51 protein-coding genes and 2 pseudogenes (1 of these 53 running past the window's edge) are annotated in these 57,671 nt (G+C 64.9%); 34 read left to right on the plus strand and 19 right to left on the minus strand.

All coding sequences use genetic code 11. The features are described from left to right. From D477_RS03270 to holA, 4 genes are all read left to right on the plus strand, one after another. Positions 1-408, plus strand: a 408-nt coding sequence (locus D477_RS03270; RefSeq protein WP_005267275.1) for a DegV family protein, incomplete at its 5' end; no start/stop codon positions are given. A gap of 105 nt (positions 409-513) precedes the next feature. Further along, positions 514-1,257 carry a ComEA family DNA-binding protein gene (locus D477_RS03275; protein ID WP_005267276.1) on the plus strand — a complete coding sequence of 248 codons (744 nt, stop codon included), beginning with the start codon at positions 514-516 and terminating at the stop codon, positions 1,255-1,257. A 182-nt stretch (positions 1,258-1,439) separates the two neighbouring features. Then, positions 1,440-3,923, plus strand: coding sequence for a ComEC/Rec2 family competence protein (locus D477_RS03280; protein WP_190273514.1), 2,484 nt, complete (start codon positions 1,440-1,442; stop codon positions 3,921-3,923). Positions 3,924-4,061: 138 nt separating this feature from the next. Then, positions 4,062-5,003, plus strand: coding sequence for a DNA polymerase III subunit delta (gene holA / locus D477_RS03285; protein ID WP_005267278.1), 942 nt, complete (start codon positions 4,062-4,064; stop codon positions 5,001-5,003). A gap of 117 nt (positions 5,004-5,120) precedes the next feature. Here the strand turns inward: holA and rpsT are convergent, their stop codons facing one another. Both rpsT and D477_RS03295 read right to left on the minus strand, forming a co-directional pair. Beyond that, positions 5,121-5,381: a 30S ribosomal protein S20 gene (rpsT, locus tag D477_RS03290; RefSeq protein WP_005267279.1), complete on the minus strand. Its 261-nt coding sequence runs from the start codon at positions 5,379-5,381 to the stop codon at positions 5,121-5,123. A 186-nt stretch (positions 5,382-5,567) separates the two neighbouring features. Further along, positions 5,568-6,107, minus strand: a complete 540-nt coding sequence (locus D477_RS03295) for a type II toxin-antitoxin system PemK/MazF family toxin (protein WP_052510671.1) — start codon at positions 6,105-6,107, stop codon at positions 5,568-5,570. 129 nt (positions 6,108-6,236) lie between these two features. On the opposite strand from D477_RS03295, the gene lepA reads away from it, so the two are divergent. Then, positions 6,237-8,090 carry a translation elongation factor 4 gene (lepA, locus tag D477_RS03300; RefSeq protein WP_005267281.1) on the plus strand — a complete coding sequence of 618 codons (1,854 nt, stop codon included), beginning with the start codon at positions 6,237-6,239 and terminating at the stop codon, positions 8,088-8,090. Between the two features lie 35 nt (positions 8,091-8,125). Continuing rightward, on the plus strand, positions 8,126-9,355 hold the full coding sequence (hemW, locus tag D477_RS03305) for a radical SAM family heme chaperone HemW (RefSeq protein WP_005267283.1): 1,230 nt from the start codon (positions 8,126-8,128) through the stop codon (positions 9,353-9,355). A 39-nt stretch (positions 9,356-9,394) separates the two neighbouring features. Here the strand turns inward: hemW and D477_RS03310 are convergent, their stop codons facing one another. Together D477_RS03310 and D477_RS03315 are read right to left on the minus strand one after the other, a co-directional pair. Further along, positions 9,395-9,817: a DUF4870 domain-containing protein gene (locus D477_RS03310; RefSeq protein ID WP_005267285.1), complete on the minus strand. Its 423-nt coding sequence runs from the start codon at positions 9,815-9,817 to the stop codon at positions 9,395-9,397. 112 nt (positions 9,818-9,929) lie between these two features. Then, positions 9,930-10,772 carry a DUF3097 domain-containing protein gene (locus tag D477_RS03315; protein WP_005267287.1) on the minus strand — a complete coding sequence of 281 codons (843 nt, stop codon included), beginning with the start codon at positions 10,770-10,772 and terminating at the stop codon, positions 9,930-9,932. A 181-nt stretch (positions 10,773-10,953) separates the two neighbouring features. On the opposite strand from D477_RS03315, the gene hrcA reads away from it, so the two are divergent. The 3 genes from hrcA (at position 10,954) to D477_RS03330 (ending at position 13,933) form a co-directional block, all read left to right on the plus strand. Further along, positions 10,954-11,967 (plus strand): heat-inducible transcriptional repressor HrcA, encoded by a 1,014-nt coding sequence (hrcA, locus tag D477_RS03320; protein WP_005267289.1) that lies wholly within the window; start codon positions 10,954-10,956, stop codon positions 11,965-11,967. Between the two features lie 70 nt (positions 11,968-12,037). Further along, positions 12,038-13,168, plus strand: coding sequence for a molecular chaperone DnaJ (gene dnaJ, locus D477_RS03325; protein ID WP_005267290.1), 1,131 nt, complete (start codon positions 12,038-12,040; stop codon positions 13,166-13,168). Positions 13,169-13,171: 3 nt separating this feature from the next. Beyond that, the gene (locus tag D477_RS03330) at positions 13,172-13,933 is read left to right on the plus strand and encodes a 16S rRNA (uracil(1498)-N(3))-methyltransferase (protein WP_005267291.1); all 762 of its coding nucleotides are present in this window, start codon (positions 13,172-13,174) and stop codon (positions 13,931-13,933) included. A gap of 27 nt (positions 13,934-13,960) precedes the next feature. Here D477_RS03330 and D477_RS22535 read toward each other — a convergent pair whose 3' ends face one another. Next, positions 13,961-14,788, minus strand: coding sequence for a Gmad2 immunoglobulin-like domain-containing protein (locus tag D477_RS22535; protein ID WP_081608457.1), 828 nt, complete (start codon positions 14,786-14,788; stop codon positions 13,961-13,963). A gap of 537 nt (positions 14,789-15,325) precedes the next feature. On the opposite strand from D477_RS22535, the gene D477_RS03340 reads away from it, so the two are divergent. The 5 genes from D477_RS03340 (at position 15,326) to D477_RS03360 (ending at position 20,742) form a co-directional block, all read left to right on the plus strand. Continuing rightward, positions 15,326-16,291 (plus strand): PhoH family protein, encoded by a 966-nt coding sequence (locus D477_RS03340; RefSeq protein ID WP_424579996.1) that lies wholly within the window; start codon positions 15,326-15,328, stop codon positions 16,289-16,291. Next, positions 16,288-16,761: an rRNA maturation RNase YbeY gene (ybeY, locus tag D477_RS03345; RefSeq protein ID WP_005267295.1), complete on the plus strand. Its 474-nt coding sequence runs from the start codon at positions 16,288-16,290 to the stop codon at positions 16,759-16,761. Before D477_RS03340 ends, ybeY begins: the two co-directional genes overlap by 4 nt. An 8-nt stretch (positions 16,762-16,769) precedes the next feature. Beyond that, positions 16,770-18,086: a CBS domain-containing protein gene (locus D477_RS03350; RefSeq protein WP_081608460.1), complete on the plus strand. Its 1,317-nt coding sequence runs from the start codon at positions 16,770-16,772 to the stop codon at positions 18,084-18,086. Positions 18,087-18,106: 20 nt separating this feature from the next. Continuing rightward, on the plus strand, positions 18,107-19,054 hold the full coding sequence (gene era / locus D477_RS03355) for a GTPase Era (protein ID WP_005267299.1): 948 nt from the start codon (positions 18,107-18,109) through the stop codon (positions 19,052-19,054). A 116-nt stretch (positions 19,055-19,170) separates the two neighbouring features. Continuing rightward, entirely contained in the window at positions 19,171-20,742 is a 1,572-nt protein-coding gene (locus tag D477_RS03360) for an LCP family protein (RefSeq protein WP_005267301.1), read from the plus strand. A 75-nt stretch (positions 20,743-20,817) separates the two neighbouring features. On the opposite strand, the gene D477_RS03365 is transcribed toward D477_RS03360, so the two are convergent. Further along, positions 20,818-22,758, minus strand: a complete 1,941-nt coding sequence (locus D477_RS03365; RefSeq protein ID WP_005267303.1) for a M13 family metallopeptidase — start codon at positions 22,756-22,758, stop codon at positions 20,818-20,820. A 208-nt stretch (positions 22,759-22,966) separates the two neighbouring features. On the opposite strand from D477_RS03365, the gene leuA reads away from it, so the two are divergent. The 3 genes and pseudogenes from leuA to D477_RS03380 all read left to right on the plus strand — a co-directional run bounded on the left by leuA (position 22,967) and on the right by D477_RS03380 (position 26,343). Then, the gene (leuA, locus tag D477_RS03370; RefSeq protein ID WP_043845440.1) at positions 22,967-24,733 is read left to right on the plus strand and encodes a 2-isopropylmalate synthase; all 1,767 of its coding nucleotides are present in this window, start codon (positions 22,967-22,969) and stop codon (positions 24,731-24,733) included. 64 nt (positions 24,734-24,797) lie between these two features. Then, complete coding sequence (gene recO / locus D477_RS03375; RefSeq protein WP_005267308.1) at positions 24,798-25,550, plus strand: DNA repair protein RecO; 753 nt, start codon at positions 24,798-24,800, stop codon at positions 25,548-25,550. Then, a pseudogene (locus D477_RS03380) lies at positions 25,499-26,343 on the plus strand (isoprenyl transferase). The gene recO and the pseudogene D477_RS03380 overlap by 52 nt, the downstream one beginning before the upstream one ends. On the opposite strand, the gene D477_RS03385 reads toward D477_RS03380, so the two are convergent. Next, the gene (locus D477_RS03385) at positions 26,340-27,413 is read right to left on the minus strand and encodes an alpha/beta hydrolase (protein WP_005267310.1); all 1,074 of its coding nucleotides are present in this window, start codon (positions 27,411-27,413) and stop codon (positions 26,340-26,342) included. The pseudogene D477_RS03380 and the gene D477_RS03385 sit on opposite strands and share 4 nt — an antisense overlap. Before the next feature lie 78 nt (positions 27,414-27,491). On the opposite strand from D477_RS03385, the gene D477_RS03390 reads away from it, so the two are divergent. Then, entirely contained in the window at positions 27,492-28,586 is a 1,095-nt protein-coding gene (locus tag D477_RS03390) for a quinone-dependent dihydroorotate dehydrogenase (RefSeq protein ID WP_043845445.1), read from the plus strand. A 69-nt stretch (positions 28,587-28,655) separates the two neighbouring features. On the opposite strand, the gene D477_RS03395 is transcribed toward D477_RS03390, so the two are convergent. After that, positions 28,656-29,240: a DUF3043 domain-containing protein gene (locus tag D477_RS03395; RefSeq protein ID WP_043845447.1), complete on the minus strand. Its 585-nt coding sequence runs from the start codon at positions 29,238-29,240 to the stop codon at positions 28,656-28,658. A gap of 62 nt (positions 29,241-29,302) precedes the next feature. Between D477_RS03395 and D477_RS03400 the strand changes: the two genes are divergently transcribed. The 6 genes from D477_RS03400 (at position 29,303) to D477_RS03425 (ending at position 35,456) form a co-directional block, all read left to right on the plus strand. Beyond that, on the plus strand, positions 29,303-30,727 hold the full coding sequence (locus D477_RS03400; RefSeq protein ID WP_005267322.1) for a dipeptidase: 1,425 nt from the start codon (positions 29,303-29,305) through the stop codon (positions 30,725-30,727). Between the two features lie 161 nt (positions 30,728-30,888). Next, positions 30,889-31,269: a HesB/IscA family protein gene (locus D477_RS03405; RefSeq protein ID WP_005267329.1), complete on the plus strand. Its 381-nt coding sequence runs from the start codon at positions 30,889-30,891 to the stop codon at positions 31,267-31,269. Between the two features lie 186 nt (positions 31,270-31,455). Then, positions 31,456-32,319, plus strand: a complete 864-nt coding sequence (gene ctaC, locus D477_RS03410; RefSeq protein ID WP_043845451.1) for an aa3-type cytochrome oxidase subunit II — start codon at positions 31,456-31,458, stop codon at positions 32,317-32,319. Then, entirely contained in the window at positions 32,319-34,046 is a 1,728-nt protein-coding gene (ctaD, locus tag D477_RS03415; protein WP_005267332.1) for an aa3-type cytochrome oxidase subunit I, read from the plus strand. The genes ctaC and ctaD overlap by 1 nt, the downstream gene beginning before the upstream one ends. Positions 34,047-34,049: 3 nt before the next feature. Next, positions 34,050-34,451, plus strand: coding sequence for a cytochrome c oxidase subunit 4 (locus D477_RS03420; RefSeq protein ID WP_005267335.1), 402 nt, complete (start codon positions 34,050-34,052; stop codon positions 34,449-34,451). Positions 34,452-34,667: 216 nt separating this feature from the next. After that, positions 34,668-35,456: a GntR family transcriptional regulator gene (locus D477_RS03425; protein ID WP_005267336.1), complete on the plus strand. Its 789-nt coding sequence runs from the start codon at positions 34,668-34,670 to the stop codon at positions 35,454-35,456. A gap of 370 nt (positions 35,457-35,826) precedes the next feature. On the opposite strand, the pseudogene qcrB reads toward D477_RS03425, so the two are convergent. The 4 genes and pseudogenes from qcrB to ctaE all read right to left on the minus strand — a co-directional run bounded on the left by qcrB (position 35,827) and on the right by ctaE (position 40,156). Then, a pseudogene (gene qcrB / locus D477_RS03430) lies at positions 35,827-37,493 on the minus strand (cytochrome bc1 complex cytochrome b subunit). Positions 37,494-37,495: 2 nt separating this feature from the next. Further along, positions 37,496-38,524, minus strand: a complete 1,029-nt coding sequence (gene qcrA, locus D477_RS03435) for a cytochrome bc1 complex Rieske iron-sulfur subunit (protein ID WP_005267338.1) — start codon at positions 38,522-38,524, stop codon at positions 37,496-37,498. A 98-nt stretch (positions 38,525-38,622) separates the two neighbouring features. Beyond that, positions 38,623-39,435, minus strand: a complete 813-nt coding sequence (qcrC, locus tag D477_RS03440; RefSeq protein WP_005267340.1) for a cytochrome bc1 complex diheme cytochrome c subunit — start codon at positions 39,433-39,435, stop codon at positions 38,623-38,625. An 82-nt stretch (positions 39,436-39,517) separates the two neighbouring features. Next, the gene (gene ctaE / locus D477_RS03445; protein WP_081608458.1) at positions 39,518-40,156 is read right to left on the minus strand and encodes an aa3-type cytochrome oxidase subunit III; all 639 of its coding nucleotides are present in this window, start codon (positions 40,154-40,156) and stop codon (positions 39,518-39,520) included. Between the two features lie 148 nt (positions 40,157-40,304). On the opposite strand from ctaE, the gene trpD reads away from it, so the two are divergent. After that, on the plus strand, positions 40,305-41,357 hold the full coding sequence (trpD, locus tag D477_RS03450; RefSeq protein ID WP_043845453.1) for an anthranilate phosphoribosyltransferase: 1,053 nt from the start codon (positions 40,305-40,307) through the stop codon (positions 41,355-41,357). Positions 41,358-41,417: 60 nt separating this feature from the next. Here the strand turns inward: trpD and D477_RS03455 are convergent, their stop codons facing one another. Next, entirely contained in the window at positions 41,418-41,699 is a 282-nt protein-coding gene (locus D477_RS03455; RefSeq protein ID WP_005267346.1) for an Lrp/AsnC family transcriptional regulator, read from the minus strand. Between the two features lie 32 nt (positions 41,700-41,731). Then, positions 41,732-42,145 carry a DUF3054 domain-containing protein gene (locus D477_RS03460; protein ID WP_005267349.1) on the minus strand — a complete coding sequence of 138 codons (414 nt, stop codon included), beginning with the start codon at positions 42,143-42,145 and terminating at the stop codon, positions 41,732-41,734. Positions 42,146-42,200: 55 nt separating this feature from the next. Here D477_RS03460 and D477_RS03465 point away from each other — a divergent pair, with 55 nt between their 5' ends. The 3 genes from D477_RS03465 to D477_RS03475 are packed head-to-tail and all read left to right on the plus strand — an operon-like array spanning position 42,201 to position 43,739. Next, positions 42,201-42,575: a VOC family protein gene (locus D477_RS03465; RefSeq protein ID WP_005267350.1), complete on the plus strand. Its 375-nt coding sequence runs from the start codon at positions 42,201-42,203 to the stop codon at positions 42,573-42,575. 55 nt (positions 42,576-42,630) lie between these two features. Then, positions 42,631-43,218, plus strand: coding sequence for a sigma factor-like helix-turn-helix DNA-binding protein (locus tag D477_RS03470; protein WP_005267351.1), 588 nt, complete (start codon positions 42,631-42,633; stop codon positions 43,216-43,218). Continuing rightward, positions 43,215-43,739 (plus strand): hypothetical protein, encoded by a 525-nt coding sequence (locus tag D477_RS03475; protein ID WP_005267352.1) that lies wholly within the window; start codon positions 43,215-43,217, stop codon positions 43,737-43,739. The genes D477_RS03470 and D477_RS03475 overlap by 4 nt, the downstream gene beginning before the upstream one ends. A 323-nt stretch (positions 43,740-44,062) precedes the next feature. On the opposite strand, the gene D477_RS21650 is transcribed toward D477_RS03475, so the two are convergent. Further along, a complete protein-coding gene (locus tag D477_RS21650; RefSeq protein WP_005267353.1) occupies positions 44,063-44,440 on the minus strand; it encodes a VOC family protein in 378 nt (125 codons plus the stop codon). Between the two features lie 1,095 nt (positions 44,441-45,535). Next, on the minus strand, positions 45,536-47,923 hold the full coding sequence (locus D477_RS03485) for an ATP-binding cassette domain-containing protein (RefSeq protein ID WP_005267354.1): 2,388 nt from the start codon (positions 47,921-47,923) through the stop codon (positions 45,536-45,538). A gap of 343 nt (positions 47,924-48,266) precedes the next feature. Between D477_RS03485 and D477_RS03490 the strand changes: the two genes are divergently transcribed. The 6 genes from D477_RS03490 to D477_RS03515 all read left to right on the plus strand — a co-directional run bounded on the left by D477_RS03490 (position 48,267) and on the right by D477_RS03515 (position 52,427). Then, complete coding sequence (locus D477_RS03490) at positions 48,267-48,716, plus strand: hypothetical protein (protein ID WP_150109981.1); 450 nt, start codon at positions 48,267-48,269, stop codon at positions 48,714-48,716. A gap of 5 nt (positions 48,717-48,721) precedes the next feature. Continuing rightward, positions 48,722-49,351, plus strand: a complete 630-nt coding sequence (locus D477_RS03495) for a peptide deformylase (protein ID WP_043845457.1) — start codon at positions 48,722-48,724, stop codon at positions 49,349-49,351. A gap of 34 nt (positions 49,352-49,385) precedes the next feature. Continuing rightward, positions 49,386-50,252, plus strand: a complete 867-nt coding sequence (locus D477_RS03500) for a putative RNA methyltransferase (protein ID WP_005267358.1) — start codon at positions 49,386-49,388, stop codon at positions 50,250-50,252. 178 nt (positions 50,253-50,430) lie between these two features. Continuing rightward, a complete protein-coding gene (locus D477_RS03505; RefSeq protein WP_005267359.1) occupies positions 50,431-50,904 on the plus strand; it encodes an NfeD family protein in 474 nt (157 codons plus the stop codon). A 27-nt stretch (positions 50,905-50,931) separates the two neighbouring features. After that, the gene (locus D477_RS03510; RefSeq protein WP_005267360.1) at positions 50,932-51,900 is read left to right on the plus strand and encodes an SPFH domain-containing protein; all 969 of its coding nucleotides are present in this window, start codon (positions 50,932-50,934) and stop codon (positions 51,898-51,900) included. A 179-nt stretch (positions 51,901-52,079) separates the two neighbouring features. Next, positions 52,080-52,427, plus strand: coding sequence for an RNA polymerase-binding protein RbpA (locus D477_RS03515; RefSeq protein ID WP_043845459.1), 348 nt, complete (start codon positions 52,080-52,082; stop codon positions 52,425-52,427). Between the two features lie 77 nt (positions 52,428-52,504). On the opposite strand, the gene D477_RS03520 is transcribed toward D477_RS03515, so the two are convergent. From D477_RS03520 to D477_RS03530, 3 genes are all read right to left on the minus strand, one after another. Then, the gene (locus tag D477_RS03520) at positions 52,505-53,248 is read right to left on the minus strand and encodes a polyprenol monophosphomannose synthase (RefSeq protein ID WP_005267362.1); all 744 of its coding nucleotides are present in this window, start codon (positions 53,246-53,248) and stop codon (positions 52,505-52,507) included. A gap of 467 nt (positions 53,249-53,715) precedes the next feature. Next, the gene (locus D477_RS03525) at positions 53,716-55,356 is read right to left on the minus strand and encodes an amidohydrolase (protein WP_005267364.1); all 1,641 of its coding nucleotides are present in this window, start codon (positions 55,354-55,356) and stop codon (positions 53,716-53,718) included. Positions 55,357-55,435: 79 nt separating this feature from the next. Further along, positions 55,436-57,671 carry the 3' portion of a DEAD/DEAH box helicase gene (locus tag D477_RS03530; RefSeq protein WP_005267365.1) on the minus strand. Its footprint extends 593 nt past the window's final position, so 2,236 of the gene's 2,829 nt are visible here — the last part of the coding sequence; its start codon lies beyond the right edge, outside the window; its stop codon occupies positions 55,436-55,438.

Genomic DNA, 57,671 nt, shown 5'->3' on the forward strand with positions numbered 1-57,671 from the left:
GCCGGCCGGGTCCTGTTCTATGTTCCGAGCCTGGACCAGCTGCGGCGCGGCGGCCGGATCAGCCCGGCGAGCGGCTACCTGGGCTCGCTGCTGTCTATCAAACCCATTCTGGGCATTAAGGACGGCGCGGTCGTTGGCCTGGAAAAGATCCGGACGGCGGCCAAAGCCAAGGCCCGGCTGCAGCAATTGGTGGTACGGGGGATCGAGGATCTCGATTACCCGCCGCAGCTGGCCGTGCACTATTTCGGCAATGAGTCCGAGGCGCAGGAACTGGCGGACGAGTTGGCAGCCCATGCCAGCGGGGAGATTCTGCTGACGCCGCTGCCGTCCGTGCTGGCGGCGCACGCGGGACTGGGCGTGCTCGCCGTGGTCATCGGTCCGGCGATGGCGGACTCCCAGGAGGCCTGAGCCAGGACCGACGACCCGGTCTCCACAGGCCTGCTCTGCACCGCACCATCCACATCGCGCGCCGCACGGACGGCAGCAGCCCGGACTGCTGCCTACCGTGGCAGCATGGGCCGCCATCGCTGGGAAACAGCGCCAATCCACCATGCAGGGGACCGGCCGGCACAGCCGGGACGGCGGCCCCGCTGGAAGATCGCGCTCGGCGCTGCGCTGATCGCCGCCGGCGTGGTTTTGGGCTACGGCATCGTCGTGGTGGCCACGGCGGACCTGAACCGGGCAGAGTCCGACGTGCTGGCCTCGCTGCCTGTCACCAGCCGGGCGACCGATCCTGGGGAATCTGGCGGACCGTCCCCGACGTCCGCCCGTGCGGAGCAACCCACAGAGGCAGCAGAAAGCCCCGCCGGCGAGACAATTGTCCATGTTGCCGGGGCGGTCAGGCAGCCGGGGATTGTGCGCCTGGGGGCGGCCGCACGCGTCTTCGAAGCACTGGAGGCCGCCGGAGGTGCCTTGCCGCAGGCAGACCTGGCGGCACTGAACCTCGCAGCGCCCGTGGCCGACGGACAGCAGATATTCGTCCCGTCCCCGGATCATCCCGCACCGGACAGCGCAGCATCCGGCAGCCCCGGCGGTCCGGCCGCCGGGGGCAATGCGGCGGGACCGGCAAAGATCAACCTCAATACCGCCACGGTCGATGAGCTAACAACCCTGCCGAGGGTCGGACCAGTGCTGGCACAGCGCATCGTGGACTTTCGGGAACAGCACGGCGCCTTTACCCGGCCTGAAGACCTCGACGCGGTGCCCGGGATCGGCGAGGTGATGCTGGCCAACCTGATCGAGCTGGTGACGATATGACGAAGCGTCCGCGCTGGCACGGGTACGCTGCCGCGGCCCGGGCCGGAGCGGAGGAAGGACCGGGAGCCGGCACGGCGGCCGGGCCCGCGGTTGCCCGGCCGACCGTGCGCGAACGGCTGGTGTTACGGATACCGGGAGTTGCCCGCGGTTGGGGACGGCTTCCGCAAGGCACTGACAGCCCGGTGCCGACTGACGTCCGAGTGGCTGCCGCCGCGCTGGTGTGCTGGCTGGGAGCGCTGTGGCTATCGCGTGGTTCCCCGGGCGTGAGCCTGGCGGCGTCCGGGTTCTGCTGCGGAACCGCCCTGATGCTCACGGGCTGGCTGCTGCTGCGCCGCCGCCACGGGAGGCCGGCAGGCTTCCTGTCCGGCACCGCGCTGCTGCTGCTGAGCGTGCTGGGGCTGCTGGCACTGGTCACCGGAGTGCAGCAGGCTGAACGGCTGGCAGGACCGATCGCGGCAGCCATTGATGCCGATGCCTATGTCAGCGTTGAGCTGCGTGCCGTCTCCGATGCCGCCCGGTCCAGGACTCCGTCCCGGTTTGGCGGCGAACGGTACCTCGTTTCTGCGGAAATCGAGTTCGCGTCCCACGACGGCAGGAAGTTCGAGGCAGCCACGCCCGTGCTCGTCCTCGGCAACGGAGCATGGAAGTCCGTGCGCTACGGTGACCGTATCCGGACTGCCGGAACCCTCGCCGCTGCCGACCCGGGCTCAGCGGAGCAGGCGCTGCTGAATGCCTCGGCCGCACCATTGATCACAGGTACCCTGGCCGCAGCCGACATCGTGAACGGGATGCGCAGCAAGTTCCTGGGCATGACCCGGACTCTGCCCGAAGATGCCCGCGGCTTGCTGCCGGGGATGGCCTTCGGTGACCGCGAACAGCAAACCGATGAGCTCGCCGAGGCGATGAAGCGGACGGGGCTGACGCACTTGCTCGCCGTCAGCGGGGCGAACTGCAGCTATCTGCTCGGGTTCGTGTACCTGCTCGCCCAGTCCTGCAGGGCGCCGCGCTGGTGCGCCGCGGCCTGCGGTATCGCCGCGCTGGCGGGTTTTGTCATGCTGGTGCGGCCGGAGCCCAGCGTGCTGCGGGCCGCCGTGATGGGAGTCGTGGGAGTCATCGCGCTGCTCACCGGCCGCCGGCGGGCTTCGCTGACCTTTCTTTCCGTTGCTGTCGTGGTGCTGCTCGTGGCGGATCCATGGCTAGCCAACGAATTCAGCTTTATGCTTTCGGTCTGCGCAACGCTGGGACTGGTTTTGTTCGGCAGCCGGTGCTCACTGTGGTTGCAGCGGTGGCTGCCCAAGGCAGTGGCCGATGCCATGGCGGTGCCGATCGCGGCCCAGATCTTCTGCACGCCCGTACTGGTCCTGCTGCAGCCCGAACTCGCGCTGTACTCCGTTCCTGCCAATGTCCTTGCCGCTCCCGTAGTACCCGTGGTGACCATCCTCGCGATGGCAGCGCTTGGGCTGCTTCCCCTGTTGCCTCTGCCGGCGGGCTGGCTGGTCTATGCCGCCGGCCTGCCGACGTTGTGGGTCGCTTGGATTGCGCGGACCTTCTCCGAATTGCCATTCGCCGCCCTGCCCTGGTGGGAAGGGGCAACAGGCTCGCTGGCGGCGGCGGCAGCCGGAGGAATGCTGGTGCTCCTGCTGTGGTTCGTATCCCGAATCAAGCGGGAATGGCGAGCAGAGCGGGCTGCGCCGTCGCGTCGCACAACCAGCGAAAGGACCAGGCCAATGACGAAAGGTGCCCGTGGCAGAGGCATCCTGTCAGAGATCCGGGACCGTGTCCGGCGGCCCCGCAGCGGGCACGGCCCGCGCTTAGTCGCCTGGACCCTGGCACCCGCGATCCTCATCGGAGGGCTTGCCGGCTGGCTGGCCGGCCCAGCGGCGGATGCCCAGGTCAAGGACAGGTGGGACGTAGCTGCCTGCGATGTAGGCCAGGGAGACGGCATCGTCGTTCGGACAGGCCCGGCCCGTGCGATCGTGGTCGATGCCGGACCGGACCCTCAGCTGATCGACAGCTGCCTGGATCTGCTCGGTGTGCAGACCGTTGGGATGCTGGTCCTCACGCACATGCACTTGGACCACTACGGCGGCATGGCGGGTGTATTCGAAGGCCGCGAGGTCTCATCCGTGATGATCGGCAGTTCGAAACCGGAACTGCCGCCCGCAGCCGCGGCAGAACTGCGCCGCCACGGTGTGGTGCCGGTACGCGGAGCAGCGGGCCAATCCGGATCGGAGGGAGCGGTCGGCTGGCAGGTGCTGTGGCCGGACGAGAACGCCGCCGGCCGTAGCGAGAACGATTCGAGCGTCGTCCTGCTGTTCGACGTCCCGCACGAGGACGGGCCCGATCTGCACCTGTTGCTGACCGGAGACCTGGAAGCGGAGGCCGCGGCCGCGATGCTCCACGGCCTGGGCGGCCGGATACCGGCCATCGATCTGATCAAGGTCAGCCATCATGGCGCGCGAAATGGTGGCGAAGAGCTTTTCAGCCAGTTGCAGCCCCAAGCCGCCCTGATTTCCGTCGGAGCAGATAATGATTACGGCCATCCCGCGCCGGAGATCCTGGCTGCCCTTGACCGGCTCCGGATTCCAGCGTTCCGCACCGACCTGATCGGGACAGTGCTGGTGGATCTGCGCGAAGGCCGGGCGGTCATCACCGACGCAGGCTGACCGACATCGTCCGGCTTGGGAAATCGCGGGCACCGTGGAAAAGTTGACGAAGGAATGAGGAGGCCCTGACCAGTGAACCCAAGCCCGGCACGCCCGACGAGCCGTAAGACCGTTGCCCGGACCGTATCCTGGCGGGAGGTGGAACCCGCCGAGGTCGTACTGATCAGCGGCCCGGAAGAATACCTCGGCCACCGTGCCAAGGACCGCATCCGATCGCTCGTCCGCGGAATCCACCCCGACGTCGAATTGACGGCGCTGGACGCCTCTTCCTATTCCAGCGGCCAGCTCACCATGATTGCGAGCCCCAGTCTGTTCGGCGAGGCGAAGCTCGTGGAGGTCTCGGCCGCGGCACAGATGAACGATGAGTTCCTCACCGATACCCTGGCGTACCTGAAGAACCCGTCCGAAGATGTCACGCTCGTCATTCAGCATTCCGGGGGAGTGCGGGGCAAGAAACTTCTTGATGCCATCAAGGCCAGCGGCGCCCCGGTGGTGGACTGCCAGGCGCTGAAGAAGGATTCGGAGAAGCTGGACTTCGTCCGCACTGAGTTCAAAGCGGCACGCAAAGGCCTCGAACCGGCCGCCGGACAGGCCCTGGTCGCAGCCATGGGCGCGTCGCTGCCCGACCTGGCGGCAGCTTGCGCGCAGTTGATCTCCGACACCCAGGGCACCGTCACGGAAGCCATCGTCGACAAGTACTACGGGGGCCGGGTGGAAGCCACCGGTTTCAAGGTTGCCGACGCCGCCATTTCCGGCCGCGGAGCCGCAGCTCTGGCGATGCTCCGCCATGCCCTGGCCACGGGCCTGGATCCTGTGCCCATTGTGGCGGTGTTGGCGATGAAGCTGCGCCAGATCGCCAAGGTCAAGAGTGCTTCGGTCAGCGCCAAGGACGCAGGCATGGCTCCTTGGCAGTTCGACCAGGCGCGGAAGGAAGCGCGGGCGTGGGACTCGGCAAACCTGGCCAAGTGCATCCGGCTGCTGGCCGAGACCGACGCGCAGGTAAAGGGTGCGGGACGGGACCCGGAATACGCTGTCGAGCACGCCGTGCAGGTCATCGCCGCCAGCGCAGCCCGACACTAGGGCGATCGTTAGAACTCGCCCTCCGGGCGGCCCCGGGCGGTTAAAACGGAACGGCTCCCGCTCTGAGAGCGGGAGCCGTTCAGCCCGTCCGGCCGGACAGGCGGGAAACCTTGAATCCTAGAGGGCGTTGACCTTCTTGGAGATCGCGGACTTGCGATTGGCCGCGTTGTTCTTGTGGATGACGCCCTTGCTGACAGCCTTGTCCAGCTTGCGGCTGGCAGCAGCCAGGGCTGCCGAGGCAGCGTCCTTGTCAGCCGAATCAACGGCGCTGCCGACAGCGCGGATGGCGGTCTTCAGCTCGGACTTGACAGCGGCGTTGCGCTGGCGTGCCTTCTCGTTGGTGAGGATGCGCTTCTTCTGGGACTTGATATTAGCCACTTATAAACTCTCTTTGTAATGCGGACTGGTCGGTGAGGGCAGTCAGACCGGCCATTGACTGAGCGGCGTGGGGATACCGTAATGGCAGCCGGGCTGAGGTGCCCGTCGACCTGCGCGGACACACAGCTAGCAATACTAGCAGATCCCGGGCGTCCATGCGGCAACCAACGCCGGCGGCGCGGCGGGTTAGTTCCAGCCGTGGCGGCGACGCAGAGCCTCGGCGACGCGGTCGAAGGCGGTCTTGGCCAGCACCGCACCCTCACGGCGGATATCGCGCGGATCCACTTGCAGGATCCGGTCCAGTTTGACCTCGCTCGGACGCCGTTGCCGGTCCCAGGGCCCGGTTCCGACGTCGACGTAGTCCGCGTCATGGTGCTCCCCATTGTTGCGGTCCCGAGTGGTCATCATCAACGCCAGCAGCCGGCCGCCGTTGTGTCCGACCAAGAGGACGGGGCGGTCCTTGCCTTGGCTGTAGTCCTCTTCGTAGGGCACCCACGTCCAGACGACCTCGCCCGGGTCCGCTTCGCCGTCGGGCTTTGGGGCATAAGCGATCCGCGCGGTCCCGCGGAAGTCGCCCGGATAGGCCGAGCTCAGGTCGGGTCCCTGGACAGCGGCGCCGCCCCGGCCGCGGTGCGGACGGGGCGGAGCCGAACTCCGCTGGAGCTTGCCGAAGGCCTTCACCGCACCGCGCAGCAGGCGCCCGATCATGTTCGCATCAATTGCCATGCTGCAACGTTATCGCCCGGTTTGCCCGGCAGAGGGCATGCACGCCGGGCGCATTCTCATGGGAGACTATTAACTTGGCATCTGTTGCAGCCACCCCCGTAAGTCCCGCTTGACAGTTAGGAAACCGCTGTGTCCCCCATGGCCCGCACCGCACCGGTGCCTGCCGCCACAGATCCGGCGATCATCAGGAACTTCTGCATCATTGCGCACATCGACCATGGGAAGTCCACGCTCGCCGACCGGATGCTCCAGCTGACCGGAGTGGTGCAGCCGCGCGACATGAAGGCGCAGTACCTGGACCGGATGGACATCGAGCGCGAACGCGGGATCACCATCAAGTCCCAGGCGGTGCGCATGCCTTGGGAACTGGACGGCACGGCCTACGCGCTGAATATGATCGACACCCCCGGCCACGTGGATTTCACCTACGAGGTATCGCGGTCGCTGGCCGCCTGCGAGGGCGCCGTCCTGCTGGTTGATGCTGCCCAGGGCATCGAGGCACAGACCTTGGCGAACCTGTACCTGGCGATGGAGAACGATCTGACCATCATCCCGGTGCTGAACAAGATCGACCTGCCCGCCGCCCAGCCGGAGAAGTATGCAGAGGAACTTGCCAACCTCATCGGCGGGGATCCCGAGGACGTGCTGAAGGTTTCCGGCAAGACCGGTGAGGGCGTCGAGGCACTGCTGGACAAGATCGTGCGTGACCTGCCTGCCCCGGTCGGTGATGCGAATGCTCCGGCCCGTGCCATGATTTTCGACTCCGTTTACGACTCCTACCGCGGCGTGGTGACCTATGTCCGCGTTGTCGACGGCCAACTGTCGCCGCGGGAACGCATTCAGATGATGTCGACCAAGGCCAGCCACGAACTGCTCGAGATCGGGGTCAGTTCCCCCGAGCCCACCCCCACCAAGGGCCTCGGCGTTGGCGAAGTCGGCTACCTCATTACCGGCGTGAAGGACGTCCGCCAGTCGAAAGTAGGCGATACGGTCACCAACTACGCCAAGCCTGCCCCGGAGTCGTTGGGCGGCTACGAGGACCCGAAGCCGATGGTCTTCTCCGGGCTGTACCCGATCGACGGCTCGGACTATCCCGTGCTGCGCGACGCCCTGGACAAGCTCAAGCTCAACGATGCCGCTCTGATCTATGAGCCGGAAACCTCTGCTGCGCTGGGATTCGGCTTCCGCGTAGGCTTCCTGGGACTGCTGCACCTGGAGATTACCCGCGAACGGCTCGAGGCCGAATTCGGGCTGGACCTGATTTCCACCGCGCCGAATGTGGTCTACCAGGTGACACTTGAAGACAAGAATGTCGTCACCGTCACCAACCCGAGCGAATTCCCCGAAGGCAAGGTCAACGAGGTCCGCGAACCGATGGTCTCGGCCACCATACTCGCCCCGAGCGAATTCGTCGGCGCGATCATGGAGCTGTGCCAGTCGCGCCGCGGCCAGATGAAGGGCATGGACTACCTTTCGGAGGACCGGGTCGAACTGCGCTACTGGCTGCCGCTGGCCGAGATCGTTTTCGACTTCTTCGACCAGCTGAAGTCCAAGACCCGCGGCTACGCCTCCCTGGACTGGAAGGCCGACGGCGAGCAGGTCGCGGACCTGGTCAAGGTGGACATCCTGCTCCAGGGCGAGCAGGTGGATGCATTCAGCGCCATCACCCACCGGGACAAGGCCTACAGCTACGGCGTCATGATGACCTCGAAGCTGCGGGAGTTGATTCCGCGCCAGCAGTTCGAGGTTCCGATCCAGGCCGCCATCGGCTCACGCATCATCGCCCGCGAAAACATCCGCGCGATCCGCAAGGACGTGCTGGCCAAGTGCTATGGCGGCGACATCTCACGCAAGCGCAAGCTGCTGGAGAAGCAGAAGGAAGGCAAGAAGCGCATGAAGATGGTGGGACGAGTCGAAGTCCCGCAGGAGGCCTTCATCGCTGCGCTGTCTTCGGATGAGTCGAAAGACAAAGCGAAGAAGTAGTTCCATGAGCTTTACGACGACGGTGGCCCGGTGCCGTGCCTAGTGTCCTTCCGGTAGGCGACCCGGCACCCCTCGACGGCCTGCTGCCGGCACAGGCTGCGGAGGGTGCCGCAGGGCGCGAGTTCTGCCTGTACGTACACATTCCCTTCTGTGCCGTGCGCTGCGGCTACTGCGACTTCAACACCTATACCGCCAAGGAGCTCGGTTCCGGCGCGTCCCAAGCGGAGTATTCCGGCACGGTGAACTCGGAGCTGGATTTCGCTGTCAAGGCGCTGGCGGCTTCAGGCGTGCCGGAGCGGAAGCTGTCGACCGTCTTCTTCGGCGGCGGGACGCCCACGCTGCTGCCGGCGGCCGACCTCGCCTCGATCCTGCGGCGGGCCGACCAGCTGTGGGGCCTGGAAGCCGGAGCCGAAGTGACCACGGAAGCCAACCCGGACTCCGTGACCCCGGAGTCGCTGCAGACACTGGCCGACGCAGGCTTCACTCGGGTCTCCTTCGGAATGCAGTCGGCGGTCCCGCACGTGCTGAAGGTGCTCGACCGCACCCACGATCCCGAACGGGTACCGCAGGCTGTCGCGTGGGCCCGCGCAGCCGGCCTCAAAGTGAGCCTGGACCTGATCTATGGGACGCCGGGGGAGTCGATGGCTGACTGGGTGGCCAGCCTGGAGGCAACCATCGCCTGCAGTCCGGACCACATCTCCGCCTACTCGCTGATCATCGAAGACGGCACCAAGCTCGCGGCCCAAATCCGGCGCAGCGAAGTTGCTGCGATCGATGACGATGATCACGCGGACAAGTACCTCAAGGCGGACGAAATGCTCGCCGCGGCCGGCTACACCTGGTACGAAGTCAGCAACTGGGCGCGTTCGGACCCCGACCGCTGCCGCCACAACCTGGCGTACTGGCGGGGCGCCGACTGGTGGGGTGCAGGCCCCGGAGCCCATTCCCATATGGGCGGCGTCCGCTGGTGGAATGTCAAGCACCCTGCTGCCTATGCACAGCGGCTTTCGACGTCGGTCTCGCCAGCTGCCGGACGGGAAACCCTGGACGGCCGAACCCGCCAGGTGGAGCACATCATGCTGCAGACCCGCATCATCGACGGACTGGCCACCGCTGAACTGGGCCCGGAAGGCAGGGACGCTGTCGCCGGGCTGATCGCGGAGGGACTTCTCGACGGTGCGGCGGCCATCGCCGGAACCGTGAGGCTCACGCTGCAGGGCCGGCTGCTCGCGGACGCCGTCGTGCGGCGCCTGCTCGGCTATTAGCGCCGTGGCCGGCCGACAGGCACTAAGGCCACCGCCCGCCTAGCGGATCAGGCGCAGGTTCAGCGGGTACTGGTACGGCCGTCCGCGGTTGACCTCGATGCCGGCCTTGACCGAGAACACGGTCAGGAAAACCCACACCGCGGCCGCAACCACGGCGAAAAAGCCGCTGACAGCCGGAATCAGGATCAGCAGGTTGGCGATGACGGCGACGATGGTCGGCGGCAGCGTGAAGTTCAGCGCTTCCTTCGACTCCTGGGCAGTGAACGGGCCGCGGTCCTTGAAGATCAGGTAGATGACCAGGGACGGCAAGCACCCGAGGATTCCCCCGAAGTGCGCCATGGTGGCCCACTGCCGGTCCTCGGAGGGCGTCAGCGGCAGCGCGGAAGACGCGGCGCTCTGGTACTGCGTCGGGCGCGACGGATCATGCTCCGGCTGTTGGCCGCGCACGGGATTGTCTGACACAGAACCTGCCTTGGGATTAACGGTGTTCCTCAATATCGCTATCTAAGAGAGTAGGTTGAGCGGGCAATGGCCGCAAATGGCCGGCGGCAGTGCGGACGGCGCGTGTCCGGGATTACGCCGTGAGGAAATCGATGACTTCCTCAACCCGGCCCAGCAGAGAGGGCTCCAGGTCGGCGTAGGTGCGGACGCCGGCCAGCAGCCGCTTCCAGCCGTCGGCGATATCGGCCTGGCTGCTGTGCGGCCAGCGGAGTCCGGCGAGGATGCCGGTCTTCCAATCCGTGCCGCGTGGCACAACGGGCCACTGGTCCAGGCCAATCACAGACGGCTTGATGGCTTGCCACACATCGACATAGGGGTGTCCCACAATCAGGACGTTTCCCCTGGCAGCGGGTACGGCCATGGCTGCCTGGGCGATCCGCCATTCCTTAGTGTCAGGGAGGAGGTGGTCAACGAGGATGCCCAGCTTCCGGTCCGGTCCAGGCCCGAAATTTTCGACGGCGGCGGCAAGGTCGTCCACGCCGTGCAACGGTTCGACGACGATGCCTTCGACCCGCAGGTCGTGTCCCCAGACCTTTTCGACAAGTTCCGCATCGTGCTTGCCCTCAACCCAGATCCGGCTCGCCTTCGCCACTTGCGCCCGGAGCCCCTCGACCCGTACGGATCCGGAAGCCGTGCGCTGCGGCCCGGCAGGACGCGCTTTCGGCGCGGCCGCCACCACTTTCACCGGCTCGCCCTCGAGCAGGAAGCCGAAACCGAGCGGGAAGGACTTGGTCTTGCCCCGCCGGTCCTCCAGTGCGACCAAATGGACTCCGCCGGACTTCTCCACCCGGACCACCGCCCCGACCCAGCCGGACTGGACGTCTTCAAGGACGAGGCCGTGCTCGGCCGGAACCTCACGCAGCTGGCGGGCCTTCGGCGCGACGAGATCCTGCGGGCCCCATCCGTAACTGCTCATGGCGACTTCCTTTGTTCATGCTCTGTGGAGGACGGAACGGCCGGGCTGTATGGTGGCCGTCGGCCGGTGCCGGGCGGCCTGACAATGCTAACAACCGGCGAAAGGTATTAGACTTAGCACTTAGGTGTGTTGAGTGCTAATGCCGTGCGCGGGCCGGCCGGTCAGAATCAGGAGGTGTTCCGTGAGCGAAGTCCGACGACTTGAAGTACTGCGTGCCATCGTTGAAGACTACGTTCATTCGCGCGAGCCTGTCGGCTCCAAGGCGTTGGTCGAAAGACACCACCTCGGCGTGTCTTCGGCTACCATCCGCAACGACATGGCGGCGCTGGAGGAGGAAGGGCTCATCGTTGCCCCGCACACCAGCGCTGGACGGATTCCCACGGATAAGGGCTACCGGCTGTTCGTCGACCGGATCTCCGACGTGAAGCCGCTGTCGCCGGCAGAACGGCGCGCCATCCAGGCCCTGCTGGAGGGAGCGGAGGACCTGGACGACGTCATGGACCGGACGGTGCGGCTGCTCTCCCAGCTGACGCACCAGGTTGCCGTCATCCAGTACCCGCAGTTGCGCCGGGCCAAAGTGCGGCATATCGAGTTCGTCCTCCTTGGCCCTGCCCAAGTGCTGATCGTGCTCATTGCCGACAACGGCAAGGTGGAGCAGCAGGTCATCGCCCTGCCCGCCACAGCAACCGAAAACCAGCTGGCCGATCTGCGGGCTGCGTTCCTGACAGAACTTTCGGGCCATCCGCTGGAAGCGGTCCGCGGCCTCGCCGATACGGTGCTGCGGAACGTCCGGCCGGAGTCGGCGGAAGTGGCCATGGCGCTGGGTGCGGCGCTGGCCAAGCTCGCCGAGGCCACGCACGAGGAACGGATTCTGCTGGCCGGCACGGCCAACCTGGCCCGTTCCACCATGGACTTCCCGCTGACCATCGGCCCGATCCTTGAGGCGCTCGAAGAGCAGGTGGTCATGCTCCGGCTCCTGTCGGAGATGTCGCAGGACGCCCGCGGCGTCTCGGTACGGATCGGCAGCGAGAACCCCTACGGTTCGTTGTCGGAGACCTCCGTCGTCGCTACCGGGTATGGACCGGATGCCTCCGCCAAGGTAGGCATCCTGGGACCCACACGAATGGATTATCCAACCACGATGGCCGCTGTCCGCGCAGTCGCCCGCTACCTTTCGCGGATCCTCGCCGGCTAGGCACCGCCACCAGAAGCAGCAGCCGGACAGTTCCTGTCCGCCAACCGATTCCAGGAAAGAAGTTAACCAGGTGAGCAACCACTACGACGTTCTCGGTGTCAGCCAGGATGCCACAGCTGAGGAAATCAAGAAGGCCTACCGCAAGCTGGCCAGGAAACTGCATCCGGACGTCAACGATGGACCCGAGGCCGCGGAGAAGTTCAAGCAGGTCAGCCATGCCTACGAGGTGCTCTCCGATCCCCAGAAGCGCCGTGTTTATGACACCACCGGCAATGAGAACGGCACGGACAGCGGCTTCGGCGGAGGCTACTCCGGTGCCGGCTTCGCCTTCCAGGACATTTTCGAGACGTTCTTCGGCGGACAGGGAGGAGCCGGCGGGCCGGCGTCGCGGCGCCAGCGCGGGCAGGACGCATTGATCACGGTGCGCATCGACCTCAAGGATGCCGTGTTCGGCGTCAACAAGAAGATCGAGGTGGATACCGCCGTCATTTGTCCGACGTGCGACGGCAGCTGCTGCCGCCCCGGCACCAGCCCGCGCACCTGCGACATCTGCGGCGGCTCCGGCCAGGTCCAGCGGGCGGTGCGCTCCATCCTCGGCCAGGTTATGACCGCGGCGCCCTGCGGCAGCTGCCAGGGCTTCGGAACGGTCATCCCCGATCCCTGCAACGAGTGCAACGGCGAGGGCCGGATCCGCAGCCGCCGTTCGCTGACCATCAAGATTCCGGCCGGCGTGGGCACGGGCACCCGGATCCAGCTCGCCGGCCAGGGCGAGGCCGGTCCCGGCGGCGGCCCGCAGGGCGATCTGTACGTTGAGATCCGGGTGGCCCAGGACAAGAACTTCCTGCGCGAGGGCGATGACCTGCACGTGACGATGTCCGTGCCGATGACCGCAGCGGCCCTCGGCACGGAATTGGAGCTCGACACGTTCGACGGCGCCCAGCCGCTCAACATCCGGCCCGGAACCCAGGCCGGGGAAGTCATCACGCTGCGCGGGCTCGGCGTCACGCATCTGCGCGGTTACGGCCGCGGCGACCTGAAGGTGCACATCCACGTCGAAACACCCACCAAGCTCGACGCCGACCAGGAAAGCCTGCTCCAGCAGCTGGCCCAGGTACGCGGTGAGCAGTTCACCGAAGGCAAGCTGGCCGGCAGCGGGACGGGCGTCTTTGCCCGGCTCCGCGATAAGCTCGGCAACCTCTGATCCATGACCAACCCGGTCTTTTTCGCTGAGCCCGGAGAGTTCGACGGCGTTGCTCCCGGTGGTCTTTTCGTCCTCACCGGTGCGGAGGCGCGGCATGCGGTCGCGGTCAAGCGGCTGGCTGCCGGGGAAGCCGTGGACATCGTGGACGGCACCGGCAAGCGGCTGTCCGGAGTCGTCGCGTCCGCCTCACCGCAGGAGCTGGCCGTGCGGGCCGACGCCGTGGCCCTCGACCCGGCTCCACCCTTCAACCTGACGCTGGTCCAGGCTCTGGCCAAGGGGGACCGGGACGAGCTCGCGATCGAAGCGGCCACCGAACTGGGGGTCGACCGGGTGGTGCCCTGGCAGTCGGAACGCAGCATTGTCCGCTGGCGGGATGCGAAGGCGGCCAAGGGACAGGCCAAGTGGGAGGCGACGGTCAAGGCCGCGGCGAAGCAGTCCCGCCGCGCCGCGGTTCCGGCCGTTGGCGCCTTGGTGGGCTTGAAGGAACTGTGCGGGCAGATCGCCGAAAGCCGGCTCGCGTTAATCCTGCACGAAGAGGCGGAGCAGACGCTGCCCGAAGCCGTGGCAGCGGCCGGCTTGTCCGCGGACACCGGCGGCAGCATCCTCATGATTGTCGGGCCAGAAGGTGGAATGAGTCCGAACGAAGTGGAGCAGATGCGTGCCGCCGGCGCAATCGCTGTGCGGCTGGGCCCCCACGTGCTGCGGTCATCGACGGCGGGTCCGGCAGCCGTGACCCTGCTGAGCGTCCAGCTCCAGCGCTGGTGACGCGGGCGGCAGCGAAACTTGCCGCGACTACTTGACGGTGAAGGCCTTGCTGTCCGTGTTGCGGCCAGGCGCTTCGGCGTCTTGCTGGCCGGCGTGGAACACCTCCAGCCGGTAGGCACCGGCCGGAAGGTCAAGCCCGAACCTGAATTCGCCGGACTCTCCCGCGGGAGCACTGATCGCCACGCTTCCCGATTCCACCGGGTTCCCTGCGGCCGCGCCGTCTTCGTCCACACGGGCCACCTGCCAGGACAGCTCCGATCCGAAGGCGACGGCCCGGCCGTAAACCTCCAGCCGCCCGTCCAAGGAAGCATCCTGCTGCGGATCGATCACCCAGATCGGCGCGCTGAGTTCCGGGTTGCGTGCCATCAGGCCGCCCAGTTGGACGTGGCCGAAGGCCTGGTAGCCGCGATGCCCATCGACCAGGATTTCCACCTCGAGCGGGTTCTCCGGGGCGCTCAGGCCCGCGTTCGCAGCGGCTGCTGTAGCCGTATAGACCAGTTGCTGAACCGCGCGTTCGGCGATGCCGGCATCAACATCTGCTTCGAAGGCGTCCGAGGAAATGTCCAGGGTGATCACCGAGCCGTTGGTGATCGAGGCGCCCACCTTCGACGCCGGCCGCCACGGGTTGAAGTAGTCCGGGTCCAGCGGCTGCAGCGAAAGCGCGGCATTGACCGCCGTCGTAATGGGATCTCCCAAGTCCTCGGCAGACCGGAACTCGCGGTAGAGGAACACGTTGTCGGCGTTCTCGCCCATCCAGTACACCGGCGAGAGCGAGGTACTTTGCGGCGTCTCGACGGGCGCGCTCGTGACCAAGGGGCTGCTGGCGATCGTCGGGGCGCCGCTGCCGGCAGGCATCGATGTCTTAGGTCCGTTGCCCGATCCGGCGGGGGTGCAGCCGATCAGCACAAGGCTGCCCAGCGTCAGGACGGACAGCCACGCACGGAATCTGTGCGCTGCCGGAGCCTGGGGCCGCGGAGTCTGCTCGGGGGAAATAGCTGCGTTCCTTCGTTTTGCGGTTTCGTTCTTTTGCCAATCGGTATCGCGCCGGAAGCCGGGCGGTGCCGATGTCCGAGAGACTAGCTTGGCACATTGGGGCTCGATGCCGGGGCCGTTTCGGGCCCTCTCAACCGGACTGATGCACGATTGAAACAGGATCGATACCGAATGCCGCGCCGTTCCTCCAGAGGCCGACGGCGGCTGCGTGCCGTAGCATTGATGTATATGGTGCCGTCCACAAGAGCGGGCGGGAACCGAGCAACTGACAAGCAGCGATACGCGAACCTGAAGGGGCGATGGAAGGCCGGGACCGGCCGCACTATGTCGGAAACACGTTTGGATGTTGATCCGCTCGGATCCAGTAGCCGTTCCGTGCACTTCGAATCGCCCGAGCATATGGTCAGGGCACTCGGCGCCCAGGACGAAGTGCTCCGGCTGATCGAGTCCGAGTTCACCGACGTGAACCTGCATGTGCGTGGCAATGAACTCTCCATTTCAGGGCCCGCGGCGGCGGTCGAACGCACCGAACGCCTGCTGGCCGAAATCAGGACCCTGGCTGCCAATGACACCAGGGTGACCCCGCAGGTGGTCGAGCAGTTGCTGCGCATGCTCAGCGAGCAGTCCGTCGCCAGGCCCTCCGAAGTCCTCACGCTGAACATTCTGTCCTCGCGCGGACGCACCATCCGGCCGAAGACGCTGAACCAGAAGACCTACGTCGACGCGATCGACAAGAACACGATCGTTTTCGGCATCGGCCCGGCGGGCACGGGCAAGACCTACCTTGCCATGGCGAAGGCTGTCCAGGCGCTGCAGCACAAGGAAGTCAACCGGATTATCCTGACCCGCCCGGCAGTCGAAGCCGGCGAACGCCTGGGCTTCCTGCCGGGTACGCTCAGCGACAAGATCGACCCGTACCTGCGGCCGCTCTATGATGCCCTGCACGACATGATGGATCCGGACTCCATTCCGCGGCTGATGGGTGCCGGCACCATTGAGGTCGCTCCGTTGGCCTATATGCGCGGACGCACCCTCAACGATGCCTTCATCATCCTCGACGAAGCGCAGAACACCACGCCGGAGCAGATGAAGATGTTCCTGACCCGGCTCGGATTCGGTTCCAAGATGGTGGTCACCGGGGACGTGACGCAGATTGACCTGCCGGGCGGCTCAAGTTCGGGACTCAAGGTGGTCAGCGAGATCCTCCAGGGCGTCGAGGACGTCAGCTTCTCGATGCTCGATGCTTCCGACGTCGTCCGCCACCGGCTGGTCAGCGACATCGTCAATGCCTACAGCCGGTGGGACGACAACCGGCGGCAGCACGTACCGGCCAGGAACCGGGCTCCGAGGGAGGCTCAGCGGTGAGCATCGAGGTCAACAATGAATCCGCCATGGCTGCGGATGAAGCCGAACTCGCCCGCTTGGGCCGCTTCGTATTGGACAGCATGTATGTCCATCCCGAAGCCGAGCTGTCCATCATCCTTGTCGACAAGGATGCGATGGAACGGCTCCACATCGAATGGATGGACGAGCCGGGACCAACCGATGTCCTGTCATTTCCCATGGATGAGCTGCGGCCCGGCACGCCGGCGCAGAAGACGCCCGCGGGAGTGCTCGGCGATGTCGTGCTGTGCCCGCAGGTCGCGGAGGAGCAGGCCCGCAAAGCCGGACACAGCGTCGGCGAGGAACTGCTGCTGCTGACCACGCACGGAATGCTTCACCTGCTCGGCTACGACCATGCCGAACCGGAGGAGGAAAAGGAGATGTTCGGCCTGCAGCGTCAACTGCTGGCCGATTTCCTCGGCAAGGAAGCGCCCACGGAGACCACCCTTTGATCATTTGGATGCTGACCGGCCTCGCGGCTGTGTTTATCCTGCTGGCCGCGGTCCTCACAGCTGCCGAATCTGCGTTCACCTACCTTCCTCGGCAGGAAGCAGAGCAGCTGCTCGCCAGCGGCCGGGGCCGCAGCCTGGATACCATCCTGCAGGCTCCGGTCGCCCACATGCACGGACTGCGCTTCTGGAGGATCTGGTTCGAGACGGCCGGAGCGGTTGGCGTTGCGCTGCTCTTCTACGACCTGCTGCGCAACATCTGGCTTGCCGGGCTGTTGGCCACGGCCGCCATGGCCGCCGTCGGCTTTGTGCTGGTGGGCGTGTCGCCCCGGCAGTTCGGCCGTTTGCATGCGACCGGTGTCGTGCTGGCCACGGCACCTGCCGTCAGGCTGCTCTGCGGCATCCTGGGCCCGATTCCGCGCTGGCTGGTCCGGCTCGGCAGCGCTGTTGCGCCCAATGCGCCGCGGGCCGACGCCGCGTTTTTCTCCGAAGAGGAGTTCCGGGAGTTCGTTGACCGCGCCAATGAGGCGGACATGATCGAAGACACCGAGGCGGAGCTGATCCAGTCAGTATTCGACCTCGGTGACACCAAAGTACGGGCCGTCATGGTCCCGCGCACCGACATCGTGACCATCGACAGCGGGTCCACCCTGAAGCAGGCGATGTCCCTGTTCCTGCGGTCTGGCTACTCGCGCATCCCGGTTATTGGAGAGAACGCGGACCAGGTCAAAGGCATCCTCTATCTGAAGGATGTGGCCGCGCGGGTCCACACTCGTCCTGAAACGGGTGCGCGCATGCTGGTGGACGAGGCCTGCCGGGACGTCCGCTATGTGCCCGAATCGAAGGCCGTTGGCGAGCTGCTCAAGGAGTTGCAGCGCGAATCCACGCACGTGGCGATTGTCGTCGACGAATACGGCGGCACTGCCGGCCTGGTCACTCTGGAGGACCTGATCGAGGAAATTGTCGGCGAGATCGTCGACGAGTATGATTCCGAACGGCCCGAAATCGAGGCGCTGGAGGATGGCCGTTACCGGGTGAGCGCCCGGACCAGCATCGATGACCTCGGCGAGCTCTTCGGTTTGGACTTGGACGATGAGGAAGTCGACACTGTCGGGGGCCTGCTGGCCAAGACCTTGGGGCGCGTGCCGATCGTCGGCAGCGAAGTGACGCTGCAGCGCCTGCACATCTATGCCGAGCGGCTGGAAGGACGCCGCAACCGGGTGTCCCATGTCCTGGCCTGGCTCGACCCGGCACCGGCGGATGCCTCCAACGGCAGCCATGCGGCCGGATATGTCCCTGCCCGAGCGGAACCGGAGTCGGAAAAATGACAGCACGAGAAGACAAGGCTATGGCGATGGCCAGCAGCGGATGGCCGGCGGATTACCGGGCCGGCTTCGTTTCACTGGTCGGGCGGCCTAACGCCGGCAAGTCGACCCTGACCAATGCGCTCGTGGGGCAGAAGGTCGCCATCACGTCGGCCAAGCCCCAGACAACACGGCACACCATCCGCGGGATCGTGCATCGCAGCGATTCCCAGCTGGTGCTGGTCGACACGCCGGGACTGCACCGTCCGAGGACGCTGTTGGGCCAGCGGCTCAACGACCTGGTTGCCGAAACGCTGTCCGAGGTGGACGCTATCGGCTTCTGCCTGCCGGCGAACGAGAAGATCGGCCCGGGGGACAGGTTCATTGCGAATCAATTGGCCGGGCTGGCCCGTAAACCGGTTGTCGCCCTCGTCACCAAAACAGACCTCGTGGACCGGGGCGCTCTGGCGGAACAGTTGCTCGCCGTTACCGCCCTCGGCACGGAAGTTTTCGGTCCTGACGGATTCGCCGACGTCGTACCCGTTTCCGCGGCGGACGGCTTCCAAGTGGACACCGTTGCCGACGTGCTGGTCTCCAGGATGCCGCTCTCGCCGCCGCTGTACCCCGATGGGGAACTGACAGACGAACCCGAGGCGGTCATGGTCGCTGAGCTGATCCGCGAAGCTGCCTTGGAAGGGGTGCGGGAGGAGCTGCCGCACTCGCTCGCCGTCGTCGTGGAGGAAATCGTCCCCCGGGAAGGCCGCAGCGAGGACAATCCGCTGCTCGATGTCAGGGTGAACCTGTTCGTGGAACGGCCGAGCCAGAAGGCCATTATCATCGGCAAGGGCGGCGCGCGGCTGCGGGATGTTGGCACGCGTGCACGGCGCGGCATCGAGGCTCTGCTCGGTACCAGGGTGTACCTTGATCTCCATGTGAAAATTGCCAAGGACTGGCAGCGGGACCCGAAGCAGTTGGTCCGGCTCGGCTTCTGACCGGACCCGGCGGCAGGGAACTTTCCCCAGTAGCCGTCCGTGTGCATGAGTAGCAATTTTTCACGATTATCCGTTTATCCGCCTCGTGCTGATATTTTCCCGAAAGGCAGGCATCCGTGGGTCGTCGCGGCAGTTCGAGTGATGATCCGCTGCATCACGAAGGCGGAATTCCCGCTCCTCCGGTCCGTGCCGGAGAAACGCATCCCGTCCGGCACAGCACCGCACGGCACCTGCGGAAAGGCAAACGCTTCACCTGGCTGAAGGTTGTCTCTGCCGTGCTGGCCTGCGCTTTGGTGGCCGGCCTGGGCGTCATCGTGGTCAAGGTGGTGGGTCTGCGTTCCAGCCTCACGACAGAACCGCTCAACCTGGGCACCGAGGCCCAGGGCCTGCCGGTCGACCTGAGCACGGATCCGGTGCAGATCCTGATCCTGGGTACCGATTCGCGGGCCAACACCGGCGGCGCCTACGGCCGGGATCCCTCCTCCGATGGCAAGGGCAACTCGGACGTCATGATGCTGATGAACTTGTCCGCGGACCGCGAGCGGGTCACGGTTGTCAGCCTGCCGCGCGACCTGCTGACCGACATTCCTGCCTGTGAGGATCCGCAGACCGGCGCCATCTACCCCGCGCAGCAGTTCGCCCAACTGAACACCGCTCTGAGCTACGGCGGTCCTGGCTGCACAGTTGCTGCGATCAACCAGCTGACCGGGATGGAAATCGACCACTTCATGATGGCCGACTTCAACGCCGTCAAGGAGCTCTCGACGGTCATTGGCGGTGTCGAGGTCTGCGTCAACGAGCCGATCCACGATACCTACTCCAATCTCGAGCTGCCGGCCGGCGTGAGCGAAATCCAAGGCGAGCAGGCGCTGGCGTTCCTGCGGACCCGGCATGCGTTCGGCGACGGCGGCGACCGCGGCCGGATCCGGGCCCAGCAGAGCTTCCTGTCCTCGATGGCCCGCAAGATCACGTCCGAGGGGACCCTGACCAATGTGCCCCGGCTTTACAACATTGCCGATGCCATCGCTCGCAACCTGACCGTGGACGAGGGGCTGGCGGAGATCACGAAGCTGCTGGCGCTGGCCGACCGGATCAAGAACGTTGACCTCGGCAAGGTCGCCTTTGTGTCCCTGCCGACAAGCCTGTACGAGCCGAACCCGAACAGGCTGGTCATGGACGAAGTGGAAGGCGAGAAGCTGTTCAGCATCCTTCGGGCCGACGGCGACGTCACGGCGGCGGACGAGGACGAAGAACCTGCGTCGCCCGCGCCCAGCGACGGACCGTCGTCCCCGGCCGCCCCCGAGCCCGAGGAGCCGGCATTCGATCCGTCGGCCCAGCCGGTGGAGGTCGTCAACGCTTCCGGCACCGACGGGCGCAGCAGTGAGATTGCCGAACAGCTCCAGACGCTCGGCTACCTGCTCGCAACCGGGACGGAGTCACTGGAGACCAGTCCGGCAACCCAGATCTTCTATTCGGCGGGATTCGAAGACGTTGCCAATGAACTGGCGGAAGAACTGAATGTTCCCAAGGCCAGCGTGCTTTCCTCCGAACGGAACCACGGTGTAACCATCAGCATGGGGGCGGACTTCGCCACCGGCACACAGTTGGAGGCCACCGGGGGAGTGGGCGGCAACCTGCGCGGCCAAACCGCGGACCAGGTCACGTGCCAGGGGTCCGGCGGCTTCTAGGCCCGCTCAGCTATAAGGCAAGGCCGCCCCTTCCGCCGCCGTTGGGCAGCGGAAGGGGCGGCCTTGGTGCTGCCGTTACCAGATCCGCACGCGCTGTGCCGGATCGAGCCAGAGACCGTCGCCGGTTTGGACGTCGAAGGCAGCGTGGAACTCGTCCATGTTCCGCACAACCTGGTTGCAGCGGAATTCGTTCGGCGAGTGCGGGTCGATGGTCAGCCTTCGGACGGACTCTTCGCTGCGGATCTTCTGGCGCCAGCATTCTGCCCAGGAGTAGAAGAACCGCTGCACTCCACTGAGCCCGTCGATCACTGGAGGCTCCTGGCCGCCGAGGCTGAGCTGGTAGGCCTTGAAGGCAATAATCAGGCCGCCCAGATCGCCGATGTTCTCGCCCAGGGTCAGTTCCCCGTTGACTGTCTTGCCCGCAGCTTCTTCGGGGCTCAACACGGCATACTGGTCAACGAGGCGGGCAGTCAGGCCTTCGAAGGCCTCGCGGTCGGCATCGGTCCACCAATTCCGCAGGGCGCCGGTTCCGTCATACTGCGAGCCCATGTCGTCGAAACCGTGGCCGATTTCGTGGCCGATAACGGCGCCGATGGCCCCGTAGTTTGCGGCGGGATCCGCATCCGCGTCGAAGAACGGCGGCTGCAGGATGGCCGCCGGGAACACGATCTCGTTCATGGTCGGCATGTAGTAGGCGTTGACCGTCTGCGGCGTCATATGCCACTCCTCGGTATCGATCGGCCCGCCCAGTTTGTCGAGGTTGCGCCGGACCTCGAACTCATTGGCCTCCAGGACGTTCTGCCAGACATCGTCCCCAGGGACGTACGAGGAGTAGTCGATCCATTTCGTCGGATACCCGATCTTGGTCCGGAAGGCCTGCAGCTTCTCCAAAGCCCGGTCGATCGTCTCCGAGCTGAGCCACTCCAGGGAGCTGATGCTTTCGCGGTATGCGGCAATCAGGTTGGCTACCAGTTCCTCCATCCGCTCCTTGTGCGACGGCGGGAAGTGCCGGGCCACGTACTCCTGGCCGATCGCTTCCCCAAGGGCTCCTTCGACAAGGGCGACCCCGCGGCGCCAGCGCTCTTTGAGTTCGGGCGTCCCGCTCAGGACCTTGCCGTAGAAGTCGAAATGCGTTTGGACCGCTTCGGCGTGCAGGTACGGCGCAGCCGACGATAGCAGCTGCAGGCGCAGCCATGATTTCCAGTTCTCCACGGGCTCGTCTTCGAGCAGGCCTGCCAACAACGCGACGAAGTCCGGCTGGCAAACGACGACTTCCGCAATGCCGCGCCCTTGGCCGCCGATGCCTTCAACCCAGTCGCGGACACGCGGGAAGCTGTCCGCCAGTTCCTCGATGGTCCGCAGATTGTAGGTCTTCTGCGGATCCCGGCAGGAGACCTTGTCCAGATGGCCGGCAGCGAGCTTGTGCTCGAGGGCGATCGCCGCTTCAGCCTCGGCCGGGGCAAAACCGGCCTGCCCCAGGATGGCCTCCGCATACTCGGCATAGCGGGCGCGGATGTCCTTGAACTCGTCCTCACGGTAGTAAGACTCATCCGGAAGGCCCAGCCCCGCCTGGTACAGGTAGACCAAATACCTGGTGGGATCGCCGGCGTCGTTATTGACAAAGAAGGCCAGTGGATATGCGGCCCCCTGCCGGGTGAATTCGGTCAGCAGGGCAAGCAACCCGTCCCGGTCCGAAACGGCATCGATCGCCGCCAATTGGGCGGCCAGGGGCGTGAACTTCCGGGCCTCGATTTCCGCCTCGTCCATGAAGCGGGAATAGACGACGCCGACCTTTCCGGCAGGGGTGCGCGGGTCCGGGTCCGCTGCGGATTCCTCGATGATCTGCCGGACCGCGGCCTCGGCCTCGTCCCGGAGGGCGGTGAACGAACCCTCCAGCGGGCGGTCGGGACGGATGGCCGTTTCGGCCAGCCACCTGCCGTTGACGTGGCGGAACAGATCGTCCTGGGGCCGGACGGAGGAATCGACGTGGTCAAGGACGATGCCGGAACGGGTCATGGCAGCACCTTTCTGAAGTAGCAGCGGTTGACATGTTCTTCCTCATCCTACGCACCGTGCTAGTGTGAAATTGTGCGTGCTGAAATGCTTCTTCTTAGCTGCCGCGGCGAGGCCTAAAGAACTCTTGTTTGACGGCCGAATCCTCGCCGCGGAGTTTGTGTTGCCCGGCCGAAGCCGCCACAGGAATTAGCAGAAAAGGCCAAAGACCATGCGAAACGCGCAGAAACCCTCCGGAATGCCCATCCATAAGTACATTCCGTTCCAGGACCAGATCACCGTCGAGCTGCCGGACCGCACCTGGCCTGACAAGGTCATCACGAAGGCGCCGCGCTGGTGCGCCGTCGATCTGCGGGATGGAAACCAGGCCCTGATCGACCCGATGAGCCCCGAGCGCAAGCACAAGATGTTCGACCTGCTGGTCAGGATGGGCTTCAAGGAAATCGAGGTCGGTTTCCCGTCCGCCTCGCAGACGGACTTCGACTTCGTCCGCCAGCTGATCGAGGGCGATCGCATTCCGGACGACGTGACGATCCAGGTGCTGACCCAGTCACGCGAGCATCTCATCGAGCGCACATATGACGCGATCGAGGGCGCGGACCGCGCGATCGTCCACCTCTACAACTCGACGTCGGTGCTGCAGCGCCGGGTGGTGTTCAACCAGGACATGGACGGCATTGTGGATATCGCCCTCCAGGGTGCACGGCTGTGCCGCAAGTACGAGGAAGGACTGAGGGGCACCGAGGTCACCTACGAGTACTCGCCGGAGTCCTTTACCGGCACCGAGCTGGAGTTCGCAGCCCGGATCTGCAACGCAGTGACCGATGTCTTCGAGATCTCCTCCGACCGCAATGTCATCCTCAACCTGCCGGCCACGGTCGAGATGGCCACCCCCAACGTCTATGCCGACTCCATCGAGTGGATGTCGCGGCACCTGGACAACCGGGAGAATGTCATCCTCTCGCTGCACCCGCACAACGACCGCGGCACCGGCGTGGCTGCGGCCGAGCTGGGCTACCTGGCCGGCGCGGACCGCATCGAGGGCTGCCTGTTCGGCAACGGCGAGCGGACAGGCAACGTCGACCTGGTCACCCTGGGGCTGAACCTGTTCGGCCAGGGCATCGACCCGATGATCGACTTCTCCAACATCGACGAAGTCCGGCGGACCGTTGAGTACTGCAACCAGTTGCCGGTGCCCGAACGCTCACCCTACGGCGGCGACCTGGTGTTCACCGCCTTCTCCGGATCCCACCAGGACGCCATCAAGAAGGGCTTCGAGGCGATGGAGCGCGATGCCGCGGCTGCGGGCAAGTCCGTCGATGAGATTCCGTGGGCCGTTCCGTACCTGCCCGTGGATCCCAAGGACCTCGGCCGCAGCTACGAGGCCGTCATCCGCGTCAATTCCCAGTCCGGCAAGGGCGGGGTTGCGTACCTGCTGAAGAACGAGCACAGCCTGGACCTGCCGAGGCGGGCACAGATCGAGTTCTCCGGCGTGATCCAGCGCCGCACGGACACCGTCGGCGGCGAGGTCAGCGGCGCCCAGCTGTGGGAGATCTTCAACGACGAGTACCTGCCGATTCCCGAGCGCCAGTGGGGACGCTACACCCTCGGCTCGGTCAAGACGGACTCCGCCGAAGATGGATCATTCCAGCTGACCGCCTCCCTCATCGTGGACGGGGTGCAGCAGCGCAGGACAGCGGAGGGCAACGGTCCGATCGCGGCACTGCTGGACATCTTCCGCCAGGACGGCGTGGATGTGCGGGTCCTGGACTACAGCGAGCACGCGCTGTCCGAAGGCGGCAATGCCCGCGCGGCGGCCTATGTGGAATGCGCGGTGGCGGAGCGGGTGCTCTGGGGCGTAGGCATCGATACCAACACTACGATGGCGTCGCTCAAGGCGGTTGTGTCCGCGGTCAACCGGGCCATCCGGGACAACGTCGCGCGATCGGCCGCGGCAGGCGAAGCCCCGGCCCAGTAGCCCGTCCGGCCGCGCCCGGTCCGTCGATGTGCGGGCCGGGCGCAGTCAGTGGGACAATGGGGCCGTGTCCAACCGATCCTTCGCCTCCCGAACCTACCGGGATGAAGGCGTCATTCTGCGGACGCATAAACTCGGCGAGGCGGACCGGATCATCGTCCTGCTGACCAAGCGCCACGGCCAGGTGCGTGCCGTCGCCAAGGGGGTCCGCCGCACCAGCAGCAAGTTCGGTGCCATGCTGGAACCTTTTATGGTGACCGACGTGCAGTTGGTTGCCGGCCGCAACCTGGACATCGTCACCCAGGCGCAGACGCTTCGCCCGTACGGCCGGGAAATTGTGGCCGACTATGCCAAGTACACGGCGGCGGCCGTGATCTGCGAAACGGCCGAGAAACTGACCGATGTCGACGGCGAATCGACTGCGACGCACTACGGACTTGTTATCGGAGCGCTGTCGGCACTGAGCCGAAGCCGTCATGCACCGGAACTCGTGCTCGATTCGTACCTGCTCCGCGCCCTCGCAACGGCGGGCTGGGCGCCGAGCTTCACGGACTGCGCACGCTGCTCTGAACCGGGCCCGCATACGGCCTTCTCCGCTGCACTGGGGGGCGCCGTTTGCCACGGTTGCCGCCCTCCCGGCTCGGCCTCACCGGCACCGGAAACGATGGTTCTGCTGGCGGCCCTGCTCAGCGGGGACTGGCCTTCCGCCGACGCCTCCATCCCGCCCGCCCGGCGCGAAGCCGCCGGCCTGGTAGCCAGCTACCTGCAATGGCACCTGGAACGATCCGTCAGATCCCTCAAACACGTGGAGCGAGTGTGACAACCCTGAACCCGAGCCAACCGGCTCCCCATCCCTCCGGCGCCCTCCCGCCCAAGCTGCCCTCGGAGCTGGTCCCGGAGCACGTCGCGATCGTGATGGACGGTAACGGCCGCTGGGCCAACCAGCGCGGCCTGCCCCGGACCGAAGGGCACCGCGCCGGTGAAGCAGCGCTGCTGGATGTGATGGCCGGTGCAATCGAGATCGGTGTGCGGCACGTCAGTGTCTACGCGTTTTCGACCGAGAACTGGAAACGCTCCCCGGAAGAAGTCCGCTTCCTGATGGGGTTCAGCAAGGACGTGCTGCGCCGCCAGCGGAACCAGCTGGACGAATGGGGAGTCCGGATCCGTTGGTCCGGCCGCCGGCCGCGCCTCTGGCAGTCCGTCATCAAGGAGCTCGAGGTGGCGGAGCGCCAGACGGCGGGAAACACCGTCTGCACCTTGAATATGTGCGTCAACTACGGCGGCAGGGCCGAAATTGCAGACGCGGCCGCAGCCATTGCGGCCGATGTCGCAGCCGGCAGGATCAAGCCCTCCGCGGTGTCGGAAAAGACGGTCCAGCGCTACCTCGATGAGCCGGACCTGCCCGACGTCGATCTTTTCCTCCGCACTTCAGGCGAACAGCGCTTCTCCAACTTCATGCTGTGGCAGTCGGCGTATGCGAGATGGTTTTCATGAACATCCTCTGGCCGGACGTGGACCGCCGGACGCTGTGGGAAGCGATCGATATCTACGCGCAGCGCGACCGGCGGTACGGCGGCGCAGTGGATGCAGCGGCAACGGGTACCGCCGGCTAATCCCGGCCAGACAAGATGTAGGCTTTCGCCCAGCGCTCCAGCCTGGCATATGCATCCGCCCGCACCTCGGGCCGCGAGAGGAAGATGTCGTGCAGGGCAGCCTCGATCCGTTCGACAGTGACAGTCGACCCCAGTTTGACGGCGCTGGCGGCCATGGTCTCCACGTCGAGCACAGCGTCCGCAGCTTTCATATCCTCATGCCAGAGTGGACCGTAGACGCTGCGGGCCGAGGTCAGCACCAGTACCGGCGCCGTAATGGACAGCCCCTTGTCCACCTCGGACTGCCCCTGCCAAACGGCGCTGAGCCAGCCGGCTCGCACTGGAAAAGCGAACGGCGGCCGCAGGTCCGGGTCGAGGTCCCACTCGCCTTCCTCGGTGCTGCTGATGGTCCGCCAATAGAATCCGCGTGCCGGCAGCCTGATCTCCGCTTCCGGCTTGAGCCGCGAGAGCGGATCGAGCACCTTGGCGGCGGCCCGGCGCACCAGCGAACTGCGGTGCACCTCAAGCCACGGGCTGTTCAGGACCAGCGCCTTGACCGCGCCGGGGTTGCGATTCGTCCACAGCGCTGCGACGAGGCCCCCCGTGGAGTGGCCCATCAGGGTCAAGTCAATGTCGGCCTCGTCCAGACCCAGCCGGGCCGCAGCGTCCTCGCGCACGGCGGCCACCGCGGTGGCGATTTCGTCGTCGTAATCGGCCAGATCCGAAGCGTAACCGGCCAAATCCCCGCCGCCAACGGTCCTGCTCTCAGGATCCGCTCCCGCCGAATCGCCCGGCACAGCATCGCCCTGGTCCGGTTCGCCGATCCGCAGGTTCCGGCCGTGGTTGTGGACGTCCAGCGCGTAGAAGGCCACACCGAGCCGGTGCCAGAAGTCGGCCAGCTCCGTGTTGAAGAAGTAGTCGCTCCAGCCGTGCAGGTACAGGACCACATGCCCGGCCCGCTCGGCTCCGCCCGCTTGCGGCAGGTGCCGGACAAGCGTGGCCCTGCGCGTCGCACCGTCGCCGGCCGGGACTTCCAGCGCCGTGGATTCGAATCCGGCTCCGAGGATGTCCTCGATCCACACCGCTGGCATACCTGGTCCCTCCATTCCCTGCCTTCATGCTAAACCTGCCGGTTTGGCGCGCGATGCGTTAGGCGCAAAACTAGGTTCATGCGTCTGTACCCACTCTTCTTCCGAGCCGCTTTCTCATGGATGGACCCGGAACGTGCCCACACTATCGGTTTCCGGATGATCAGGTTGGCCCATGCCAGCGGCGCTGGTGCGGCGCTGCGCCGGCTCACGGCGCCTGCACCTTCGTTGGAAACTAAAGCCTTGGGGCTGACCTTTCCGTCCCCGTTCGGGCTGGCCGCCGGTTTCGACAAGGAGGGGCACGGGATCGAGGCGCTGTTCGACCTGGGTTTCGGCGCCGTCGAGGTCGGCACGATCACCGGGGCCGCCCAGCCTGGCAACCCGCGGCCCAGGCTGTTCCGGCTGGTGGAGGACCGCGCGGTCATCAACCGCATGGGGTTCAATAACGACGGCGCAGCCTCCGTAGCGCCGCGGCTTATCTCTGCCCGTCGGTCACTTCAGCGGCGCTACGGCGCCCGCCGGCCGATCGTGGGTGTCAACATCGGCAAGACCAAGGCCGTTGAACTGGAAAACGCTATTGACGACTACCTGCAGAGCACGCGGCTGCTGGCGCCGCAGGCGGACTACCTCGTCGTCAACGTCAGCTCGCCGAATACCCCGGGTCTTCGCCTGCTGCAGAGTGTCGAGACGCTGCGTCCGCTGCTCGCGGCAGTGGGGGAGACGGCCGACTCTGTGGCGCGGCGGCATGTGCCGCTGCTGGTCAAGATCGCCCCTGATCTGAGCGATGAGGATATCGACGACGTTGCCAAGCTGGCGTTGGACCTCAAGCTGGACGGCATCATCGCCACGAACACCACGATCGGCAGGGAGGGGCTTGTGTCGAACGCCGGCAAGGTAGCTGCCTGCGGCGCCGGTGGCCTCTCTGGAGCGCCCCTGAAGCAGCGGTCCCTTGAGGTGCTGCGGCGGCTGCGTGCCACCGTGGGGGAGGAGCTGGTGCTGGTTGCCGTGGGCGGCGTGGAAACGGCAGCTGACGTCCAGGAACGGCTTGATGCCGGCGCTACGCTCGTGCAGGGCTACACCGCGTTCCTTTATGAGGGTCCGTTCTGGGCCGCGCGCATCAATCGTGCACTTGCACGCGGGCGCCGGCAGCCCGCCGGGAACCCGCAGCGGGCTTAAGGCGGAAAGCGGGCCGGTTCCTCCCGGGGGAGAGGCCGGCCCGCTTGAAGCGGGTAGAAGGCACCGCGGTCAGGCTGGATATTGACCCCGCTTGACCTGAGGTTTGGGCAGGCGCATCCGTCGCAGCTGCAGGCCGCGCATGACGCCGTACCAGACCGCGCCGCGCTCAACCTCGCCGAATTTGGCTGTCAACCGCTTCTTCAGCTGCCGGCCGAGGATGAACGCATCGACGGCCACCAGCGCGAGCAGCACCCAGAAGCCCACGAGGATGAAGGCTTGGACGTTGATGTCCTGCACGAAGCTCAGCACGACGAAAATGAGGGCGAAGATGATGAGGAACTCGCCCAGGACCCAGCGCGCATCGACGAAGTCGCGGACGAACCGCTTCTGCGGGCCCTTGTCGCGCAACGGAAGATAGCGCTCTTCACCGGTATCCATGGCCTGGCGCATCCGGATGCGTTCTTCCTGGACCGCTTTCCGGTTCGCGTCCTTGGCTGCCTTGCGGTCGTTCGGCACTAGGGGCCGTTTGCGGGCCGCTTCCTGGTCCTTGCGCCGCGGCGTCGGTGTACCTTTGCCCTGGCCGCGGGCAAGTTCGGGCTCGGGCTGTTCTACGGGTTCCGGGGCACTGGCCGCCTCTTTTTTTCGTCCAAACACCCATCAAGAATACCCCGCAGGCGCTTGTCCGCCGTGCCCGCCCCGGGAGTAGGGTGGCCGGTATGACCACTCGTGAAGAAACCGGCCAGACCAGACCAGGTGGCAACCGGAAAATCCCGGACACCGCCGCTCTCGCTGCAGCTGTCGACGCCCGGATGGGGCAGACCATTTCCACACTCGAGCAACTCGTTGCGATCCCCGGGATCGCATGGGAGGCCTTCGAACCGGCAGACCTCGCACATAGTGCAGAGACGGTGGCAGACCTGCTTCGCGGACTTGGGCTGGACGACGTCCAAGTACTCAGCGTTCCCCATGGGGAGCGCCAAGGCGGACCTGCTGTCGTGGCGCGGCGGCGCGCCTTGCCTGGCAAACCGACGGTGCTGTTGTACGCCCACCATGACGTGCAGCCCCCGGGCGACCTGGGGCTATGGAACACCGAACCATTTGCCGCCACGGAGATCGGCGGCCGTCTGTATGGCAGGGGAGCGGCGGACGACAAGGCCGGGATTATGGCCCACGTCGGTGCGGTTGAAGCGGTCCTGGCAACCCTCGGCGACCAATTCGGTCTGGGCCTCACCTTCTTCATTGAAGGCGAGGAAGAAGCCGGCTCACCGACCTTCCGCACCTTCCTGGAAACACACCGCGAACTGCTGCAGGCCGATGTGATCATCGTGGCGGATTCGGCAAACTGGAAGGTGGGGGTGCCGGCCCTGACCACCAGTCTCCGCGGATTGATCGATGGAGTCGTGGAGCTGAAGGTCCTGGACCACGCCGTCCACTCCGGAATGTTCGGCGGGCCGGTCCTGGACGCGCCAACCCTGCTCGCGCGCCTGATTGCGACGTTCCATGACGACAATGGCGCGGTGGCAATTAGAGGACTCGTTGCCACGGAATCGGCCCAAGTCGATTATTCCGAGGCCGACTTCCGCCAGGACAGCTCCGTGCTCGAGTCCGTGCAGCTTGCTGGCACCGGCCCCATAGCGGACAGGTTATGGAACAAACCGGCCCTGTCCGTGATCGGAATGGACGTCCCCAGCGTTGCGCTCAGTTCCAATACCCTGCTCCCGTCGGCGAGGGCAAAGCTGAGCTTGCGCTTGGCTCCAGGGCAGGACCCGGCCGCCGCGATGGATGCCTTGGCAGCCCACGTCCAGGAGCATGTCCCCTTTGGCGCTGAAGTCCGCTTCACCCCAGGCGAGCAGGGGAGCGCGTTTGCGACGGAGACGAATGCTTCGGCGGCGCAGGCCGCGCTCTGGGCCCTGGGCGAAGCGTGGGGCACAGAGCCCGTCGAGACCGGAATGGGCGGATCCATTCCCTTCATCGCGGATCTGCGGGACCTGTATCCGCACGCCCAGATCCTCATCACCGGCGTGGAAGACCCCGATTCCCGCGCCCATTCCGCCAATGAGTCCCTGCACTTGGGGGATTTTCGGAATGCGGTTCTTGCGGAAGCACTGCTTCTGGCCCGGCTTAACAATGAAGGTCTGTGATCGGGCGAGGACGGTACGCCCTCCGCGTCCGCCCTCCAGTGGGCCACGCTGGCATTTGTTGGAACCAAGTGCCCGAGAAGTACCATGGAAGCGGAGCCACAGCACCACTGAGTGATAGCAGAAGGTCAACTGATGGCCACCTCAGAGATAAGGACAAAGCAATGACCGAAACCACCAGCACCGCTAATGGAAATGCAGCCGAGACCGAACTGCCTGTCCACGAGGTCAAGCTGACCGATGTTGCCGCGGGCAAGGTCCGCAGTCTGCTGGAGCAGGAAGGACGCACGGATCTTCGGCTCCGCGTCGCCGTCCAGCCCGGCGGTTGCTCCGGCCTGATCTACCAGCTGTACTTCGACGAGCGCATGCTGGACGGTGACGCCGTCCGCGACTTTGAAGGTGTCGAAGTCATCGTGGACAAAATGAGCGTGCCGTACCTGAGCGGCGCAACCATCGATTTCGAGGACACGATTTCCAAGCAGGGCTTTACCATTGACAACCCCAATGCCGGTGGTTCCTGCGCCTGCGGTGACTCGTTCCACTAAGTCGCTGAATGGCTTGCCTCAGCATCAGGGCAAACGCCGACGCACTGCCGCGACCTGTCACATCCAGGTCATCCGGGCGGGTAAGCTCTACAGTGAGTAGTAAAACCGATATGCCAGCGTGCGCAACGGGGGAATAGCCGTGCCGCGCGGGCATCACTTGCACGAAACAAGAAGGAAGGGCCGTCTGTGAGTTCGCAGGACCGAACCGGCAGTCGGCGCGCCAGGATCTTCAAGGCCACAGGCCTTGGGGCGGCGGGTGCGCTGTTGTTGACGGGATGTTCAGAAGAAGTCCGATTGGGATGGCTGCCCACTGAGCGGGGCACGACCAACCACACGGACCGGATCATCGATTTGTGGGTGAACTCCTGGATTGCCGCGTTGGCTATCGGCGTTCTGACGTGGGCCCTGATGATTTGGTGCATCGTCGCCTACCGCCGCCGGAAGAACGAAACCGGCTACCCCCGTCAGCTCAGCTACAACCTGCCGCTGGAAATCTTCTACACCGCGGTTCCGCTGATCATGGTTCTGACCCTGTTCTACTTCACGGACCGCGACATGACCGCGATCAACGCCCGTGACGACAATCCGGACCAGATCATCGATGTTCGTGGCAAGCAGTGGTCCTGGGACTTCAACTACGTCACCGAGGATAAGTACGACGTCGGTGTCCAGGCCCACCTTGACGGCGAGACCGGCGCGCCTGACCGCCTGCCGACGCTCTACCTGCCGGTCAACCAGAGCATCGAGCTGCAGATCAACTCCCGCGACGTGATCCACTCCTTCTGGGTCCCCGCCTTCCTGCAGAAGATCGACATGATCCCAGGCAAGACCAACTACATCACCGTCACGCCGCAGCGCGAGGGCGTCTACGCCGGTAAGTGCGCCGAACTCTGCGGCGAGTACCACTCCGAGATGCTGTTCAACGTCGCTGTGGTGTCCGAGGCTGAGTTCGCCGAGCGGATGACCGCCCTTGAAGACGGCCAGATCGGCGAGGAATACGACCGCAACCCGTACGCGGAAGCGGCTGAGCAAGGAGCGAGGGAGAACTAGTGTCTACCTACGAGTACACCGCCGAGGAGACGGGCACGACGGTCGCACCGCGCGTCGTTCCTCGATCCAAGGGACGCATCGTCGTCAACTGGATCACCTCGACCGACCACAAGACGATCGGGTACATGTACCTGATCTCGTCATTCATCTTCTTCTGCCTCGGCGGTGTGATGGCTCTGGTCATTCGTGCCGAGCTGTTCGAACCGGGCATGCAGATTCTGCAGACCAAGGAACAGTACAACCAGCTGTTCACCATGCACGGCACGGTCATGCTGCTGATGTTCGCCACGCCCCTGTTCGCCGGCTTCACCAACGTCATGATGCCGCTGCAGATCGGCGCTCCTGACGTCGCCTTCCCGCGGCTCAACGCCCTGGCCTTCTGGTTCTTCCTGTTCGGCAGCACCATTGCAGTAGCCGGCTTCGTTACGCCGCAGGGCGCGGCATCCTTCGGGTGGTTTGCGTACGCGCCGTTGTCCAGCACGACGTTTTCCCCGGGCGCCGGCGGAGACCTGTGGGTATTCGGCCTCGCGCTGTCTGGCTTCGGCACGATTCTGGGCGCGGTCAACTTCATCACGACCATCATCTGCATGCGTGCCCCGGGCATGACCATGTGGCGGATGCCGATCTTCACCTGGAACGCACTGATCACATCGATCCTCGTCCTGATGGCGTTTCCTCCGCTGGCCTCTGCACTGTTCGGCCTCGGCGCCGACCGCCGTTTCGGAGCCCATATCTTCAACCCTGAAAACGGCGGTGCCATTCTCTGGCAGCACCTGTTCTGGTTCTTCGGACACCCTGAGGTTTACATCATCGCCCTGCCGTTCTTCGGCATCGTTTCCGAGATCTTCCCGGTCTTCAGCCGCAAGCCGATCTTCGGCTACAAGGGCCTCGTTTACGCGACGATCGCCATCGCTGCGCTGTCCGTAACCGTCTGGGCGCACCACATGTACGTCACCGGGTCGGTCATGCTGCCGTTCTTCGCGTTCATGACCATGCTGATCGCCGTCCCGACCGGTGTGAAGTTCTTCAACTGGATCGGCACCATGTGGCGCGGTTCGCTGACGTTCGAAACACCGATGCTCTGGAGCCTCGGCTTCCTGGCCACGTTCCTCTTCGGCGGCCTGACCGGCATCATCCTCGCGTCCCCGCCGCTGGACTTCCACGTCTCGGACACGTACTTCGTGGTTGCCCACTTCCACTACGTCGTCTTCGGCACCGTGGTGTTCGCCATGTTCGCCGGTTTCTACTTCTGGTGGCCCAAGTGGACCGGCAAGATGCTCAACGAACGCCTGGGCAAGATCCACTTCTGGCTGCTGTTCCTCGGCTTCCACGGCACCTTCCTGATCCAGCACTGGCTTGGAGTCATCGGCATGCCCCGCCGCTATGCGGACTACATGCCCGAAGACAACTTCACTGCCATGAACCAGTTCTCGACCATTGCGTCCTTCGTGCTGGGTGCTTCGCTGATCCCGTTCTTCTGGAACGTGTACACCACGTGGCGCCACGGCAAGAAGGTCGAGGTTGACGACCCCTGGGGCTTCGGTGCTTCGCTTGAGTGGGCAACTTCCTGCCCGCCGCCGCGCCACAACTTCACCTCCCTGCCGCGTATCCGTTCGGAACGGCCCGCGCTGGACCTGCACCATCCGGAGCTGGCACCGAAGCACACGCCCAAGGAGCCGGTACCGGCCGCACAGATCTTCGGCCCTGCCGACCGAGAGGATGCCTGACCCATGAAAATCGAATCCTGGTTGTTCTCCGGGGGAGTCATCTTCTTCCTGCCGGTATGCGTGGTCTACGGATACCTGACCAACTGGAACGAGTGGGTCGGCATTGTCGGTCTGCTCCTGCTGGCCGGGCTCTCGCTGATGGTCGGCTGGTACCTGGCCACCACGGCCAAGCGTGTAGGCGCACGTCCCGAGGACCGGCTGGACGCCGAAATCCATGAAGGCGCAGGCGAGCAGGGCCATTTCAGCCCCTGGAGCTGGTGGCCGATCGTCCTGGCCATGGGTGCCGCCGGCGGCTTCCTCGGCATCGCAGTTGGTTTCTGGATCACCTACATTGCGGCCGGTTTGACGGTCGTAGCCATCATCGGCTGGGTGTATGAGTACAGTCGCGGAGACCACGCGCACTAATTGAATAAGCAAAGAAAAGCCCGGAGCATTCGGCTCCGGGCTTTTCTTTGCTCTCGCGTTGGTGACCGCAATCAGCCGCCGCCCATCCGGCCGCGAAGATTGACCGGTGAGGGGCCTGCCTCGACAAGCACGATGGACGGCACAGTGCTGTTCGATCTGTGGTCTAGACCGGCTGTAGAATTGCCGCATCCGTTGTCGCCCAAAGGAGCATTTGAATTGGTGTCGAGAGCCGCCGCCGCGATACAAGGTGAGATCGACGGTTCCTCACCGCTTGCCAAGCACGTGCAACTAAGGGAGATTCTGCGGCGCCATGCGAAGGAGAACTGCGAACCAGGGGGGCCGTTCCCCTCTGAGAGGGAACTGACTGAGCGCTTTGGCCTGGCGCGGATGACGGTGCGCCAGGCTATCGACTCTTTGGTGGCTGAAGAAGTGCTGGAGCGCATAGTTGGCCTGGGTACGTTCGTGAGCCAGCAAAAGCTCGACCTGCAGGTCAAGCTGACCTCCTACAGTGAGGAGATGCAGCGTCGGGGGATGGTTCCCGACGCCCGGGTCCTGAGCTTCGAACAGATCGGGGCAGCGCCCTTCGTCGCGCGCGAACTCCAGCTCGAAGAGGGACAGCCGGTCATCCGCTTCCGGCGCCTGCTGCTGGCCGACGGCGACCCCATGAGCGTGGACGAGAACTTCATTCCCGCCTACCGGGTCCCGGGAATCCTCGACGAGCCGCCGCCGTCGTCCTTGTACAACGTCCTCAGCGAACGTTACGGCCTGGTGATGGAGTGGGGCGAGGACACGATCGAAGCTACGGCTGCGCGGCCATCAATTGCCCGGCTATTGAACGTCGACATCGGTTCGCCACTGCTCAAGATCCAACGCCATGCCTTCGTGTCGAAGACGATGGTGGACTTTTCGATTTCGTACTACCGGGCCGACCGGTACAAGCTCTGGGTGCCGCTCCAAAGGCCGGGTGCACGGTCGCCGCGTGCCTACAACGTCAAGCGGTTTTAATCGTCGGAGAGCGCCCTTGCAGCCCTCCAAGGGCCTATAGAGGCCGATGACTGTGCGCCAGCCCCGAGCTACGAGGGGACGGGCGTCGTCGGGAGCCGATGTGCCGGTGCCAACCCGCATGCGAGACGCATAGAGCACGAGAGTGGACTGGTCGTTGTTCCCGACTACCGGCGGCTCGAGTCGCACGTGCCTGAGAGCGGAACCAACCGATCGTCGGGATCGAAGCCGCTGGGCCCTTAGGCCGGAGTTCGGCGGGACGGCGCCTCAACCCCACTGTCAGCCGAGGGGAATGTCCGCACCACCGGTTAACGCTGAAGGCCGGCTACAGGACCTTGGTCCTGTAGCCGGCCTTCAGATTCCTCAGGCGCCCCTAGTGGCTGGCGATCCCAGCCTTCGTCTCGGCTTCCTCAACCTCGGCGTGGCCGTGGCTGTGTGCAGCTTCGAGTTCTGCCGGAGTTACCGGAGCAACGCGGTCTTCGAAGAAGAACCGGGACAGCCGTCCGCGGAGCTTCTCCGAGCGGGTGACGCGGCCGTTGGCGTTAGCTACGGCTGGCTGGACCTCCGGTGATTCGAAGCTCACCAGGCGGTGCAGCTTGTAATCGTTGAGCGGCTCATGAACTTCGATGAACTCACCATGCGGCAGGCGGACGATGCGTCCTGTTTCGCGGCCATGGAGGACGATCTCGCGGTCCTTGCGCTGCAGCGCAAGGCAAATCCGGCGGGTCACCATGAAGCCGACGATCGGACCGAAGATGAACAGCACGCGCAGCCAGTAGGTGACGTCATTCAGCGAAACCATGAAGTGCGTGGCGATCAGGTCGGAGCTGGCAGCTGCCCACATCACGGCATACCAGATCACACCGGCAACGCCGGTAGCCGTCCGGAACGGAGCGTTACGCGGGCGGTCCAGGATGTGGTGTTCGCGGTCGTCCTTGGTGACCCAGCGTTCGATCCAGGGCCACGTGAACATCAGGCCGAACAGAATGCCTGCGGGGACGAGCGCGGGCAGCAGCACGTTCAGGGTGAGCGTGCGGCCGAAGATCACGTACTCGAAGGCAAAGTCTCCCAGGACGCCCGGCATCAGGCGGAGCGCGCCATCGACCCAGCCGATGTACCAGTCAGGCTGGGTACCTGCGGACACGGGGGAGGGGTCGTAGGGGCCGTAATCCCAGATCGGAAGGATCTGGAAGTTGGCAGCGATGGCAGCCAGGACGCCGAAGACGATGAAGAAGAAGCCGCCTGCCTTCGCCGCGTAAACGGGACCGACGGGGAAGCCGACGACGTTGTTTTCGGTACGGCCGGGCCGGGGTACTGCGTGTGCTTGTGCACGACAACCATGAACAGGTGGATCGCGATCATCAGGAGGATGATGGCGGGCACCAGGAGGATGTGGAGCACGTAGAGCCGGCCGACGATGGCTGTGCCAGGGAACTCGCCGCCGAAGAGGAACATGGAAATGTAGGTGCCGACCAGCGGGATTGCCTTGATAACGCCGTCGATAATGCGCAGACCGTTGCCGGAAAGCAGGTCATCAGGCAGCGAGTAGCCGGTGAAACCGGCAGCCAGGGCGAGGATCAGCAGAACACAGCCGACAACCCAGTTCAGTTCGCGCGGCCGGCGGAAGGCGCCGGTGAAGAATACACGGAGCATGTGCACCGAAACCGACGCCACGAACAGCAGAGCAGCCCAGTGGTGCAGCTGGCGCATGAACAGCCCGCCACGGATATCAAACGAAATATCCAGTGTGGACGCGTACGCGACCGACATCTCGACGCCCTGGAGGGGAACGTAGGAACCCTCGTAGTGCGTCTCCGCCATCGACGGGTCGAAGAAGAACGTCAGGAAGGTTCCCGACATCAGCAGGATCACGAAGGAATACAGCGCGACTTCACCGAACATGAAGGACCAGTGGTCGGGGAAGATCTTCCGCCCGAATTCCTTCACGATCGGGGAGACACCGACTCTGGTGTCAACGAAGTTGGAGATACGGCCCAAGCCTGTCTTGGGTGTGTACGTATCGGGTGCAGAGGAACTCATGACTAGCCACGCTCCCAGTAGCTCGGTCCAACAGGTTCGTGGAAATCGCTTGTGGCGATGAGGTAGCCCTCGTCATCAACGCTGATCGGAAGCTGCGGCAGAGCGTGTGCAGCCGGTCCGAAGATAACCTTGCATTCCTGGGTCAGGTCGAAGGTCGACTGGTGGCAGGGGCACAACAAGTGGTGCGTCTGCTGCTCGTACAGCGCAACAGGGCAACCGACGTGGGTGCAGATCTTGGAGTAGGCGACGATGCCGTTGTAGTTCCAGTCCTCGCGTCCCGGCGAGACATTCAGATCGTCCGGGTGCAGCCGCATCAGCAGGACGACGGCCTTGGCCTTCTCTTCAAGCTTGTGCTCGGCTTCGTTGAGGCCTTCGGGGATCACGTGGAAGGCCGAGCCGATGGTGACATCGGAGGCGCGGATGGGAGTGCCGTCCGGATCACGGGTGAGACGCACACCGGCATCCCACATTGTGTGGCGCAGGACGTCGGGATCGATTTCCTTCGACAGGTCGCGGAAGATGCCGATCGCCGGCAGCGGTGCCAGGATCATCGCGCCCAGGAGGGTATTGCGAATCAGCGGACGGCGCTTGATGCCCGTTTCCTCGATGATCTCACCGACCATCGTCTCGGCGATCTGGCGGTCCTCTTCGGTCCGCACTTCGTGCCGTTCCTCGGCAATTTCGTGGTCGGGCATCAGGGTCTTTGCCCAGTGGACAATGCCTACGCCGATTCCGAGCATGGCAAAGCACGTGCCCATGCCCAGCAAAAAGTTCTGCAGACGCAGCGTTGCGATGGTGTCATCCAACCGGATGGCAAAGTATCCCACGAAGAAAAGCAGGGTACCGATGATCGAGATTACGAACAGTATCGCAACCTGACGTTCGGCCCGCTTTTCGGCCCGGGGATCCTTGTCGGCAAGGCGCGGACGGTGCGGAGGAAGCCCAGGGTCCTGAAACTTCTCCACTTCGCCCTGGCCAGCCGTAGCAACGGTGCCCGAGGATTTCGGACCGCCGTGACTATGGTCGCCCATGATCCCTCTCATCCTTCTCTTGATCTAGCTCTAAAGATTTCTCTGTGCGTGTGTTGTCAATAGTTGTCCGGCGGCCCGCAAGCCGCCGGACCAGGTGACTATGAAGACCGCTGGGTTAACCAGATGGTGAATGCAATCACCACGCCCAGTCCCGCAGTCCACATCAGCAGGCCTTCGGACACCGGACCCAGGGAACCGAGGGCGAGGCCTCCGGGGGACCCCTGCGCTTCGATGGTCTTGAGGAAGGCGATGATGTCGCGCTTGCCTTCCGGGGTGATGTTGGCATCGCTGAAGACCGGCATGTTCTGCGGGCCCGTAACCATGGCCTCGTAGATGTGCTTTTCGCTGACGCCCGAGAGCGTGGGGGCGAACTTGCCGCGGGTCAGCGCACCACCGGCGGCGGCGGCGTTGTGGCACATGGCGCAGTTGACGCGGAACAGCTCGCCGCCCTCTGCCGGATTGCCCTGGCTGGCATCGAGGAATTCCTCTTCGGGAACGGCGGGGCCGGCACCGAGGGAAGCTACGTAGGCGGCCAGCTGCATGGTCTGTTCTTCAGTGAACTGCTTCGGCTTCTGCTGGGCCTGCGGGCCGGTCATCTGCATCGGCATGCGGCCGGTTCCGACCTGGAAATCGACGGCAGCGGCGCCGACGCCAATCAGTGAAGGTCCTGCCTGGAGTCCGTGCGCGCCTTCGGGAGCTCCGACGGCACCGATTCCGTGACAAGTTGCACAGTTGGCAACGAAGAGCTTCTCGCCCTCTTCGATGTCCTGTGCGGAATAGGTGGTGGTCGTGGCTTGGGCTTCGTTCACGGTCCCGGCTACGGCGTAGAGGCCGCCGGTGACCAGCAGTCCCATAAGCAGCAGGGCAATGGCCGCCAGCGGATGTCTCCGCTTCTGCGAGAGTGCCTTCACTTGGTCGTTCCTAACTTTATGGTGCGTGTGTCGGATCAGCTTCTTGAATTCTGTCCTCTGTAGAAGAACAGTCAAGTTAGGCTTACTTCAGGAAGTAAATAACTACGAACAGCGCGATCCAGACCACATCCACGAAGTGCCAGTAGTAGGAAGTCACGATCGCTGAAGTCGCTTCGAAGTGGCCGAACTTCTTGGCGACGTAAGCGCGCCCGATGATCAGCAGGAAGGCGATGAGGCCACCGGTGACGTGCAGGCCGTGGAAGCCGGTGGTGATGTAGAAGGCGGAGCCGTAGGCGTTGGAGGACAGCGAAACGCCATGGGAAACGAGCTCGGCGTACTCATAAGCCTGCACGGACACGAAGATGGCGCCGAGCAGGAAGGTCAGGAGGAACCATTCCACCATGCCCCACTTGGCGATGTTGAAGACGCCGCCGGTGCGGCGGGCCTGGAGGCGCTCGGCAGCGAACACGCCGAACTGGCAGGTGAATGAGCTGGACACCAGGATGATGGTGTTGGCCAGCGCAAACGGAACATTCAGCTTCGCTGTCTCGGTCGCCCACATTTCGGGGGAGGTCGCGCGCAGCGTGAAGTACATAGCGAAAAGACCGGCGAAGAACATCAGCTCGCTGGCCAGCCACACAACGGTTCCAACGGAGACCATATTCGGGCGGTTGAGCGTGGGATGCGCCGGGGTACTGGGGGCATGGGTTGCAGTTGTCACTTAGCCATTATGTCTATAAAACCGCGCGGTTCACCAATGCAGCGGAACCATCGGCGAGCCGTGATCGTTCGGGTTCCGCGTGTTTCCGCGGAAAGCCGTGCGCGTTAACAATCCACGGGTTTCTACAAAACGTAGATAACCTAAGGATGTGACTTCTATCAGCAGTGCTCAGTCCGTGCCCACCTGGCCCGCAATACTCTCCGCGTTGATCGCCGGCGAGGACCTCGGCCGGGAGCAGACTGAATGGGCGATGAAGACGATCATGGCGGGCGAGGCAGCAGATTCGCAGATCGCGGGTTTCCTGGTTGCCCTGCGCGCCAAGGGTGAAACCGTGGAGGAACTGACCGGTCTGGTCGACGCTATGGTCGCCCATGCCCGTCCGATCGATATCCCCGGCGAGAAGCTCGACATTGTCGGAACGGGGGGAGACCGGCAGAACACGGTCAACATTTCGTCGATGGCTGCGCTCGTGTGCGCGGGTGCAGGTGCGCGCATCGTCAAGCACGGCAACCGGGCGGCGTCCTCGTCCTCCGGATCCGCCGATGTCATCGAGGCCCTCGGCGTCCGCTTGGACCTGCCCGTCGACCGGGTGGCCCAGACCGCCGTCGATGCCGGCATCACCTTCTGCTTCGCGCAGGTGTTCCACCCTTCAATGCGCTTCGCCGGCGCTGTCCGGGCAGAGCTCGGCGTGGCAACGGCCTTTAACTTCATGGGCCCGATGATCAATCCGGCCGATCCCACCGCGTCCGCAATCGGCGTGGCCGATCCCCGGCTGGCGCCGCTGATCGCCGGCGTCCTTGCCACCCGTGGCCGGCGTGCTCTGGTGTTCCGGGGCGAGGATGGGCTGGATGAGCTGACCACCACGGGAACTTCCACTGTTTGGGAGGTGCGCGACGGCAGCCTGACCGAATCCGTGATCGATCCACTGGACCTCGGAATTCCGCGGGCAACACTGGATGACCTGCGCGGCGGCGATGCGCAGGCCAATGCCGAAGTAGTCCGGCGCATCCTGGCCGGTGACCACGGACCCGTGCGTGACGCCGTCGTACTTAATGCCGCTGCCGCCCTGGTTGCCTTGGACGATTCTGCTGAGGGCCCGCTGCAGGAACGGCTTTCCAAGGCTCTTGTGCGGGCCGCTGAAGCCATTGACAGCGGCGCCGCAGCCGCCGCGCTGGACCGCTGGGTCAAGGCTACGCAGTAGCCAGACAATGCGAAGGGGCCGGACGGTGCACTCCGTCCGGCCCCTTCGTGTCCGTCCTGCTCAGCCGTCGAAGCCCAGCGAGAAAGCCGCATCCAGATCGTGCTTCGAGTAAGTGCGGAAGGCGATATGCGTCGTCGTCGCTTCCACGCCGGGGACCTTGGAGAGCTTGTCCGCGATGGCATCGGCCAGATCCTCATGCTTGGACACGCGGGCCACCGCGATCAGGTCCCATTCGCCAGTCACCGAGTAGACTTCGGCGATGCCGTCGATCTCCGAGATTTCCTGGGCGCACTCGGGAATCCGGGACGAGTCCGTCTGGATGAATACGAACGCTGTAACCACGCTGGCTGCCTTTCCTTGCACCGATAGAGTTCCTAGTTTCGAGGGTATGCCACCCGCCGCCGATTCCGTATGCGTATGACCAAGTGTGCTGCCAACCGCCAGCCGAGCAGGAACGCGGCCAGCACCAGCGTGGTGACGATCTGGAAGGAGAACGCGAGTCCGCCGCCGCTGACCCCGCGCAGGACCAGGCCGAGAACGACCGCGCACGCCCAGATAATGATGCCGGTCGGCCAAAGGGCGAGCGGCTTCCGCCAGGCGCGTGACACTGCCCACCCGATCAGCGTCCCGGCGAGGAACGGGGAGGCAGTCAGCAGGATACCGGCCGGGTCCAGTCCGTGTTCATGGGTGTCCCTGCCGATGCCGGCAAAAAGCACGACGGCGGCAGCATCGGCAGCGAGGGCCAGGACTATGCTTGGGGTACTGGAGCGGGCGGGGGAGTGGTTCACGTTTCCAGCCTATCGTGGGGGGCCGACAGAACCGGGCGGCGATGCAGGGGGACTGATGGGGATCATCCAGGTGGCCCAGCATGCGGAGGATCTTGAGCGGGCCGGCCGGTTTTACGCCGGACTCCTCGGCCAGGAACCGGCGGCGAAGTTCGATCCGCCCGGCCTGCTGTTCTTCGTGGTGGGCGGCGTTAGGCTTCTGCTCGAGCGGGGCGCTCCGTCGTCGTTGATTTATTTGGCGGTTCCTGATGTGCACGCCACCATTGAGGCTCTCCGGCGCGAGGGCGTGGAGATCATCGCGGAACCGACAGCCATCTTCCGGCACGAGGATGAGCGGATCGGGCCGGCTGGGACGGACGAATGGATGGCGTTCATCCGTGACAGCGAGGGAAACAGCATCGGGCTGGTCAGCCATACTCCCGTCCACTTGTAAACAGGTTCACAAGGTTACATACTTGTAGATATGGGAACAAGGTTCGGGATTTGTGATGTTTGTCCTGACAGTTGACCAGCGAAAATCCCGTAAACGCGAGGATCTGGTCGAGGCCGCGATGGATGCCTTGAATCACGACGCCCTGCGGCCACTGGTGCTGCCTTTCGACCGGACCGCGGGGGATGAAATGCAGGCCGTGGCCGCTGAGCCAGCCGTCGTCGTCAGCATAGCGATGGAGCTGGCCGTCAGTTCGCACTGGAGCGTGGGCATCGGTATCGGCAGCGTTAAGCGTCCATTGCCGGATAACACCCGCGCGGGGGCCGGCGAGGCGTTCGAGCGGGCACGCTCCGCCGTGACGTCAGCCAAGAACGCTTCCGGAAATATTGCGGTATCAGGTGCAAGCCCGCAGGCAGGGCAGGCCGAGGCGCTGCTGCAACTGCTGGTGCTGGTCGCCCGCAGGCGCAGTGAATTGTCGGAGGAAGCGGGCATACTCAGTGACCAAGGGCTGACCCAGCAGCAGATCGCGCGACAGTTGGGAATCAGCCAGCAGGCGGTCTCCAGCCGTTTGCAGTCAGGTCTGTGGCAGGAATCCCGGCGTGTACTGTCAGTAGCCGAGTCGTTGTTGGAAGGAGCTGATCGTTGAGTTCGGCAGGGCTCATCATTCTGTGCCTGGCGGCCTTGGTTTCCGCGCCGATGTATTTCGAGCGGATGCGGGGGAGCGGCAACGGGGTCCTGTACACGCTCAGCGCAGTCACGGTCCTCATGCTTGGGTTTGCAGGAGTGCTCGCAGGCCTGGGGGAAGGCGGTCTCGGAGCCGGGGTCTATGCCTTCGCTGTGGCCGCTGCAGCCATCGGCGGCGGTCCCGTGACCGTCTCCATCCTGCGGCTCTCGTACAATGCCTCGCATCCTGAGAACGCAACCGACGCGGAGGATGAGCCGGTTCTTCGCGGTGGCGCGTGGATCGGTGTCCTGGAACGCACGGCCATCGCATCAACACTCCTTGCCGGCTGGCCCGAGGGCCTGGCCGTGGTCCTCGCGGTCAAGGGCCTGGGGCGTTATAACGAACTGGGGCAGGCAGGCGCAGCGGAGCGTTTCATCCTCGGGACGTTTTCAAGTGTCCTGTGGGCATCCGCGGCGGCCGGCATCGCGGTTCTGGCGCGGTGACTGCAAGAGGGGACACGGCCATGTTGATCGAACCTGAGGCTCCTATCCGGAGTGATGTTTATGGGCTGCTCGGGGAGCACCTGGTGGATATGAAGGCCACATCGCCGGCCGGGAGTGTACCCGGGGCTATGAACGGATCAACCTCGAAACCCGCACGCAGGAGTACTTCGCGCCTGCCCGGAGGCTTTACCGCCGGCATGATTTTGTCGAATGCGGCCCGTTTGCGGGCTACGTCGTCGATCGGCACAGCACCTTCATGTGTTTGGCTCTGCGTGGCTAATTGAGTGGACGTCGTCAGCCGCGGTCGTTCGGCCTACCTCCAGTCAGGGCTCAAGCTGCTTGCGGAGGAGGCAGAACTCGTTGCCCTCGGGGTCGGCAAGGACGTGCCATTGCGCATCGCCGGCTTGCCCGACGTCCGCTGGCCGAGCGCCGAGCGAGAGCAGCCGCTCCAGCTCAGCGTCCTGGTCCCGATCGACAGGGTTCACATCGATGTGGAGGGGGAGTCTTCCAACGCGCGGATTGCTGCTGGGGCTCAGGATGATGGTCGGCTGCAGGTCGCCGAACCCGGCGTCAGGCGGGCCGATCTCTATTGCACCGTCCTCCCGATCGAGCTCAACATACCCGAGGACCTCGCTCCAAAACCGTGCCAGCCGTTCCGGGTCGGCGCAGTTGAGGACCAGTTCGCTGATACGACATGACATGAAGCTCAGTGTACGGATGTGCATGCCTTCGGTATACGAACCCGGGTGACCAGTCCAAATCAGGATCGCCCGTAGTGAGCCAGATTCGGCTTATGGTCCGGGTGTAATGAGAATGGGCAACTTTAGATGAGACACCAGGAGAAGCGACGAACAGTGTCCTTTCTCAATTTAGTTGGCCACCTCGACGTGGGAAAAGGCCAGATCAATTGAGAGGGATCGGCAAGGAACCGTCTCAATTTATCTGGCCATGCCGTACCGATCGTTTTGGAGCTACTGCAGCACGAGCACCCTGACGGCGCGGGGTGCGGCACGCGAGCAGCATGCCTGGTGGCCAGATTAACTGAGACAGACCCTAAAACCCGTAGGTGGCCAGGTAAATTGCGAAAGTGGCCAGCTAAATTGACACAGGACAAACAGAGGGCGGAATCGCGTCCAATGCGCCCCGCAGACTATTACTTGACATAATGCAGGTTATCGGCGATTTAAAGAGAGGTCAGAAGCGGACGGTTGGTTGACGGACACCGCAGCGAATATGGCGTCGTATCGCTTGCTATCGAGCTGACACTCGAGTCCGATGTTGCGCCTCGTGCCTGCGGTGCAGCCGGGCCGGCGCAGAGGCGAATGGCACGCCAAGCAGATTGGCGAACTGACTTGGAAACCAGCCAGGCGCCATCGGTTCAGGCGATGCCGCCGGCATCCGGCCGGTGGCCAGTCTGGCTTGGCCCGCTGAGGTGCCTCTGATGGGACAAGTGGCGACCGCCGTCGTTCCTGTCCCGATCCCGCCGGAACGACGTGTGCGGAGTTCCTTCCGCCGGCTGGTGCTCGCGGTGTCCTTGAAATGTGCGCTGGCTCCCTGGGCACCCTTGTTACTTGACATAACTAATGTTCGGAACCCGTGCAGCGGAAGACGTAGGTAACCATTACAAAAACGTCGGCATCCGCTCGGCGGCATCTGGCCGGTACGGCTCCATCAGTCGGCTCGTGTCCGTTTTGCGGGGTACGAACGACCGCTCGGGAGTGCGATATCGGCTGTGGGTTGTGGGCCTGCTAATCACCGGCCCACAACCCGCAGCACCGCTACTCCCCCGGCATGGATTATGCGCCTACGTACGCCGCGAGGTGCTTTCCGGTCAGGGTTGAGCGGGCGGCCACGAGAGCGGCGGGTGTGCCCTCGAAGACGATCCGGCCGCCGTCGTGCCCTGCCCCGGGACCAAGGTCGATGATCCAATCTGCATGCGCCATGACTGCTTGATGGTGTTCGATGACGATCACGGATTTGCCTGCGTCGACCAGCCGGTCGAGGAGCCCGAGAAGCTGCTCGACGTCGGCGAGGTGGAGGCCGGTGGTCGGCTCGTCGAGGATATAGATGTCCCCCTTCTCGCCCATCTGGGTGGCCAGCTTGAGCCGCTGCCGCTCGCCGCCGGAGAGGGTGGTCAGCGGCTGGCCAAGCGAGAGGTAGCCGAGTCCGACGTCGGCGAGCCGGTCCAGGATCTTGTGGGCTGCCGGCGTGCGTGCCTCGCCGGCGCTGAAGAATTCCTCGGCCTCGGTGACGGGCATCGCGAGCACCTCGGCGATGTTGCGGCCGCCCAGCCTGTACTCCAGGACCGACGCCTGGAACCGCTTGCCTTCGCAATCCTCGCAGGTCGATTCGACGGTGGCCATGACGCCCAGGTCCGTGTAGATGACGCCGGCGCCGTTGCAGGTCGGGCAGGCGCCCTCGGAGTTGGAGCTGAAGAGCGCGGGCTTCACGCCGTTGGCTTTCGCAAAGGCCTTGCGGATGGGGTCGAGCAGCCCGGTGTAGGTCGCCGGATTGCTGCGTCGCGAGCCGCGGATGGCGCTTTGATCGACCACCACCACGCCGTCGCGGCCGGCGACGGACCCGTGGATCAGTGAGCTCTTGCCCGAGCCTGCCACGCCGGTGATGACGCTCAGGACTCCAAGCGGAATGTCTGCGTCGACGTTCTGCAGGTTGTTGGCGCTGGCGCCGCGTACCTCCAAAGCGCCGGACGGCGTGCGTACGGAGGGCTTCAGGGCGGCGCGGTCGTCGAGGTGCCTGCCGGTCAGCGTGTCGCTGACGCGCAGCCCGTCCACGGTTCCTTCGAAGACGACTTCCCCGCCCTCGCTGCCGGCACGCGGACCGAGGTCGACAACGTGGTCTGCGATCGCGATGGCCTCCGGTTTGTGCTCGACCACGAGGACGGTGTTGCCCTTGTCGCGCAACTGCAGCAGGAGGTTGTTCATCCGCTCGATGTCGTGGGGATGCAGGCCGATCGTGGGCTCGTCAAAAACGTAGGTGACGTCGGTCAGTGACGACCCCAGATGGCGGATCATCTTGGTGCGCTGCGCCTCGCCACCGGACAGGGTGCCCGCCGGCCGGTCGAGCGAGAGGTACCCCAGCCCGATTTCCGTGAACGAGTCGAGGAGGTCCTGCAGCCCGGCCAGCAGCGGGGCCACCGACGGTTCATCAAGTTCCCGGATCCAGCCGGCCAGATCGCTGATCTGCATGGAACAGACATCCGCGATGTTCTTACCGCGGATCTTCGACGACAGCGCCTCCTGGGCGAGGCGGGTGCCGCCGCAGTCGGGGCAGGTGGTGAAGGTGATCGCGCGGTCGACGAACGCCCGGACGTGCGGCTGCATCGCCTCGCGGTCCTTCGAGAGCATCGATTTCTGGATCTTGGGGATCAGGCCCTCATAGGTCAGGTTGACGCCCTCGACCTTGATCTTTTCCGGGTCGCTGTAGAGCAGCTTGTGCAGCTCTTTCTTGCTGAACTTCGCAATGGGCTTGTCCATCGGCAGTCCTGCCCCGCTGAAGATCCTGCCGTACCAGCCGTCCATGCTGTAGCCGGGAACCGTCAGGGCGCCTTCGGCGAGGGATTTGGTGTCGTCGTACAGCGCCGTCAGGTCGAAATCACTGACCGACCCCATGCCTTCACAGCGGGGGCACATGCCACCGAGGCGGTTGAACGTCGCCTTCTCCGCCTTGGTTTTGTTGCCGCGCTCGACCGTGATCGCGCCGCTGGCTTTCACCGTGGGCACATTGAACGAATACGCGTTGGGCGACCCGATGTGCGGCTCCCCCAGCCGGCTGAACAGAATGCGCAGCATCGCGTTGGCATCGGTCGCGGTGCCGACGGTCGAGCGGGGGTTGGCGCCCATCCTCTCCTGGTCGACAATGATCGCAGTGGTCAGGCCCTCGAGCCGGTCGACTTCCGGCCGCGCGAGCGCGGGCATGAACCCCTGAACGAAGGCGCTGTAGGTTTCGTTGATCATCCGCTGCGATTCCGCCGCGATCGTGCCGAAGACAAGGGAACTCTTGCCGGAGCCGGAGACACCGGTGAACACCGTCAGCCGGCGCTTTGGGAGCTCGACGTTGACGTCCTTGAGGTTGTTCTCGCGCGCGCCCTGGACCCGGATCAGGTCATGGCTGTCGGCATGATGCAGGGCTGCCGGCTCGCTGTCCGTCCTCGTGGTCATGCTCATCCTGTCTCCATCTGTCACTCGTGGTAGGCACGGCATCTCCGCCGGCGCACCCGGTCCTGATTTAACCAGCTTCCGTGCGCCTTTCACGGCCGATGGCCGCTACGTTCATGCCAGTCAGTCTAGGCCCGGCCGCCGGGCGCGTGCTTCTTGATTCCTGATCCGTTTGCTCCGTCCCGGGACCGTCATGGCATACCATGTGCCCATGGCCCAAGCCGGCGCGGGGCGACGAACGCCGCAGATTCCAGCGGTGGTGAGCATGCTGACCGCCCTGCTGGTTGCCTCCTGCAGTCCCACCGGAAGCGCGCCAAACGGACCTGCCTCTCCCCCGGGATCCGCGGCCGGTGTGCCTGAACATGGACTTAGTGCGGCGATCGCAGCGGCCGACGGCGAGGGCGCGGCTGGAGCGGTCCTGGTCACCGTCCGCAACGATTCGGACTCGCCGGTGCTCCTGCTGGCCGTGACGCTGTATGCCAACGGTTACGACGGCGGAGCGGACTGGGTGCCGGAACGTTCCGGCGGGTTTCGGGTTGCACCGGGAAACGAACTGAGCGTGGCAGCGGCGCTGCCGGAGGTCCGGTGCAGCGCCGGGGAACCCGGGGATGCCGAGGTCGCGATCACCGTGGACCAGGCTAAGGCAGGGTCCACCACGGTCGAAGTGGTGGCACAGGATGAGCAGCAGGTCCTGGTCCGCCACCACCGCCGGGAATGCCGGCAGGAAGCAGCCGCTGCGGCGCCGCGGGTCGGGCAAGATGGAGTCGAACACTATCCCAGCACCTTCGAAAGGCGGGTTTAGCGCACATGAGTGATCCCTCGCCGTCGTCCATTCGCGCCGCGGTGGAAGCTGTCCTGGCGGATCCCGCTCCAGGAATAGTCCAGTTGGGCCATCCCGTCCTGCGGCGGGCGGCCGTTCCGTACGACGGGCAGATCGACGACGCGGTCCTCCACGCTTTGCTGGTGCTGATGCGCCACGTGATGCATGCCGCTCCTGGTGTGGGCCTGGCCGCTCCGCAGTTGGCAATTCCGCTCCGCATCGCTGTGCTGGAGGACCGGTATGAGGTCGCGGCGGACGTGGCGCAGACCCGGGAGCGGCTGCCTTTGGATCTGCTGGCCGTGATCAATCCGAACTACCGGCCGATCGGCGGCGAAACGGCGGCCTTTTATGAGGGATGCCTCTCGTTCACGGGCTACCAGGCTGTGGTGGAACGTCCCCGGCAGATCGAATTGAGCTACCACTGTGCGGACGGAACGCCGGTTGTCCGCCGGCTGAGTGGCTGGCAGGCACGGATCGCACAGCATGAGACCGACCACCTGGACGGGACCATCTATATCGACAAGGCGCTGACCCGTTCGCTGTGCAGCAACGAGGAATACTCCCGACGTTGGGCCCAGCCGGACATCGAGGAGGCCCGGTCCGGACTGGGCTTCTGAGGTCCCGCCGGTGCCGGCGGCTAGGATCTAATCCATGGCACCGCTCCCCCATCCGCTCGATGCTGCCGGTCTGCTCCGCTGCCCAGTCTGCGCTGCCGGGATCGCTCCACGGGCCGGCTCGGTGACCGGCGGGCTCCGCTGTGCAGCAGGACATTCGTTCGACGGCGCCAAGCAGGGCTACATCAACCTGCTGACCGGACGGGGCACATCCTTCACGCCGGATACGGCGGAGATGGTCGCCGCCAGAGTGGAGTTCCTGGAGGGCGGGCACTACCTGCCGCTGGTGGAGTCGGTTGCCCAAACTGCGGGACGTCTGCTGGCGGATGTCGCCGATCCTGTCGTGGTTGACGCCGGCGCAGGCACCGGCCACTATCTGGCAGCGGTCCTGCACGAGGTTCCGTCGGCGCGTGCCGTGGCGCTGGACCTGTCGAAGTACGCACTGCGGCGTGCGGCCCGCGGCTGTCCGCAAGCCCTGTGCCTGGTGTGGGATCTGTGGCGTCCGCTTCCCCTTGCCGACAGGGCGGCCGACCTGATGCTGAACATTTTCGCTCCCCGCAATGCCGCTGAGTACGCCAGAGTCCTCAAACCCGGCGGGCACCTGCTGGTCGTTACTCCTGCGCCGGGGCATATGGACGCCTTGAGGCAGCTCATGCCGCTGCTGGCGATCGACGAGGACAAGTCTGATCGGCTCGCCGCGGCGTTCCGCGGAATGCTCCACCTGGAAGACGTTGAAGAGCTCGTGGTTCCGCTCCAGCTGGGCGCGGAGGACGTGCACAACCTGGTGATGATGGGGCCGAACGCGCACCACGTGGATGCCGCGGGCTTGAAGGGGCCGGACGGGCCGCCGACCGCCGTCGAAGCACGGTTCACCGTGAGCATTTTTCGCAAGCCACTGAGCTAGCAGAGGCATCGGGCGGGACGGACAGCCGGAAGCGGAGTCACAACTCGGCAACGGTTTGGTCCGCGAAGTCCTAACCGCCGGTTCAACCAAGCACAGGCGCTGATAATCCTGCATGATTGTGGTGTCGGTTACATTTTGCGGTGCCGGCGGCGGCTCCGCACTACCTCAGGAGGTAGCTGTGCTCGAATGGCTCGTTACCAACAGTTGGGTCCTTTGGCTTGCGCTCTTCCTGATCCTGGCCATCGTCGAAATAATGACCCTGGACCTGCTCTTCATCATGATGTCCTCCGGGGCGCTGGTTGCGCTGTTCACTGCATTGCTGGGCTGGCCGTTCTGGCTGCAGGTCGTCGTCTTCTGCGTGGTTGCCCTGTTGATGGTCCTCTTCGTCCGCCCCGTGGCCCTGCGGCATTTGCGCCGCGGACCGCGGGAACAGGCGACGAACATCGAGCGGCTGATCGGCGAGCAGGCGCTCGCGCTGGAAACCGTCACGGACCACACCGGCATGGTGAAGATCGGCGGCGATACCTGGACGGCGCGCTCGAGTGACGGCTCCGCTATCCCCGCCGGCGCTCGTGTTGCTGTTGAACGCATTGACGGTGCCACCGCCGTCGTCTATCCCACGGCCAGTCCGGGACCTTATCCAGCACAGTAGGAAGCACCGCACAAAGAAGGGGGAACAATGGACACCGATACCGGCCTTTGGATCGTTCTGCTGGTACTGATCGTCTTTGTGGTGATAGTCCTGGCGCGGTCGATCAGGATCATCCCGCAGGCCCGCGCCGGGGTGGTTGAGCGCCTCGGCAAGTACCAGCGGACTCTGAACCCGGGACTCACTATCCTGATCCCGTTCGTCGACCGCCTGCTGCCCCTGCTTGATCTGCGCGAACAGGTCGTGTCATTTCCGCCCCAGCCGGTCATCACGGAAGACAATCTCGTGGTGTCCATCGACACAGTGGTCTACTTCCAGGTCACCGATCCCCGTGCCGCGACCTACGAGATCGCCAACTACATCCAGGCAGTAGAGCAATTAACGACGACGACCCTGCGCAACGTGGTGGGTGGCCTGAACCTGGAAGAAGCCCTGACCTCGCGCGACCAGATCAACGGCCAACTGCGCGGAGTGCTGGATGAAGCCACCGGGCGATGGGGCATCCGCGTGTCCCGTGTCGAACTCAAGGCGATTGATCCGCCGATGTCCATCCAGGATTCGATGGAAAAGCAGATGCGGGCCGAACGCGACCGGCGGGCAGCGATCCTGACAGCCGAAGGAACCAAGCAGTCCCAGATCCTCACCGCCGAGGGCCAGCGGCAGGCCGCCATCCTGGCTGCCGAGGGCGACGCCAAGGCAGCCATTCTCCGCGCAGACGGCGAATCACAGGCCATCCAGAAGGTCTTCGACGCGATCCACAAGGGCAATCCCACCCAGCGGCTGCTGGCCTACCAGTACCTGCAGACCCTCCCCAAGCTCGCCGAAGGCAGCTCGAACAAGCTTTGGATCATACCGAGTGAAGTCGGTGAAGCGCTCAAAGGCATCGGCGATGTGCTGGGCCGAACGGAACAACAGGCCGCGGAGGGGCCAGAACCGGAGGCAGCCGCTTCGTCGGCTCCGGGCCAGGACCAGGCGGTGCGGACTCAGCAGCCGACCTAGGATCGTGGCCCCCGCCTTTACCTTCGGGCCGATGGTGGACTACTATTGGTTATTTGCCGGGACGCTGATGCCCGCATGCCCGGAACCGGGAACAGTTCTGGTTCTGCACGCGTTGAACAATGTGCGGGTCACGGGACGGTTCAGCGCGCCGTCCCCACACAAGACAAGAGGGAGAAACCATGAGCGATCGTAGCCTGCGGGGCATGCGCCTTGGAGCGCAGAGCATGGAAACGGAAGCCGGTGTCGAACCGGCGCCGCGCCAGCGGGTCGAGTACCGCTGTGAGGATGGCGAGCAGGTTTTCGTGACTTTCGCTGCCGAGGCTGAGATCCCCTCTACCTGGGTGTCGAAGACGGGCAAGGAAGCCGTGCTCGTCAACGGCGAAAAGCCCGATGAGAGCAATGAGAAGCCGGTGCGCACGCACTGGGACATGCTCCTCGAACGCCGTTCCATTGAGGAACTGGAACAGATCCTCGAAGACCGTTTGAACAAGCTGCGCGAGCGTCGTGGAGAACGCCGTTCCGCTTAGGATGCTAAAACACGAAGGAGGGCGCTGGCCGATATGGCCGGCGCCCTCCTTCGTGCTATCGCGCTAGCGGTACCGCTTCAGGCCCGGGTCGAGGTGTTTCCGCCGCGGAGGGCCTTCCACCGCGACCGCAGGCCCCATTTCGTCACCAGCAGGATGGACTCCAGCACAATATTGCCGCTCATTTTGGAGTCGCCGAACTCCCGTTCCACGAAAGTGATCGGTACTTCGCGGACCGTCAGGCCAGCCTTAAGGGTCTTCCACGTGAGGTCTATTTGGAAGCAGTAACCGACGGATTCCACGGAGTCCAGGTCGATCCTGCGCAGTGTCGCCGACTTGAAGGCGTTGTAGCCGCCCGTGATGTCTTTAATACCAACACCGAGCAGGATTCGGGAGTAGAGGCTGCCGCCCAGGGAGAGCAGCTTGCGGTGCAGCGGCCAGTTCACGACCTTGCCGCCGCGGATCCAGCGGGACCCCTTGGCCATATCGGCACCGTTGTCCAAGGCGCTGAGCAGGCGCTGCAGTTCCTCGGGCTGGTGGGAGCCGTCGGCGTCCATCTCCACGAGCACGTCGTAGCCGGCCTCAAGGCCCCACTTGAACCCGGCGATGTAGGCGGCGCCTAAGCCTTCCTTGCCCTGGCGGTGGAGGACATGGATGGCCCTGTCCCGGGCCGCCAGGGAGTCCGCGAGCTGCCCCGTCCCGTCGGGGGAATTGTCATCCACGACGAGCACATCGGAGTCGGGGACTGCGGCGCGGAGCCGGGCAATGGTTCTCGGCAGCGAATCGATTTCATTAAACGTCGGAATGATCGTGACGACCCGCACTCAGCTGCCTTTCAATTCTGTCTACTGCCCGCGCAGATTCCACAGCGAAGCCGGTCCACGACCAGGAACGACGCCGGCAGTCCAGTATATGCGACAGGTACTGTCCAGACCGGTGCTTCAGGCAGGTCCGCCCGCCTTCGGGCCAAGAGACCGGACCGGAATCCGGCAGGGGACTTGTTTTCTACTGACGAACGGACCCACCTATTGGAAGCTCCGGACCCTCGCCGGCCGGACTCCTCGGAGTCCGGCCTTCGGCTGCCCGGCGTTTGAGGCCCCCGTCGATCCGAGGAGCCCCATGAGCCAAGAGTTTACGGCCTGACAATCTGCTGTCAACGTGGAGCTGAGCTGCAGGTTCGACTATAACCCCAGATCAAGGCCACTATGCCGGTCAAAGGGCCGGACATATTTAATCTCACGTTCACCTTGGTCCAAGGCGACGGGCAGCGGATCCCAAGGCACCTGTTGACCTAGGCCTGAGCGTCGAATATGGTGCGGCCTTCCACCACCGTCCGGAGGCACTCGGGGAGCCTGCCGGTGTCCAGGGAGGGCAGCAGCGGCGTCCCGGCACGTGCATCCGTGCTCCAGGCTGAAACACGGGAGTCCGGCGTCTGCACGGAAAGTTCGTCCACATCCCACACGGCGAAAGTAGCAGGGGTGCCGGGTGCCAGCTGCCCCTGCATGGGATTGCGTTCATTGGCGGCCCGCCAGCCAGCCCGCGTGTGTGCCAGGAAGGCGGCCCGGGCGGAAATCCGCTCCGCGGGATTGTTATGCTCGAGGCACGCCTTCACGGCCGCCCAGGGGCTCTGCTCGGTGACAGGGGCATCGGAACCGAGGCAGACCGGCACTCCCGCGGTCTGCAACGTGCCGACCGCGTTCATGGCCAGTGCCCTCTCGGACCCAAGCCGCTCTGCGTACATCCCCGACTGCCCGCCCCAGTAGGCGTCGAAAAGCGGCTGCATGCTTGCGGTGATGCCGAAATGCAGGAGCTGCTCGACTGCTCCCGGCGGCAGCATTTCCACATGCTCGAGGCGGTGCCGGGCCCGGCGCACTGTCTCGAGGCCGACGCGCTCGGCCGCGCCCGCAAACGCCAGCAGCGCCCGCTCCAGGCCGGCATCGCCGATGACATGGAATCCGCCCTGGACGCCGACGGCGGAGCAGTGGGCAACGTGCTCGGTGGCCTGCTCCACGCTCAAGAACAGCTCTCCGGACTCCGACGGCCGATCGGAGTACCCTCCGTGCACGCAGGCAGTGCGGGAGCCGATGGAGCCGTCGATGTTCAAGTCGCCGGCCAGTCCGCGGAGCCGCCCGCCAAACCCGTCCAGCAGGGCCCTGAGTTCCTCGGCCGAACTGACCAGCTGGCCCCAATAGGGCAGGATCTTTGGCAGGGACTCCCGCTCATCCTCCGCCAGCTGCAGGAGGCCCAGCAAATCCTCCGCTGGCACTATCTGCGGCGCGGCCATTTCGGCCAAAGCCACATAGCCCCGGGACGCCGCGTGGGACAAAGCTGCACGCTGCACCTCCCGGCGCACCGCCGTCGTCATGGTTTGCGCGGTACGGCGCGCCGCGGCGTGGGCCTGGGTACGGACGATTCCTGCGCCGTCCCAGCCTTCCAGCTCCGTCACCTCTGCGCGGACGGCCAGGGAGGCCGATACGGCCGCGGAGTGGACATCGATGCGGTTCAGGAAGACGTCCTTGCCGCCTGCAGCACGCTCAAGCTCAGCCGCGGTGGGCGCCCGGTTTTCCGGCCACCGGGTCTCGTCCCAACCATGTCCGAGGACGACATCGTTGGTTTTGGCAGCGCCTGCCACCTCCTCCAGCAGTTCAGCCAGCGAGGCCGCTCCCGACAGGTCCAGGGTGCGCAACGCCAAGCCCTTGTCCGTCGTGTGCGTGTGCGAATCCACGAACCCCGGAGCGACGAGGCGGCCGTCCAAATCGAAGATTTCCATGGAAGCATCCGCGATGGAGTCGGCAGCCTGCTCGGAACCGATCCACGCTACGGTGTCGCCTTCCACCACCATTGCGGTGGCATAGGGGTCGGCGGGACTGTAGACCGACCCGTTCCGGTACAAGGTCACGCGGTTCCCCCGCTGCGGACCGGCGTCGTTCATGCTACTCATGGATCTCCTATCGCATTCCAACATCATCCAGAACCCATCGCCCGGCGTTCAGCCGGCGCCGCGGGCTCTGCTATTCACTGACCACCGAGTAGGCGACGACGCCGCGCCGGACCAAGGTGATCGCCTGGCGGCAGAGTGCCACGAGGTGCGGGTCCATGTCAGGGACCTTGACGAGCTGGTCCAGCAAGTCGATCACCTGCTTGGCCCAGCGCACAAAGTCTCCGGCGGCCAGTTCCGTGCCTTGCAGCGCGGTCAGCAGCGAGCGGCCCTGGGCCCACTTGTACATCGGCCACACCAGGCCCAGTTCCGGTTCCCCGCTCAGGGGCAGCTTGTGTTGCTCTTCCCGGTCGTTCAGGACGGACCATTCCCGTACGGCGATGTCGACGGCCGTCTCCAGGGAGACGCTCGGCATCTTCGGGCGGATGCCTGTTTCCTCCCGCTTGGCTTGGAAAACCAAGCTGGAGACGAACGCGGCCACCTCCGCCGCGTCCAGATCATCAAAAGCTCCTGCCTGCAGGCACAGCGCCACCAGCAGGTCACGGTCTCCATAGATCCGCCTGAGGCGGTTGCCGGACTCGCTGATGGTGACCCGGCCGTCCGGATGAGCTTGCAGATAGCCGTAGGTATCCAACAGGTCGCATACCCGGTCGAACGTCTTGGCGATGGTGTTGGTCCGCCCCTGGATCTGTCCCATCAGCTGGTCGGTTTCCTTGCGCAGCTTCCACCAGCGCTCGGACCAGCGGGCGTGGTCTTCACGATCGCTGCAGCCATGGCAGGGATGGGACTTGAGCTTCCGCCGTAGCTCGACGATCCGGCGTTCCTGCCCTTCGGTCCCGGGCGCCTCGAACTCCTGCCGGCCGCTGCCCCGCCGCGGGGGCCGGTTCTCGTGCAGGGCATTCCGCACCGATGATGCCAGGTCCCGGCGTTCTTTGGGGCTGCGGCCGTTGAAGCTCTTCGGGACGCGGATGGTCGAGAGGACTTCGACCGGACCATCGAGATCCTGGGCAGAGATCCGCCGGATCTGCTTGTCAATCGTCAGGACGGTGGGCCGGGGTTCGTGACCGGAGGGATCCACGGCCAGGATGACGGCATATCCTTCGTTGCGACCGCCAGGCACATCGATGATGTCGCCGCGGCGCAGGCGTTCGAGTGATGCCACAGCGGCCGAGCGCAGGTGCCGGCTGCGGGATTTTGCTGACTGGTTCTCGGCGTCTTTGAGCTCGCGCCTCAGCCGGGCATATTCTGTGAAGTCGCCCAGGTGGCAGGTCATGGCCTTCGCATACCCGGCAAGGGACTCCTCGCGGCTGCGCACCTGCTTCGCCAGCCCGACGACTGAGCGGTCCGCTTGGAACTGGGCGAACGAGGTTTCCAGGATTTCCCGTGCCCGGATGCGCCCGAATTGTGCGATGAGGTTGACGGACATGTTGTAGGTCGGCCGGAAACTTGAGTTGAGCGGGTATGTCCGCCGCGAGGCCAAGCCTGCCACCGCTGCCGGATCCGTGCCGGGTTGCCACAGCACCACGGCATGGCCTTCGACGTCGATCCCCCGCCGCCCTGCCCGGCCGGTGAGCTGGGTGTACTCCCCCGCTGTGATGTTCACGTGGCTTTCGCCATTGAACTTGTCGAGCTTTTCCAGCACGACCGTCCGTGCTGGCATATTGACGCCGAGAGCGAGGGTCTCAGTGGCGAATACTGCCCGCACCAGTCCGTCGGCGAAGAGCTTCTCGACGACTTCCTTGAACGTTGGCAACATGCCGGCATGGTGCGCCGCGATTCCCCTGATGAGCCCTTCCCGCCACAACCAGAAGCCCAACACGGCCAGGTCTTCTTCCGGGATCTCCCGGGCTGCCTCATCGACCCGCCGGGCGATAATCTCCCGTTCGCGTTCCGTGGTCAGCCAGAGCCCGGCGTCGAGGCATTGCCGTACGGCGGCGTCGCAGCCGTTGCGGGAAAAAATGAAGGTGATGGCTGGAAGCAGGCCTTCTTTGTCCAGACGTGCGATGACCTCCGGGCGCGATGCCCGCCGGATCCGGCTGACAGGTTGCTGCGGACGGGATGGCGGCCGCTTCCCGCGTCGGCCGGCCGGGCGGCCCCAGTTGGAGGCCCGGTTGAGCTTCTGCTCCGAGTAGGCCAGTTCCAGCAACTCGGGGTTGACCTCGTATCTGCTGCCGGCGCCGGTGCCGGACGACAAAGCCGGCACCGCTTCATCGAATGCGATGTCCGAGGCGAAGAGGTCCAGGATGTCCGGCCCCACCATGACGTGCTGCCAGAGCGGTACCGGGCGGTGCTCGGAGACCACGACGTCG

The sequence above is a fragment of the Arthrobacter crystallopoietes BAB-32 genome, from assembly GCF_000328305.2.
Taxonomy (GTDB): Bacteria; Actinomycetota; Actinomycetes; order Actinomycetales; family Micrococcaceae; genus Crystallibacter; species Crystallibacter crystallopoietes_A.

Excerpts from the sequence above, each read along its gene's own strand:
- D477_RS03275 (WP_005267276.1), top strand. The coding sequence starts at position 514 with ATGGGCCGCCATCGCTGGGAAACAGCGCCAATCCACCATGCAGGGGAC.
- D477_RS03485 (WP_005267354.1), bottom strand. The coding sequence starts at position 47,923 with ATGAGCATGACCACGAGGACGGACAGCGAGCCGGCAGCCCTGCATCAT.
- D477_RS03315 (WP_005267287.1), bottom strand. The coding sequence starts at position 10,772 with ATGAGCAGTTACGGATGGGGCCCGCAGGATCTCGTCGCGCCGAAGGCC.
- leuA (WP_043845440.1), top strand. The coding sequence starts at position 22,967 with ATGCGAAACGCGCAGAAACCCTCCGGAATGCCCATCCATAAGTACATT.
- D477_RS03465 (WP_005267350.1), top strand. The coding sequence starts at position 42,201 with ATGGGGATCATCCAGGTGGCCCAGCATGCGGAGGATCTTGAGCGGGCC.
- D477_RS03470 (WP_005267351.1), top strand. The coding sequence starts at position 42,631 with ATGTTTGTCCTGACAGTTGACCAGCGAAAATCCCGTAAACGCGAGGAT.
- D477_RS03400 (WP_005267322.1), top strand. The coding sequence starts at position 29,303 with ATGACCACTCGTGAAGAAACCGGCCAGACCAGACCAGGTGGCAACCGG.
- D477_RS22535 (WP_081608457.1), bottom strand. The coding sequence starts at position 14,788 with ATGCCTGCCGGCAGCGGCGCCCCGACGATCGCCAGCAGCCCCTTGGTC.
- D477_RS03365 (WP_005267303.1), bottom strand. The coding sequence starts at position 22,758 with ATGACCCGTTCCGGCATCGTCCTTGACCACGTCGATTCCTCCGTCCGG.
- D477_RS03510 (WP_005267360.1), top strand. The coding sequence starts at position 50,932 with ATGGACACCGATACCGGCCTTTGGATCGTTCTGCTGGTACTGATCGTC.
- qcrA (WP_005267338.1), bottom strand. The coding sequence starts at position 38,524 with ATGGGCGACCATAGTCACGGCGGTCCGAAATCCTCGGGCACCGTTGCT.
- D477_RS03515 (WP_043845459.1), top strand. The coding sequence starts at position 52,080 with ATGAGCGATCGTAGCCTGCGGGGCATGCGCCTTGGAGCGCAGAGCATG.
- D477_RS03385 (WP_005267310.1), bottom strand. The coding sequence starts at position 27,413 with ATGCCAGCGGTGTGGATCGAGGACATCCTCGGAGCCGGATTCGAATCC.
- D477_RS03390 (WP_043845445.1), top strand. The coding sequence starts at position 27,492 with ATGCGTCTGTACCCACTCTTCTTCCGAGCCGCTTTCTCATGGATGGAC.
- D477_RS03340 (WP_424579996.1), top strand. The coding sequence starts at position 15,326 with ATGGTCAGGGCACTCGGCGCCCAGGACGAAGTGCTCCGGCTGATCGAG.
- D477_RS03495 (WP_043845457.1), top strand. The coding sequence starts at position 48,722 with ATGAGTGATCCCTCGCCGTCGTCCATTCGCGCCGCGGTGGAAGCTGTC.
- D477_RS03330 (WP_005267291.1), top strand. The coding sequence starts at position 13,172 with ATGACCAACCCGGTCTTTTTCGCTGAGCCCGGAGAGTTCGACGGCGTT.
- D477_RS03420 (WP_005267335.1), top strand. The coding sequence starts at position 34,050 with ATGAAAATCGAATCCTGGTTGTTCTCCGGGGGAGTCATCTTCTTCCTG.
- D477_RS03500 (WP_005267358.1), top strand. The coding sequence starts at position 49,386 with ATGGCACCGCTCCCCCATCCGCTCGATGCTGCCGGTCTGCTCCGCTGC.
- D477_RS03405 (WP_005267329.1), top strand. The coding sequence starts at position 30,889 with ATGACCGAAACCACCAGCACCGCTAATGGAAATGCAGCCGAGACCGAA.
- era (WP_005267299.1), top strand. The coding sequence starts at position 18,107 with ATGGCGATGGCCAGCAGCGGATGGCCGGCGGATTACCGGGCCGGCTTC.
- D477_RS03350 (WP_081608460.1), top strand. The coding sequence starts at position 16,770 with ATGCTGACCGGCCTCGCGGCTGTGTTTATCCTGCTGGCCGCGGTCCTC.
- D477_RS03525 (WP_005267364.1), bottom strand. The coding sequence starts at position 55,356 with ATGAACGACGCCGGTCCGCAGCGGGGGAACCGCGTGACCTTGTACCGG.
- D477_RS21650 (WP_005267353.1), bottom strand. The coding sequence starts at position 44,440 with ATGTCATGTCGTATCAGCGAACTGGTCCTCAACTGCGCCGACCCGGAA.
- D477_RS03295 (WP_052510671.1), bottom strand. The coding sequence starts at position 6,107 with ATGGCAATTGATGCGAACATGATCGGGCGCCTGCTGCGCGGTGCGGTG.